Origin of the sequence: Streptomyces sp. NPDC060031, from assembly GCF_042736805.1 — a bacterium.
Taxonomy (GTDB): domain Bacteria; phylum Actinomycetota; class Actinomycetes; order Streptomycetales; family Streptomycetaceae; genus Streptomyces.
Genome location: NZ_JBHWVM010000071.1, coordinates 1 through 41,310 on the forward strand (window position 1 = coordinate 1; position 41,310 = coordinate 41,310).

The 41,310-nt window shown below is 72.3% G+C and carries 40 protein-coding genes, 1 pseudogene and 1 riboswitch; of the genes and pseudogenes, 18 read left to right on the forward strand and 23 right to left on the reverse strand.

All coding sequences use genetic code 11. From position 1 onward, the window contains the following. Positions 1–70 precede the first annotated feature (70 nt). Together fabI and fabG are read right to left on the reverse strand one after the other, a co-directional pair. Entirely contained in the window at positions 71–841 is a 771-nt protein-coding gene (fabI, locus tag ACFWB8_RS26720) for an enoyl-ACP reductase FabI (RefSeq protein ID WP_385232146.1), read from the reverse strand. Positions 842–846: 5 nt separating this feature from the next. After that, positions 847–1,566 carry a 3-oxoacyl-[acyl-carrier-protein] reductase gene (gene fabG, locus ACFWB8_RS26725; RefSeq protein ID WP_385232149.1) on the reverse strand — a complete coding sequence of 240 codons (720 nt, stop codon included), beginning with the start codon at positions 1,564–1,566 and terminating at the stop codon, positions 847–849. A gap of 147 nt (positions 1,567–1,713) precedes the next feature. Here fabG and ACFWB8_RS26730 point away from each other — a divergent pair, with 147 nt between their 5' ends. Genes ACFWB8_RS26730 through tyrS form a run of 3 tightly spaced genes read left to right on the forward strand, consistent with a single transcriptional unit; the run spans position 1,714 to position 5,989 of the window. Further along, positions 1,714–3,276 (forward strand): TldD/PmbA family protein, encoded by a 1,563-nt coding sequence (locus ACFWB8_RS26730; RefSeq protein ID WP_385232152.1) that lies wholly within the window; start codon positions 1,714–1,716, stop codon positions 3,274–3,276. After that, positions 3,276–4,673 carry a metallopeptidase TldD-related protein gene (locus ACFWB8_RS26735; RefSeq protein WP_385232155.1) on the forward strand — a complete coding sequence of 466 codons (1,398 nt, stop codon included), beginning with the start codon at positions 3,276–3,278 and terminating at the stop codon, positions 4,671–4,673. Before ACFWB8_RS26730 ends, ACFWB8_RS26735 begins: the two co-directional genes overlap by 1 nt. Positions 4,674–4,723: 50 nt before the next feature. Next, a complete protein-coding gene (tyrS, locus tag ACFWB8_RS26740) occupies positions 4,724–5,989 on the forward strand; it encodes a tyrosine--tRNA ligase (protein ID WP_385232159.1) in 1,266 nt (421 codons plus the stop codon). Positions 5,990–6,086: 97 nt separating this feature from the next. On the opposite strand, the gene ACFWB8_RS26745 is transcribed toward tyrS, so the two are convergent. Further along, entirely contained in the window at positions 6,087–6,365 is a 279-nt protein-coding gene (locus ACFWB8_RS26745) for a GlsB/YeaQ/YmgE family stress response membrane protein (protein WP_385232162.1), read from the reverse strand. Positions 6,366–6,544: 179 nt separating this feature from the next. Here ACFWB8_RS26745 and ACFWB8_RS26750 point away from each other — a divergent pair, with 179 nt between their 5' ends. Further along, positions 6,545–6,877, forward strand: coding sequence for a DUF3099 domain-containing protein (locus tag ACFWB8_RS26750; RefSeq protein WP_385232165.1), 333 nt, complete (start codon positions 6,545–6,547; stop codon positions 6,875–6,877). A gap of 146 nt (positions 6,878–7,023) precedes the next feature. Beyond that, a complete protein-coding gene (locus ACFWB8_RS26755; RefSeq protein WP_385232168.1) occupies positions 7,024–7,296 on the forward strand; it encodes a hypothetical protein in 273 nt (90 codons plus the stop codon). Positions 7,297–7,309: 13 nt separating this feature from the next. On the opposite strand, the gene moaA is transcribed toward ACFWB8_RS26755, so the two are convergent. From moaA to ACFWB8_RS26770, 3 genes are all read right to left on the reverse strand, one after another. Further along, positions 7,310–8,299 carry a GTP 3',8-cyclase MoaA gene (gene moaA, locus ACFWB8_RS26760; RefSeq protein ID WP_385232171.1) on the reverse strand — a complete coding sequence of 330 codons (990 nt, stop codon included), beginning with the start codon at positions 8,297–8,299 and terminating at the stop codon, positions 7,310–7,312. A gap of 197 nt (positions 8,300–8,496) precedes the next feature. After that, the gene (locus ACFWB8_RS26765; RefSeq protein ID WP_385232174.1) at positions 8,497–10,137 is read right to left on the reverse strand and encodes a cation acetate symporter; all 1,641 of its coding nucleotides are present in this window, start codon (positions 10,135–10,137) and stop codon (positions 8,497–8,499) included. After that, complete coding sequence (locus ACFWB8_RS26770) at positions 10,134–10,496, reverse strand: DUF485 domain-containing protein (protein ID WP_385232177.1); 363 nt, start codon at positions 10,494–10,496, stop codon at positions 10,134–10,136. The genes ACFWB8_RS26765 and ACFWB8_RS26770 overlap by 4 nt, the downstream gene beginning before the upstream one ends. Before the next feature lie 278 nt (positions 10,497–10,774). On the opposite strand from ACFWB8_RS26770, the gene ACFWB8_RS26775 reads away from it, so the two are divergent. Further along, positions 10,775–12,319, forward strand: a complete 1,545-nt coding sequence (locus tag ACFWB8_RS26775) for a S8 family serine peptidase (RefSeq protein WP_385232180.1) — start codon at positions 10,775–10,777, stop codon at positions 12,317–12,319. Between the two features lie 64 nt (positions 12,320–12,383). Here the strand turns inward: ACFWB8_RS26775 and ACFWB8_RS26780 are convergent, their stop codons facing one another. From ACFWB8_RS26780 to ACFWB8_RS26810, 7 genes are all read right to left on the reverse strand, one after another. After that, a complete protein-coding gene (locus tag ACFWB8_RS26780; RefSeq protein ID WP_385232183.1) occupies positions 12,384–13,427 on the reverse strand; it encodes a zinc-dependent alcohol dehydrogenase family protein in 1,044 nt (347 codons plus the stop codon). 34 nt (positions 13,428–13,461) lie between these two features. Further along, complete coding sequence (locus ACFWB8_RS26785) at positions 13,462–14,151, reverse strand: lysoplasmalogenase (RefSeq protein ID WP_385232186.1); 690 nt, start codon at positions 14,149–14,151, stop codon at positions 13,462–13,464. After that, positions 14,148–15,035: a sterol desaturase family protein gene (locus tag ACFWB8_RS26790; RefSeq protein WP_385232189.1), complete on the reverse strand. Its 888-nt coding sequence runs from the start codon at positions 15,033–15,035 to the stop codon at positions 14,148–14,150. Before ACFWB8_RS26790 ends, ACFWB8_RS26785 begins: the two co-directional genes overlap by 4 nt. 771 nt (positions 15,036–15,806) lie before the next feature. Continuing rightward, positions 15,807–17,030: an amidohydrolase family protein gene (locus tag ACFWB8_RS26795; RefSeq protein WP_385232192.1), complete on the reverse strand. Its 1,224-nt coding sequence runs from the start codon at positions 17,028–17,030 to the stop codon at positions 15,807–15,809. Then, positions 17,027–18,319, reverse strand: a complete 1,293-nt coding sequence (locus ACFWB8_RS26800; RefSeq protein ID WP_385232260.1) for an amidohydrolase family protein — start codon at positions 18,317–18,319, stop codon at positions 17,027–17,029. Before ACFWB8_RS26800 ends, ACFWB8_RS26795 begins: the two co-directional genes overlap by 4 nt. A 17-nt stretch (positions 18,320–18,336) precedes the next feature. After that, positions 18,337–19,221 carry an SDR family NAD(P)-dependent oxidoreductase gene (locus ACFWB8_RS26805; protein ID WP_385232195.1) on the reverse strand — a complete coding sequence of 295 codons (885 nt, stop codon included), beginning with the start codon at positions 19,219–19,221 and terminating at the stop codon, positions 18,337–18,339. A gap of 1 nt (position 19,222) precedes the next feature. After that, entirely contained in the window at positions 19,223–20,020 is a 798-nt protein-coding gene (locus ACFWB8_RS26810) for an acetoacetate decarboxylase family protein (RefSeq protein WP_385232198.1), read from the reverse strand. Positions 20,021–20,161: 141 nt separating this feature from the next. Here ACFWB8_RS26810 and ACFWB8_RS26815 point away from each other — a divergent pair, with 141 nt between their 5' ends. The 6 genes from ACFWB8_RS26815 (at position 20,162) to ACFWB8_RS26840 (ending at position 26,696) form a co-directional block, all read left to right on the forward strand. Then, on the forward strand, positions 20,162–20,812 hold the full coding sequence (locus ACFWB8_RS26815; protein WP_385232201.1) for a TetR/AcrR family transcriptional regulator: 651 nt from the start codon (positions 20,162–20,164) through the stop codon (positions 20,810–20,812). A 113-nt stretch (positions 20,813–20,925) separates the two neighbouring features. Then, a complete protein-coding gene (locus ACFWB8_RS26820; RefSeq protein ID WP_385232204.1) occupies positions 20,926–23,559 on the forward strand; it encodes an MXAN_6230/SCO0854 family RING domain-containing protein in 2,634 nt (877 codons plus the stop codon). 49 nt (positions 23,560–23,608) lie between these two features. Then, complete coding sequence (locus ACFWB8_RS26825; RefSeq protein WP_385232207.1) at positions 23,609–24,586, forward strand: DEDDh family exonuclease; 978 nt, start codon at positions 23,609–23,611, stop codon at positions 24,584–24,586. A gap of 207 nt (positions 24,587–24,793) precedes the next feature. Beyond that, complete coding sequence (locus tag ACFWB8_RS26830) at positions 24,794–25,027, forward strand: hypothetical protein (RefSeq protein WP_385232210.1); 234 nt, start codon at positions 24,794–24,796, stop codon at positions 25,025–25,027. Positions 25,028–25,135: 108 nt separating this feature from the next. Further along, positions 25,136–25,930 (forward strand): SURF1 family protein, encoded by a 795-nt coding sequence (locus ACFWB8_RS26835; RefSeq protein WP_385232213.1) that lies wholly within the window; start codon positions 25,136–25,138, stop codon positions 25,928–25,930. Positions 25,931–25,940: 10 nt separating this feature from the next. Beyond that, positions 25,941–26,696 carry an SDR family oxidoreductase gene (locus ACFWB8_RS26840; protein ID WP_385232216.1) on the forward strand — a complete coding sequence of 252 codons (756 nt, stop codon included), beginning with the start codon at positions 25,941–25,943 and terminating at the stop codon, positions 26,694–26,696. Between the two features lie 34 nt (positions 26,697–26,730). Here the strand turns inward: ACFWB8_RS26840 and amaP are convergent, their stop codons facing one another. The 8 genes from amaP to ACFWB8_RS26880 form a co-directional block, all read right to left on the reverse strand. After that, entirely contained in the window at positions 26,731–27,288 is a 558-nt protein-coding gene (amaP, locus tag ACFWB8_RS26845) for an alkaline shock response membrane anchor protein AmaP (protein WP_385232263.1), read from the reverse strand. 5 nt (positions 27,289–27,293) lie between these two features. Then, positions 27,294–27,839, reverse strand: coding sequence for a DUF6286 domain-containing protein (locus ACFWB8_RS26850; protein WP_385232219.1), 546 nt, complete (start codon positions 27,837–27,839; stop codon positions 27,294–27,296). Continuing rightward, positions 27,836–28,216, reverse strand: a complete 381-nt coding sequence (locus ACFWB8_RS26855) for a hypothetical protein (RefSeq protein WP_385232222.1) — start codon at positions 28,214–28,216, stop codon at positions 27,836–27,838. Before ACFWB8_RS26855 ends, ACFWB8_RS26850 begins: the two co-directional genes overlap by 4 nt. A 7-nt stretch (positions 28,217–28,223) precedes the next feature. Beyond that, on the reverse strand, positions 28,224–28,415 hold the full coding sequence (locus tag ACFWB8_RS26860) for a hypothetical protein (protein ID WP_385232225.1): 192 nt from the start codon (positions 28,413–28,415) through the stop codon (positions 28,224–28,226). A gap of 27 nt (positions 28,416–28,442) precedes the next feature. Continuing rightward, positions 28,443–28,874, reverse strand: a complete 432-nt coding sequence (locus ACFWB8_RS26865) for an Asp23/Gls24 family envelope stress response protein (protein WP_385232228.1) — start codon at positions 28,872–28,874, stop codon at positions 28,443–28,445. A 225-nt stretch (positions 28,875–29,099) separates the two neighbouring features. Then, positions 29,100–29,879, reverse strand: coding sequence for an enoyl-CoA hydratase/isomerase family protein (locus ACFWB8_RS26870; protein WP_385232231.1), 780 nt, complete (start codon positions 29,877–29,879; stop codon positions 29,100–29,102). A gap of 172 nt (positions 29,880–30,051) precedes the next feature. Then, complete coding sequence (locus tag ACFWB8_RS26875; RefSeq protein WP_007263382.1) at positions 30,052–30,273, reverse strand: helix-turn-helix domain-containing protein; 222 nt, start codon at positions 30,271–30,273, stop codon at positions 30,052–30,054. A gap of 341 nt (positions 30,274–30,614) precedes the next feature. Beyond that, on the reverse strand, positions 30,615–32,213 hold the full coding sequence (locus ACFWB8_RS26880; protein WP_385232236.1) for an ABC-F family ATP-binding cassette domain-containing protein: 1,599 nt from the start codon (positions 32,211–32,213) through the stop codon (positions 30,615–30,617). A 260-nt stretch (positions 32,214–32,473) separates the two neighbouring features. Here ACFWB8_RS26880 and ACFWB8_RS26885 point away from each other — a divergent pair, with 260 nt between their 5' ends. Both ACFWB8_RS26885 and ACFWB8_RS26890 read left to right on the forward strand, forming a co-directional pair. Then, complete coding sequence (locus tag ACFWB8_RS26885) at positions 32,474–33,367, forward strand: neutral zinc metallopeptidase (RefSeq protein ID WP_385232239.1); 894 nt, start codon at positions 32,474–32,476, stop codon at positions 33,365–33,367. Between the two features lie 85 nt (positions 33,368–33,452). Continuing rightward, positions 33,453–33,848 (forward strand): VOC family protein, encoded by a 396-nt coding sequence (locus ACFWB8_RS26890; RefSeq protein WP_385232242.1) that lies wholly within the window; start codon positions 33,453–33,455, stop codon positions 33,846–33,848. A gap of 56 nt (positions 33,849–33,904) precedes the next feature. Here ACFWB8_RS26890 and ACFWB8_RS26895 read toward each other — a convergent pair whose 3' ends face one another. Then, positions 33,905–35,323 (reverse strand): hypothetical protein, encoded by a 1,419-nt coding sequence (locus ACFWB8_RS26895; RefSeq protein WP_385232245.1) that lies wholly within the window; start codon positions 35,321–35,323, stop codon positions 33,905–33,907. A gap of 117 nt (positions 35,324–35,440) precedes the next feature. After that, complete coding sequence (locus ACFWB8_RS26900) at positions 35,441–36,583, reverse strand: alpha/beta hydrolase family protein (protein ID WP_385232248.1); 1,143 nt, start codon at positions 36,581–36,583, stop codon at positions 35,441–35,443. A gap of 292 nt (positions 36,584–36,875) precedes the next feature. Between ACFWB8_RS26900 and ACFWB8_RS26905 the strand changes: the two genes are divergently transcribed. The 4 genes and pseudogenes from ACFWB8_RS26905 to ACFWB8_RS26920 all read left to right on the forward strand — a co-directional run. Then, positions 36,876–38,153: an anion permease gene (locus ACFWB8_RS26905; RefSeq protein ID WP_385232251.1), complete on the forward strand. Its 1,278-nt coding sequence runs from the start codon at positions 36,876–36,878 to the stop codon at positions 38,151–38,153. Between the two features lie 28 nt (positions 38,154–38,181). After that, complete coding sequence (locus tag ACFWB8_RS26910; RefSeq protein ID WP_385232254.1) at positions 38,182–38,403, forward strand: hypothetical protein; 222 nt, start codon at positions 38,182–38,184, stop codon at positions 38,401–38,403. A gap of 124 nt (positions 38,404–38,527) precedes the next feature. Beyond that, positions 38,528–38,671: riboswitch (cobalamin riboswitch) on the forward strand. A 37-nt stretch (positions 38,672–38,708) separates the two neighbouring features. Then, positions 38,709–39,671 carry a cobalamin biosynthesis protein gene (locus ACFWB8_RS26915; protein WP_385232257.1) on the forward strand — a complete coding sequence of 321 codons (963 nt, stop codon included), beginning with the start codon at positions 38,709–38,711 and terminating at the stop codon, positions 39,669–39,671. After that, positions 39,668–41,185 (forward strand): annotated as a pseudogene (locus ACFWB8_RS26920) (cobyric acid synthase); the annotation flags it as partial. The gene ACFWB8_RS26915 and the pseudogene ACFWB8_RS26920, both read left to right, overlap by 4 nt. Positions 41,186–41,310: the final 125 nt, after the last annotated feature.

Genomic DNA, 41,310 nt, shown 5'->3' on the forward strand with positions numbered 1-41,310 from the left:
CCCGGAAGGAAGACGCGGCCGCCGCCGTACGGATGGAGCCGGCCCGGGGGCGGGCCCGCGGTCGACGCGGTCAGGCACCCATCGCGTGCAGGCCGCCGTCCACGTGGACGATCTCGCCGGTGGTCTTGGGGAACCAGTCCGACAGCAGGGCCACGACGCCCTTGCCCGCCGGCTCCGGGTCGCTCATGTCCCACTCCATCGGGGAGCGGTGGTTCCAGACGTCCGCCAGCTCGGAGAAGCCGGGGATGGACTTCGCGGCCATCGAGCCGATCGGACCGGCCGAGACCAGGTTGCAGCGGATCTTCTCCTTGCCCAGGTCGCGGGCGAGGTAGCGGCTGGTGGCCTCCAGGGCCGCCTTGGCCGGACCCATCCAGTCGTACTGCGGCCACGCGTACTGCGCGTCGAAGGTCAGGCCGACGACGGCCGCGCCCTCCGCCGAGAAGAGCGGCTTGCAGGCCATGGTCAGCGACTTCAGCGAGAACGCCGAGACGTGCATCGCGGTCGCGACCGACTCGAAGGGGGTGTTCAGGAAGTTGCCGCCCAGGGCGTCCTGCGGCGCGAAGCCGATGGAGTGGACGACGCCGTCGAGGCCGCCGAGCTCCGCGCGGACGAGCTCCTCCAGCCGGGCCAGGTGCTCGTCGTTGGTGACGTCGAGCTCGATCACCTTGGCGGGCTTGGGCAGCTTGCGGGCGATGCGCTCGGTCAGCGTCGGCCGCGGGAACGCGGTGAGGATGACCTCGGCGCCCTGCTCCTGGGCCAGCCGGGCGGTGTGGAAGGCGATGGACGACTCCATCAGCACCCCGGTGATGAGGATGCGCTTGCCGTCGAGAATTCCGCTCATGGTGATCAGTGACCCATGCCCAATCCGCCGTCAACGGGAATGACGGCTCCAGTGATGTACGCGGCGTTGTCGGACGCCAGGAAGCTCACGGCTGCCGCGATCTCCTCGGGCTGCGCGTAGCGGCCCAGGGGCACCTGGCCGACGATGCCCGCGCGCTGCTCGTCGGTGAGCACCTTCGTCATGTCGGTGTCCACGAAACCGGGGGCGACGACGTTGAAGGTGATGTTGCGGGAGCCCAGTTCCCGGGCGAGGGAGCGGGCGAAGCCGACCAGGGCCGCCTTGGAGGCGGCGTAGTTGGCCTGGCCCGCCGAGCCCAGCAGTCCGACCACCGAGGAGATCAGGACGACGCGGCCCTTCTTGGCGCGCAGCATGCCTCGGTTGGCTCGCTTGACCACGCGGAAGGTGCCGGTGAGGTTGGTGTCGACGACCGACGCGAAGTCCTCCTCGGACATCCGCATGAGCAGGGTGTCCTTGGTGATGCCGGCGTTGGCCACCAGCACCTCGACGGCGCCGTGCTTGTCCTCGATCTCCTTGTAGGCCTGCTCCACCTGCTCGGAGTCGGTGATGTCGCAGCGCACGGCCAGCACGCCGAGCGCGGCGAGCTCCTCCGGCGGCTCGCCCGACCGGTACGTGATCGCGACCTTGTCCCCGGCCTCCGCGAAAGCTCGGGCGATGGCGAGGCCGATGCCCCGGTTACCTCCGGTGACGAGAACCGAGCGGCTCAACGGATCACCCTTTCGACTAGCGGCTCTGAATACCAAAAACCTATAGGTCGCATCGCCCGTACGGAGAATCGGGCTCCCACAGGGCCTTGGGACGGGCTCTGTCGAGTCCCTACAGAAAGATGTAGGCACAACAGCCGCGAGCGCGACATGATCGAGGCGACCGGCTCCGACCCCGGGAGGACTTCCGTGCCCCATTCCATCGACGCGGCCTTCACCGCGCTGCCCTTGCGGGCGCTCGCCGACGCGGCGCTCGCGCGGGCCCGCGCGCTGGGCGCCGACCATGCCGACTTCCGGCTGGAGCGGATCCGCAGCGCCTCCTGGCGGCTGCGCGACGCCAAGCCGTCCGGCGGGTCCGACACCACCGACCTGGGATACGCGGTCCGGGTCGTGCACGGGGGGAGCTGGGGGTTCGCCTCCGGTGTGGACCTGACCATGGACGCCGCCGCCAAGGTGGCCTCGCAGGCCGTGGCCATGGCGAAGCTGTCGGCCCAGGTGATCAAGGCGGCGGGTTCGGACGAGCGCGTCGAGCTCGCGGACGAGCCGGTGCACGCGGACCGGACGTGGATCTCGGCGTACGACGTGAACCCGTTCGAGGTACCGGACGCGGAGAAGGCGGCGCTGCTCGCCGACTTCAGCTCCCGGCTGCTGGCGGCCGAGGGCGTGGCCCACGTGGACGCCTCGCTGCTCGCCGTCCACGAGAACAAGTTCTACGCCGACACCGCGGGCACCTCCACCACCCAGCAGCGGGTGCGGATCCACCCGCAGCTCACCGCGGTCGCCGTGAACGCCGCCACGGGCGAGTTCGACTCGATGCGCACCATCGCCCCGCCGGCCGGGCGCGGCTGGGAGTACCTGACCGGCACCGGCTGGGACTGGGACGCCGAGCTGGAGCAGATCCCCGGCCTGCTCGCCGAGAAGATGCGGGCGCCGAGCGTCGAGTCCGGCCGCTACGACCTGGTCGTGGACCCGTCCAACCTGTGGCTCACCATCCACGAGTCGATCGGGCACGCCACCGAGCTGGACCGGGCGCTGGGCTACGAGGCGGCGTACGCGGGGACCTCCTTCGCCACCTTCGACCAGCTGGGCAAGCTCAGGTACGGCTCCTCGATCATGAACGTGACGGGTGACCGGACCGCCGAGCACGGGCTGGCGACCGTCGGCTTCGACGACGAGGGCGTCGAGGGGCAGAGCTGGGACCTGGTCAAGGACGGCACGCTGGTCGGCTACCAGCTGGACCGGCGGATCGCGAAGCTGACCGGCCTCGGGCGCTCCAACGGCTGCGCCTTCGCCGACTCCCCCGGGCACGTGCCGGTGCAGCGGATGGCGAACGTCTCGCTGCAGCCGGATCCGGGCGGGCTGTCCACGGAGGATCTGATCGGCGGGGTGGAGCGCGGGATCTACGTGGTCGGCGACCGCTCCTGGTCGATCGACATGCAGCGCTACAACTTCCAGTTCACGCAGCAACGGGCATACAGGATCGAGAACGGCAAGCTGGCCGGTCAGCTGCGCGACGTCGCGTACCAGGCGACGACCACCGAATTCTGGGGCTCGATGGAAAAGGTCGGCGGTCCGCAGACCTATGTCCTGGGCGGCGCCTTCAACTGCGGAAAGGCCCAGCCGGGTCAGGTCGCGGCCGTCTCGCACGGCTGCCCGTCCGCGCTGTTCCGCGACGTGAACATCTTGAACACCACGCAGGAGGCGGGACGCTGATGTCGACGAGTCGCACGACCAAGCCCCACGAGATCGTCGAGCGGGCCCTGGAGCTGTCCACCGCGGACGGCTGCGTCGTCATCGCCGACGAGGAGTCCACCGCCAACCTGCGCTGGGCGGGCAACGCGCTCACCACCAACGGCGTCACACGCGGCCGGACCCTGACGGTCATCGCGACGGTCGACGGCAAGGAGGGCACGGCCTCGGGGGTCGTCTCGCGCTCCGCCGTCACCGCCGCCGACCTGGAACCGCTGGTACGGGCCGCCGAGGCGGCCGCCCGGGGCGCGGACCCCGCCGAGGACGCCCAGCCGCTGGTGACCGGGACCCCTGCCTCGCCGGACTTCACCGATGCCCCGGCGGAGACCTCCTCGGCGGTGTTCGCCGACTTCGCTCCGGCGCTCGGCGAAGCCTTCGCCCGGGCCCGGGCGGGCGGCCGGGAGCTGTACGGCTTCGCCAACCACGAGCTGGTGTCCACGTACGTCGGCACCTCCACGGGGCTGCGGCTGCGCCACGACCAGCCCATGGGCACCCTCGAACTGAACGCCAAGTCCCCCGACCGGCAGCGCTCCGCCTGGGCGGGCCGCTCCACCCGGGACTTCAAGGACGTGGACCCGACCGTGCTGGACGCGGAGCTCGCCGTACGCCTGGGCTGGGCGGAGCGGAAGATCGAACTGCCCGCCGGGCGGTACGAGACGCTGCTGCCGCCGACGGCCGTGGCGGACCTGCTGATCTACCAGATGTGGTCGGCGGCGGCCCGCGACGCCGTGGAGGGCCGGACGGTCTTCTCCAAGCCCGGCGGCGGCACCCGGCTCGGCGAGAAGCTCTCCGAGCTGCCGCTGACCCTGCGCAGCGACCCGAACGCGCCCGGGCTGGAGTCCGCGCCGTTCGTCATCGCGCACAGCTCGGGCGACGACGCCTCGGTCTTCGACAACGGCCTGCCGGTCCCGGCGACCGAGTGGATCAGCGGCGGCGAGCTGGCCCGGCTGACCACGACGCGGCACAGCGCGGGCCTGACCGGGCTGCCGGTCTCCCCCGCCTTCGGGAACCTGATCCTGGACGGGGGCGGCGACAAGTCGCTGGAGGAGATGGTGGCCGCCACCGAGAGGGGGCTGCTGCTGACCTGCCTCTGGTACATCCGCGAGGTGGACCCGGCCACGCTGCTGCTCACGGGGCTGACCCGGGACGGCGTCTACCTGGTGGAGAACGGCCAGGTCGTCGGCGAGGTCAACAACTTCCGCTTCAACGAGTCGCCGGTGGACCTGCTGTCGCGGGCCACGGAGGCCGGGCGGACCGAGAAGACCCTGCCGCGGGAGTGGAGCGACTGGTTCACCCGGGCCGCGATGCCGGCCCTGCGCATCCCGGACTTCAACATGAGCTCGGTCAGCAAGGGGGTCTGACCCCCATAGACTGAGACGGCAATCCCATCATTCGAAGGAGTCGAGAGACCGTGACGGACATCGTCGACGAACTGAAGTGGCGTGGGCTCTTCGCCCAGTCCACCGATGAAGAAGCGCTGCGCAAGGCGTTCGCGGACGGTCCGGTCACGTTCTATTGCGGCTTCGACCCGACCGCGGCCTCGCTGCACGTGGGGCACCTGGTCCAGGTGCTCACCGTGCGTCGGCTCCAGCTGGCCGGCAACCGGCCGCTGGCGCTGGTCGGCGGGGCCACCGGCCAGATCGGCGACCCGCGGCCGACCGCCGAGCGGACGCTGAACGACCCGGAGACCATCGCGAACTGGGTGACGCGGCTGCGCACCCAGATCGAGCCGTTCCTGTCCTTCGAGGGCGAGAACGCGGCGGTCATGGTGAACAACCTGGACTGGACGGCGGGCATGTCCGCCATCGAGTTCCTCCGGGACATCGGCAAGCACTTCCGCGTCAACAAGATGCTGACGAAGGACTCGGTCGCCCGGCGCCTGGAGTCCGACCAGGGCATCAGCTACACGGAGTTCAGCTACCAGCTGCTCCAGGGCATGGACTTCCTGGAGCTGTACCGGCGCTACGGCTGCGTGCTGCAGCAGGGCGGGTCCGACCAGTGGGGCAACCTGACGGCCGGTCTCGACCTGATCCACCGCCTGGAGCCGGGCGCGCACGTGCACGCGCTGGCCACCCCGCTGATGGTCAAGGCGGACGGCACCAAGTTCGGCAAGTCCGAGAGCGGCGCCGTCTGGCTCGACCCGGAGATGACCACCCCGTACGCGTTCTACCAGTTCTGGCTGAACGTGGACGACCGGGACATCTCCACCTACATGCGGATCCTGTCCTTCAAGTCCCGCGAGGAGCTCGAGGAGCTGGAGGCCCAGACCGCCGAGCGGCCGCAGGCGCGCGCCGCCCAGCGGGCGCTGGCGGAGGAGCTGACGACGCTGGTGCACGGCGCCGGCCAGACAGCCGCCGTGATCGCCGCGTCGAAGGCGCTGTTCGGTCAGGGCGAGCTGACGGAGCTGGACGAGGCCACCTTGGCGGCGGCCCTGTCGGAGCTGCCGCACACGAAGGTCGCCGAGCCGGGCCTGGTGGTCGACCTGTTCGCGGAGACCGGGCTGGTGGCCAGCAAGTCGGCCGCGCGCCGGACCGTGAAGGAGGGCGGCGCCTACGTGAACAACGTGAAGGTCACCGCCGAGGACGCGGTCCCCGCCAAGGAGGACCTGCTGCACGGGCGCTGGCTGGTGCTGCGCCGCGGCAAGAAGAACCTGGCCGCGGTCGAGGTCACGGGCTGACCGCTCGTACGCCCGTAGGGCGCGGCACGGCGGAGGGGCCGGTTCGGGCGCATGGTCCGACCGGCCCCTCCGTCATGTCCCGGGTCCGCGGACGACCTCAGGTCATCTGACGCTTGTTGCCCCGGACCGCCATGTAGATCATGTCGCCGAGTCCGACGATGAGGACGGCTCCGGCAAGCTGCAGCAAGTGCCGGATCCAGTCGATGCCCTTGGTGTCATTGACACCGATCCAGGTGGCGACCGCGTTGCCGAGCACGCCGCCGATGATGCCGAAGATCACGGTGAGCCAGAGGGGCTGGTGCTGCTTTCCCGGCAGGATGGCCCGGGCGATGAGGCCCAGCACAAAACCGACGATGATCGCCCACAACCAATGCATGTCGAGCCTCCTCCTGGCGCGTTGTGCGCATGTGGGCCCAGTCTCGGACCGTCCGGCGTACCGCGCATTCCGGACGGCTCCGTTCGGGGGACACCCGCTCTCCCCGACTCCGGACGCCGGGCGTACGGTGGAAGGGGTCCGGGCCGGGGAGTGTCCGGCGGTTGATCGGGTGGTGGAGTGTGCAGCGGACGAAGCGGAACGGGACCGAGGTCTTCCGGATCACCGGAGCGCGGATGGGGCTCGCCGAGGACGTGCGGGGCCGCCAGCGCCGGTACGTGATCTCGATGGCCATCAGGACGCTGTCGGTCATCGCGACCGTGGTCTTGTGGAACGTGCAGCGGCCCGTGGCGATCGTGACTCTGGTCGCGGGCGCCCTGCTGCCGTACGTGGCGGTGGTCATCGCCAACGCGGGGCGCGAGTCGGCGCCCTCGCTGCCCTCTCACTTCGTCCCGGCCCCGGTGCACCCGGCGCTGGAGACGGGAAACCTCAAGAAGAGCTCAGATCAATCATGAAGTTCCGGTGCACCGCACCGGGTCCTGCGTGACATACTGCCTACGCGCTCCGCATCCCCCGTCGGAGCGACGGACCGACGCCGGGCAGCTCCCCCCGTGGCTGCTCGGCGTCGCTTTCCCGTTTCAGGGGTTTGTAGGGTTGAGGCGTGAACTCCCCTGACTCCACCGGCTTCCCTGACTCCTCCGGGACCGATGCCGCTCCCACCTGCTCCGCCAAGGGCTGCCGCGACGCGGCCGTCTGGGTCCTGGCATGGAACAACCCGAAGCTGCACGCGCCGGAGCGCCGCAAGACCTGGCTGGCATGCGAGGAGCACCGCGAACACCTCTCCCAGTTCCTGGGGGTCCGCGGTTTCCTCAAGGACGTCGTGAAGCTCGACGCGTGGGTACAGCCGGAGGGCTCGGAGCGGCTGAGCGGCTGAGCGGCTGAGTGGCTCAGCCGCCGATCGCCGACATCGGCCGGTCGGGCTGGAGGAAGGACGGGTCGTCCAGACCGGACCCCGCCTTCTTGCCCCACATCGCCACCTTCCACAGCCGGGCGATCTCCTCGTCCGGGGCGCCCGAGCGCAGGGCGGCGCGCAGGTCCGACTCCTCGGTGGCGAACAGGCACGTACGGACCTGGCCGTCGGCGGTGAGCCGCGTACGGTCGCAGGCCCCGCAGAACGGGCGGGTGACGGAGGCGATGACGCCGACGGTGGCCGGGCCGCCGTCGACGACCCAGCGCTCGGCCGGGGCGGAGCCGCGCTCGTCGGCGCCTTCCTCGGTGAGCGTGAAGCGGGTGCGCAGGGACGCCAGGATGTCCCCGGCGGTGATCATGCCGTCGCGCTTCCAGCCGTGCTGGGCGTCGAGCGGCATCTGCTCGATGAAGCGGAGCTCGTACTCGTTCTCCACGGCCCAGGCGAGCAGGTCGGGGGCTTCGTCGTCATTGAGCCCGGGCATCAGGACGGCATTGACCTTCACCGGGGTGAGGCCGGCCTCGCGGGCCGCCGCCATGCCGTCGATGACGTCGTGGTGCCGGTCGCGGCGGGTGAGGGTCTTGAACACGTCGGGGCGCAGGGTGTCCAGGGAAACGTTTACCCGGTCCAGGCCCGCGGCCTTCAGCGCCCCGGCGGTGCGCTTGAGGCCGATGCCGTTGGTGGTCAGCGACATCCGGGGACGGGGCTCCAGGGCCGCGCACTGCTCGACGATCCCGACCAGGCCGGGCCGCAGCAGCGGCTCGCCGCCGGTGAAGCGGACCTCGGTGATCCCGAGCTGCGTGACCGCGATGCGGATCAGCCGGACGATCTCTTCGTCGCTGAGCAGATCGGACTTGCCGAGCCACTGCAGGCCCTCTTCGGGCATGCAGTAGGTACAGCGCAGATTGCACCGGTCGGTGAGCGAGACGCGCAGGTCAGTGGCCACGCGGCCGTACGTGTCGAGAAGCACTGTGGGCCCCCTCCCCTGTCCGGTTGTATAGGGTTTGCGCCGCTTTGGGATGACTATTGCTGCGCTTCGTTCGAGCCTACGCGACGCCTGTTACAAGTAAGGGCGCCCGAACGAACGAGACCCAGCGCGGCCGCGTCGTAGGGAAGTACGACGCGGCCACGCTGGGTGTTCGGAGCATCTCGCAGAGGTGCGGGACGTCAGTGGGCGCCGGTGCCGGTCAGGGAGCGCACCTCCAGCTCCGCGAACTTCTGGGGGTCGGCCTTCTCCTTGGACAGTACGGTTCCCAGCCAGCCCAGCAGGAAGCCGAGCGGGATGGAGATGATCCCGGGGTTCTCCAGCGGGAACCAGTAGAAGTCGGCGTCCTTGAACATCGAGGTGGGCTTCCCGGACACGACCGGGGAGAAGAGCACCAGGACGACCGAGGAGACCAGGCCTCCGTAGATGGACCACAGCGCGCCCCGGGTGGTGAAGCGCTTCCAGAAGAGGCTGTAGAGGATCGTCGGCAGGTTGGCGGAGGCGGCGACCGCGAAGGCGAGGGCGACCAGGCCGGCGACGTTGAGGTCGCGGGCCATGGCTCCGAGGCCGATGGCGACGGCGCCGATGACCACGGTGGACCAGCGGGCGGCCCGCACCTCCTCCTTCTCGGTGGCTTCGCCCTTGCGGATCACGTTCACGTAGATGTCGTGGGCGAAGGAGGAAGAGGAGGCGAGGGTGAGGCCCGCGACGACCGCGAGGATGGTGGCGAAGGCCACCGCCGAGATCACGGCGAGCAGGATCGCGCCGCCGGTGGAGTCGGCGCCGCCGCCGACGGCCTGGGCGAGCAGCGGGGCCGCCGTGTTGCCCGCCTTGTTGGACTTGATGATCTCGTCCCGGTCGAGCAGCGCGGCGGCGCCGAAACCGAGGGCGATGGTCATCAGGTAGAACCCGCCGATGATGCCGATGGCCCAGTTCACGGACTTGCGCGCGGCCTTCGAGGTGGGAACGGTGTAGAAGCGGATCAGGATGTGCGGCAGGCCAGCGGTGCCCAGGACCAGGGCGAGGCCGAGCGAGATGAAGTCCAGCTTCGTGGTCGAGTCCTTGCCGTACTTCAGGCCCGGCTCCAGGAATTTGGCGCCCCGGCCGCTGTTCTCGGCGGCCTTGCCCAGCAGGTCGGAGATGTTGAAGTCGAACTTCAGCAGCACCAGGAAGGTGATCAGCAGGGTGCCCGCGATGAGCAGGACGGCCTTGACCATCTGCACCCAGGTGGTGCCCTTCATGCCGCCGATGGTCACGTAGACGATCATCAGGAGGCCGACCAGCGCGACGATGGCCACCTTGCCGCCGTCGCTGGTGATGCCCAGGAGCAGCGAGACGAGCACGCCTGCGCCGGCCATCTGGGCCAGCAGGTAGAAGATCGACACCACGATGGTGGAGGTGCCCGCGGCGGTGCGGACGGGCCGCTGGCGCATCCGGTACGCGAGGACGTCGCCCATGGTGTAGCGGCCGGAGTTGCGCAGGGGCTCGGCGACGAGCAGCAGCGCGACCAGCCAGGCGACGAGGAAGCCGATGGAGTACAGGAAGCCGTCGTAGCCGAAGAGGGCGATGGCTCCGGCGATGCCGAGGAAGGACGCGGCGGACATGTAGTCGCCGGAGATGGCGAGGCCGTTCTGGAAGCCGGTGAACTGGCGGCCGCCCGCGTAGAAGTCGGCGGCGTCCTTGGTCTGGCGGCCGGCCCAGACGGTGATGATCAGGGTGGCGACGACGAACAGCCCGAAGAGGGTGATGATCAGCGGCCGGTGCTCGGTGGCGCCGGCGGCGACCGCGGTCAGCCGGGCCGACGCGTGGAGCGTGCTGCTCATTCCCCGGCCTCCATCCGCGCCTTGATGGCAGCCGCCTTGGGGTCGAGCTTGGCGTTGGCGTGGCGGGAGTACCACCAGGCGATGAGGAAGGTCGTCGCGAACTGGCCGAGGCCGAGGGCCAGGGCGACGTTGACGTTGCCGAAGAGCTTGGTCCCCATGAAGTCGCCCGCGTAGTTGGACAGCAGGACGTAGAGCAGGTACCAGGCGATGAAGGCCACGGTGAGCGGGAAGGCGAAGGAGCGGTAGGAGCTGCGCAGTTCGGCGAACTCGGCACTCTGCTGCACGTGTGCGAACTCTTCGGCCGTCGGGCTCGCCGGCGGCGTTCCCGCGCTGCGCGGCGGCGACGCTGCTTCGGTCACGGGGGACTCTCCTTGTGACGCGGGTGCGGTGGGGACTACGGACAAAACAACCTCCGTGTGGGGGGGGGACGGTGGCGCTGATCCCCCCTTGTCAACGGCACGGCCGGCGTGTCGGGACGGTTCAACACCCGCTGATTCTTTGACTGCTTATCTTTTTTGAACGCTGATTTCTCGAACAGATGGCGCAAAGGCGAACAGCGGCACTAGGTTCGCGTGACATGAACCCGTCGGGCGCGACCGCGCCCCGCACGGCTTTGTCACGATGATGTGGAGAACCCATGGCTCATCTGGGAACCGGTCGCGGACGCGCTCTCGCCGTTCCGGTCGGACTGGCCCTCACGGCCTCGCTCGCCTTCCTGCCCTCGGTCGCGGCCTCCGCCGCGCCGCTGGGCAGCACGGCAGGCACGGCGGCCGCCGCCACGTCCGACACCTCCGGCCCCAAGCTGTCGTACGTCGCGAACCTGACCGCGTACGGCACGGTGAAGCAGGCGAAGAAGTCGATCGAGCGGGCCGGCGGAACGGTGGTGACGGCCTATGAGCAGATCGGGGTCGTCGTCGCACACTCCCAGAACCCGGACTTCGCCAAGCAGCTGCGCGCCCAGCGCAGTCTGTTCGTGTCGGTCGGGGCCACCCGTACGGCCCCCCTCTCGGTGGTGCAGACCACCGAGGAGGGCACCACGCAGCAGCTGAGCGCGGCGGACGCCGCCAGGGCGGCGGCGCAGGCCGAGCCGGGGCAGGAACCCCTGGAGTCCAACCAGTGGGACCTGCGGGCGATCAAGGCCGACCAGGCTCACAAGATCAACGATGGCAGCCCGAACGTCACGGTGGGCGTCATCGACACGGGCGTGGACGACACCCACCCGGATCTCGCCCCGAACTTCTCCAAGGGCCAGTCCGCCAACTGCGTCGGCGGCGTCGCCGACACCACCGAGGGCGCCTGGCGTCCGTACCCGGACGGCAGCGACCACGGCACCCACGTGGCGGGCACCATCGCGGCCGCGCGCAACGGGATCGGCATCAGCGGCGTGGCGCCCGGCGTGAAGGTCGCCGCGATCAAGGTGAGCGAGCCCGCGACCAGCCTCTTCTACACCGAGGCGGTCGTCTGCGGCTTCATGTTCGCCGCCGAGAAGGGGATCGAGGTCACCAACAACAGCTACTACGTGGACCCCTGGCTGTACAACTGCAAGTCGGACGACGACCAGAAGGCACTGGTGGAGGCCCTCACCCGGGCCACGAAGTTCGCCGAGCGCAAGGGCGTGCTCAGCGTGGCCTCGGCCGGCAACTCGAACCACGACCTGGCGTCGAACGCGATCGTCGACGACACGAGCCCGGACGACGGCACCCCCGTCCCGCGCACGATAGACCCGCACGTCTGCCTGGACCTGCCCACCCAGCTGCCGGGTGTGGTCACGGTGAGCGCGACCGGTGACCAGGGCTTCAAGTCGTACTACTCCAGCTACGGCCTGGGCGTCGTCGACGTCGCGGCCCCCGGCGGTGACAAGTACCAGGTCCCGGGCACCCCGGACGCCAACGGCCGCGTGCTGTCCACCCTCCCGGGCGGCGGCTACGGCTACAAGCAGGGCACCTCGATGGCCGGCCCGCACGTCGCCGGTGTCGCGGCACTGCTGAAGAGCGCGCACCCGTACGCCACGCCCTCGCAGCTCCAGGCGATGCTGAAGGCCCAGGCCACCAAGGCGGCCTGCCCGGAGAAGGTGTACGACGCCACGGGCGCGCTGGTCGACGCCACCACCTGCAACAGCAAGTGGGGCCAGACCGGCTACTACGGCTACGGCGTGGTCGACGCGCTGAAGGCCGTCAAGTAGTCACCGCGGCGAGGGGGCCGGGCGGGGTTCACCCGCCCGGCCCCTTTTCATGCCTCGCCTCGGCTCAGGGCTTGATCATCACCTTGAGCGCGCTGCGGTCGTCCATCGCGCGGTAGCCGTCCGGGACCTCGTCCAGGGAGACGGCCCGGTCGAAGACGGGGGCCGGGTCGATCGTGCCGGCCAGCACGTCCTCCAGCAGCTCCGGGATGTACGCCCGGACGGGGGCCACACCGCCGCGCAGGGTGATGTTGCGGTCGAACATGACACCGAGGTCGAGTCCGGTGCCGCTGCCGTGCGGGACGCCGACGTAGCCGACGGCCCCGCCGTCGCGGGTGATGTTCACGGCGGTGCGCATGGACACCTCGGTGCCGACCGCCTCGATGACGGCGTGCGCGCCCCGGCCGCCGGTGAGCTCGCGGACGGCCGCCTCGGCGGCCTCACCGCGCTCGGCGACGACGTCGGTGGCCCCGAAGAGCCTCGCGATGTCCGTACGGGCGGTGTGGCGGCCCAGTGCGATGATCCGCTCGGCGCCGAGGCGCTTGGCCGCGAGGACGCCGCACAGGCCGACCGCGCCGTCACCGACGACGGCGACCGTGGCGCCCTTGCGCACGCCGGCGCCCAGCGCGGCGTGGTGCCCGGTGCCCATGACGTCGGACAGCGCGAGCAGCCCGGTCAGCAGGTGGTCGTCGGACGCGGCCTCGGCGGGCAGCTTCACCAGGGTGCCGTCGGCGTGCGGGACGCGGACGGCCTCGCCCTGGCCGCCGTCGTGGCCGACCGAGCCCCAGAAGCCGCCGTGCTCGCAGGAGGTGTACAGGCCCTCGGAGCAGTACGCGCAGGTGCCGTCGGACCACATGAAGGGGGCCACGACGAGGTCTCCGGGCCGCAGGCCGGACACGGCGGAGCCGGTCTCCTCGACGATGCCGAGGAACTCGTGGCCGATCCGCTGGCCGGGCTGGCGCTGGGCCTCGCCGCGGTAGGCCCACAGGTCGCTGCCGCAGATGCAGGCGCGCAGGACGCGGACGACGGCGTCCTCGGGGCGCTGGATCGCAGCGTCGGGCACCTCCTCCACGCGGATGTCGTGCGGGGCGTGGATGACGGTGGCGCGCATGGTGGTGCAGTCCTCCGGCTCGGGGGTGGATCGTTCAGTCTTGTATGACCACCCCACGGTACGCCCGCCCCTCGGTGAGCGCGCCCACGGCCAGCAGGTACTGGGCCACGAGGTACGTGGCCATGATCCAGAAGTCCGGGCGGGGCAGCTGGGGCCACTCGGCGACCCCGGTGGCGATGAGGGTGTCGGAGAGCAGGAACAGCGCCCCGCCGAGCCCCGCCGCCCGGCCGAGGGCACTGGAGCGCAGCGCCATGGCGGTGAGCAGCAGGCTGTAGCCGGCGACGGGCACGCGCAGGTCGGCCGGGAGGTCGCCCCAGAGCAGCGCGACGGTCCCGACGAGCGCGAGGGCGTACGCGCCCCCGAGCGCGGGGCTCGTCCTGCCCCGGCCGAAGAGCACGAGGTAGCAGACGTGCCCGGCGGCGAAGGAGCCCATGCCGACGAGGAAGGCAGCGTCGGCGTCGAAGAGCAGGGCCAGGTCCCCGCCCCACCCGAACAGCAGGGCGGCGACGAGCAGTCGGGGCGCGCCGCGGGTGAGCACGTGGGCCACCAGCAGCGGCATCAGCAGCGGTTTGGCCAGGACGTGCCCGAGGTGCCAGCCGGCCAGCAGCGAGGCCAGGTCGACGGCGGCGGCCGCGCCGAAGGCGCCGAGCAGGATCCGGCCGGCGCCGCCCGCCTCGGGCACGGGGCGCGCCCAGGACGGCGTACGGGGGGCGGTGGCGCTCACGCGACGCGCTCCTGCTCCGGGGCGGCGGGCTGGGCGGTGGGCTGCACGATGGGCTGGGCGGGCTGCCAGCCGGGGCCGCCGAAGACGCGTCCTGCGCGCTCGCGCCAGCTGTGGGCGGCGCGTACGTCGCGCGCGATGGAGGCGTACTCGTGGGTGGCGACCCGCAGCGGGTTGTGGGTGTCGATGTTCTTGGTGAGCCCGTAGACGGGGCGCTCCGTCTCCCCCACCCAGGAGCCGAACATCCGGTCCCAGACGATCAGGATCCCGCCGAAGTTGCGGTCCAGGTAGCCGCCCTGGGAGGCGTGGTGGACCCGGTGGTGGGAGGGCGTGTTGAAGACGTACTCGTAGGCACGGGGCAGCTTCCCGATGCGCTCGGTGTGGACCCAGAACTGGTAGAGGAGGTTGAGTCCGTAGCAGAACGGGATGGCCGCGGGGTGCACGCCGAGGGCCACCATCGGGAGGTAGAACCACCAGGTGGTCGCACTGGTCCAGGGCTGGCGCAGGGCGGTGGTGAGGTTGAACCGCCGGCTGCTGTGGTGGACCACGTGGCAGGCCCACAGGATGCGGATGACGTGGTGGAGCCGGTGCTGCCAGTAATAGAGGAAGTCCTGCGCGAGCAGCATCAGCAGGGCGGTCCACCACAGGAACGGCACCCTGAGCGGGGTGAGTTCATGGACCGCGGTGAAGACCGCGACGACCGGGATCTTCCACAGCAGGTCGAAGCCGATGCTGCCGAGCCCCATGGTGACGCTCGTGACCGCGTCCTTGGTGTCGTACCCGGCGGCGTCCTCGTCGGGATGGAGGCGGTAGCTCACCAGCTCGACGACGGTGAGCAGCACGAAGGCGGGTATGGACCACAGCACGACATCGGGCAGGTTCGGCATGTCCGCACCATAGAGGCGGCCTCCGGGGTGCCGCTAGGGGTTGTTACCGATCGGTATCCATAGAGGTTACCGACGGTTCGGGGAGGGTGGGGAATGACGGGTTTCGAGACGGTCCTCTTACGGGTGGCGGGCACGGCCGCGGGAGCCCCGGTGAAGTCGCTCCTGGCGCGGGCGCCGGGCGCCGGCCTGACGGCGGACCCGGTGGCGCCGGCCGCGCGCTGGCGCCGCCCGGCCGAGCTGGGCGACCCGGAGGATCCGCCGCCCGGCGCAGACCCTGGCCACCCGCCCGGGCGAGGCGCCCGCCCGGCTCCCGGAGCACGAACGCCTCGCCGCCTCGCCGCCCGCCGCGAAGAAGGCGTCCGGAGTGGAACTGCACGGGCTCGAACGGCGGCCGGGCATCAGGGCGCTGACCCTGGGCAGCGACCGACAGGCCGATCAGCTCGCGGGACAGCGGTCCGTGCCGGCCCTGGAGATCCTGCAGCTGCAGAGCATGTCGTTCGATCCCTCGGGACCGCTCCGGCACGAGCGGCTGACTGACCTCGTGCTGCTCAAGTGCACCCTCGCCGCCGGGCTGGAGCCCCTGCTGGAGCTGCCCCGCCTGACCCGTCTCGCCGTGAGCCGCTCCGCCGGACCCGTCGGTCTGTCCCCGCTGGCGGCCGCGAAGGATCTCGTCGTCGAGGTGTACGGCCCGAACACGCTGCTCGGCGCCGACCTGTTCCCGCCGGAGCGGCTCGTGTACATGGGCCGAGCCGCCCCGGTCGGGGAACGGGGCTACCAGACCCGGACCGAGCCCCCGCGGGCGAAGGCCGGGCTGGTGGCCTCGGGCGGGACCGTCTTCAGGGGCTCGGCGATCTCCGTTACCGTCGGGCCGTGCTTCGCCGCCAGCGCGTCGAGCCGGGGGAGGTCGAAGCCGTAGACGCGGGCCGCGTTGCCGCCGACCATGGCGGCCACCTCCTCGCGCGGGAGGCCCGCGTAGGCGATGCGCAGGCCCTCGCGGGAGTAGGGGGTCGTGCCCTCGTCGTGGGGGTAGTCGCTGCCCCACATGATCTTGTCGAGGCCGATCCGGTCCCGCAGCGGGACCTCGTGGGGACGCATGAAGCTCGCGCCCACGAAGCAGTTGTCCCGCCAGACCTCCCCCGGGCCCTTGCCCATGGACTCGGCGAGGCCCGCGCCGAATTTGGACTCGGCCGTCGCCGAGGCCGCGACCAGGCGGCCGTGGTAGTAGTCCAGCATCTCCAGCACGCCCGGGATCCAGCCGGAGCCCTGCTCCGTCAGGACCAGCTTCAGCCCGGGATGGCGGCGAAAGGCACCGCCGAAGATGAGGTGCCACAGGGCCCGGTGCGAGAACCAGGTGGTTTCCACCATGAAGACGGCGCGGGCCGCCGGTTCGTCGCCCAGCGGCGGCGAGGCCGAGCCGCCGTGGTGGTTGACCGGGACGTCCAGCTCGTCGCACACCGCCCAGATCGGGTCGTACGCGGCCGAGTAGAGCTCCGGGACGGTGGAGCCGGGCGGGACGCCGGGCAGCAGGATGCCGCCCGTGAGGCCCGCCTCCTTCGTGCGGCGGATCTCGCGAACCGCCGCCTCCACGTCGTTGAGCAGGATCTGGACCACCCCCGCGCGGCGCCCCGGCGCGTCCGCGCAGAAGTCCGCCAGCCACCGGTTGTGGGCCTGGAGCCCGGCCCAGCGCATCGCGTACTCCGCTGCCGTCGGGGGCTGGGCCATCAGGGAGGCCTTGGGGAAGAACGGCGGGATGGTGTTGGGGAAGACGACTTCGGCGACGATGCCGTCCGCTTCCAGCTCGGAGAGCCGGCGCCCGGAGTTCCAGTTGCGGTCGGCGGTGTCCGCGAGGAGGTCCTCGTACGGGTTCACGTAGGTGGCGGCCCAGGCGTCGAAGTCGTCGTGGTACCGCTTCTCCAGGTACGGCTTGTAGTCCAGCAGGTCCGCGCCCGCGTGGCAGTCCGCCGAGATGACGGTGTAACGCTCCGGGGACGTCACGGGTTCACCCCCAGCACCGGGAAGTCGTTGTCCGTCAGCCAGTGGCGGCCCACCTCGCGCGAGCGGGCCCAGGATGCCTCCACCGCCGCCTGGTCCGCGCTCTGGCCCAGTTCGGCCGGCGTGGGGCCGATGCGGCGGGTGATCGGGGCCAGCTTCGCGGTGTCGAAGCCGAAGACGTCGGCCGCCGCCAGGCCCAGCATCCGGCGGCTCTCGCCGACCGGGATGTCGTGGAAGGTGTTCCTCAGCCAGTTGCGGGTGTCGGGCCACGTGCCCTCGGGGTGCGGGAAGTCCGAACCCCACAGGATGTTGTCCACGCCGATCTCGTAGCGCTGCGCGAGCTCCCGGCGCTTGGTGTTCGTCGCGCAGACGAAGACCTGGCGGTCCAGGTACTCGCTCGGCGGCCGCTTCAGCTCGGAGAACGGCGAGAGCTTCTTGCCGCCGTGCGCGCCGAGGTAGAGCCGGTCCATGAACCACAGTTGGTTCGGCAGCCACCAGCAGCCCGACTCGGCGACGCCGAACTTCAGGCCGGGATGCCGCTCGAAGACCCCGGACCAGAGCAGGAACCACAGCGGCCGGGCCGGCCACCAGGTGACCTCGGAGACGTAGATGCCGAGGTGGTCGCCGTACTCGTGGCGGGGCGCGGCCCCCGAGTGGGTGACGATCGGCATCGCGGTCTCGGCCGCCGCCGCCCAGACGGGGTCGTAGCGGCGGTCGTGGTACGGCGCCTTGTCCACCCACATCGAGGGGATCATCAGCGCGCCCAGCCCGGACTCCTTGGCCCGGTGGATCTCGGCGACCACCTTCGACGGCTCGCCGGTGATGGGCAGCAGGGCCACCCCGCAGTGCCGTTCGGGGTTCTGGCCCACGAATTCGGCGAGCCAGCGGTTGTGCGCCTGGGCGCCCGCCATGCCGAGCTCGGGGTCCTGGTCGCCGGAGAGCCCGAGGCCCACCCCGAAGGGGGCGGCGGTCTGGCTGTCGACGGCGTCGGCGTCCGGGAAGACGACCTCGGCGGCCACGCCGTCGCCGTCGAGTTCCTTGAGCCGCTGGGTGGTGTCCCAGCCGCCCTTGAGTCCCTCCTCGTGGTCGTGGAACCACTTGTCGGCGAAGGCCTCGTTGCGCACGCCGAGCCGGGTGGCCTCCTCGCGGCGGGCGCCCTGCTGGCCGAGGAACTCGTCGAACTCGGGGTGGAAGCGGGAGTCGAGGTAGGGGCGGTACTGCGCGGTCGGCAGGCCCGCGTGGCAGTCGGAGGAGATGATCAGATACGGGTCTTCGTATGCGGCGTCTGGCACGGTCACGGCTGAGCCCCTCAGTCGAGGATGAAGCTTTCCAGGTAGGCGGGGTTGGCGCGGTCGAGCATCGACTGCGACCGGGCGCGGATCTGCCGGTCGCTGTGCTCGCTGGCCGGGAGCATCCAGAAGCGGCCGGCGCGGATGCCGTCCACGACGTGGTCGGCGACCTCCTCGACCGGGGTGAAGTTCACCTCGTGGCCGGCCTGCTTCATCGCGGCCTCGTACTGGTCGAGGCTGCGGTACGGGGCCTTGCGCGGCTTCTCCTTCGCGTACCGCTCGGGCCGGTTGCGGTGCGACTCCCACAACCCGGTGCGCAGCATGTGCGGTCCGGGGAAGAGAACGGAGGCGCCGATGTCCGCGCCCTCCGCCTTGAGGTGGGCGTAGAGGGATTCGGTCATCGTGACCACGGCCGCCTTGGTGACGGCGTAGACGGACGCGGTGGGCAGGGGGGCGATGCCGCCGTCGCCGGAGGAGGTGTTGACGACGTGGCCGGGGCCACCGGCGGCGATCATGCGGGGGACGAAGGCCTGGATGCCGTGGAAGACGCCCCAGACGTTGACGGAGAAGGCCCACTTCCAGTCGTTGGGCTCGTGCTCCCACATCCGGCCCTCGGCGCCGGAGCCGACGCCCGCGTTGTTGCAGAGCACGTGCACGGCTCCGAAGGTCTCGTACGCGGCGTCCGCGAGGGAGATCACGGAGTCGCGCTCGCTCACGTCGACGAGCCTGGCCAGCACCTGCGCCCCGTCGGCGGTGAGTTCTTCGGCCGCCTTGCGCAGGGCGCCCTCCTCCACGTCGGCGAGGACGACCTTGAGGCCCTCGGCGGCGAAGCGGCGGGCCATGGCGAGGCCGATGCCGCTCGCGGCGCCGGTGACGACGGCCACCTGTCCCGGTTCGAGTCGCACGTCAGACGCTCCCCTCGGGCGGCCCGTCGAGGATCTGCATCGGGTCGTCGTAACGCTGGTGGATGTAGGGGAGCAGGGCCTGGGCGCTGACCCGCTCGACGACCCGGCCCTTCTGGTCGGTGGTCTTCTCGCCGATGGTGATCTCCACGATCCGGCGTACGGGGAGGTCGGCCACGGGGTCGAACATCGACTCGCGGAGCACCACGTCCCCGGTGACGTGCTCCAGCTTGCGGACCTTCTCGTTGCGCGTGCAGTGCACGAGCACCGGATCGGCGTCGAAGCCCGAACCGTCCACGGCGGGAAGGAACTTGAAGTAGAAGTCGGTCTTCACCGTCGGCTCGGGCGGCGGCAGTTCGCGGTCGACCGCCCCGCGCACCTCCACGAAGGCGATCCCGTGCCGGGCGAGGGAGGCCCGTACGACGAGCCCCTCGCGCTCCACGGTGACCTCGCCCAGCTTCTTCGGCTCGCCGAAGACCTCGCGGCCGCCGACCAGGGCGCGCTCGTGGGTCATCGGCATGACCAGCGGGTACCAGCCCTCGACGCCGTCGTGCTGGGCGGCGACCGCCACCGAGCCGGCGCCGAGCGGGTAGCCGGGCAGGTCCACCTTGCTGATGTTGGCCCGCACGAGGGGCCGTTCGGCCGGCTTGAGCGGCGGCGGCAGCACCGCCGCCACCACGTCCGGATCGCTCTCCCAGACGGCCACCACTCCGGTGGACCAGATGTCGGGGAGCTTGGAACTCTTCTCGCGCGACGCCGCGATCTCGGCCTCCGTGCGCGCTCCGTACCGTACGCGTGCCATGACTCGCACCACCCTTCTGGGGGTACCGCCCGGCGATAGCCGGGAGGAAGGTCTGTAACACAGTTACACCGACACCGATGAAGGGTAAAGACCCCTGCACTCAAGAGAACTGACGGACCGACAGAAAGGTGGGCGGATCCCATGGCCAGAACCAACCTGACCCGCGACGAGGTGCTGGACGCCGCCACGCTGCTCGTCAAACAGCACGGTCCGGCCGCCCTCACCATGCGCAAACTGGCCGCCGAGCTGGGCACGGCGGTGACCTCGATCTACTGGCACGTCGGCAACCGCGAATCCCTGCTCGACGCGCTCGTGGAGCGGACCGTGCAGGACATGGGCGCCATCCGCCCGGCCGGCCGGACCCCCGCCGAGCGGATCCTCTCGGTGGCCCGAATCCTGCGCCGGGAACTGCGGACGCGTCCGCACCTGATCGCGATGGTCCACGAACGCGGGCTCACCGAGCGGATGTTCCTGCCCTCGCAGCAGGCCCTGGTCCACGAGGTGCACGCGGCCGGGCTGCGCGGCGCCCGCGCCGCCGACGCGGTGCGCGCGATCCAGTTCCAGATCATCGGCTTCGTGCTCGTGGAGCGCAATCGCGAGCGCTCCCCCGCCCAGTCCCCCGCCGAGAGCGAGCTCTGGGACCCGGCCGGCGCCCCCCACGACCCCCCGCTCGCCCGCGCGCTGGCCCGCCCGGCGGACCCCGAACGGCTCTTCCGGCTCTCCGTACGGGCCCTGGTCGCGGCCCTGCTCCGGCCCGACGCTAATCGGTTGCCCCCGGCCGGACGCCCGTGATGGGATCAAGGCGACGGGGGCGGCTCCCCGGCGCGCATCCTTCTCCCCTTCTCTGACGAATCAGCGCGCCCACTCTCCGCCCCCGTTCTCGTACGCGGAGGGAACCCACACACATGTCTGCCATCGAGTCCGTGCTGCTGCGTCGGCTCCGGACGGTTTACGTCGACCAGGCGCCCGGCGGCGGCGCCCCCGCCCCCGGCCCCGCCCTGCGCCGACTCGAGGCGGAACTCGTGGGCCGCGGCCACACCCTGCCGCCCACGCTCTACGCCGCCCTCGCCGCGCTCCCGCCCGAGGACCTCGCGGCCGCCCACGCCCGGTTGGCCGGCCTCCTCGACTCCCTGCTCGGCGCGGACCGCACCCACGTCCCGCTCCGCCGCCGCTTTCCCGGCGTCGTGCCGCGCGACACCGAACGGCTGTACACCGACCGGGTCTTCGCCCACCTGCTGCAGCAGCCCGAGCACCCGTGCGTCCTGTGCGGCGAGGAGCGCACCGTCTTCCCGGTGGCCCCCTGCGCCCACCTCGTGTGCCGGCTGTGCTGGGACGGCGCCGACTACTCCGGCTGCCCCCTGTGCCACCGGCAGATCGATGCCGGCGACCCCTTCCTGCGGCCCGTCCGGGCCATCGGCGCCGCCAAGGCCGCCACCAAGGGCCCGCTGCGCCTGCTGCGGCACGGCACCGACCGCGCCGCCGACGCCACGCCGATCGTGGACGCGCTGCTCGCCCGGCGCACCCCGCTCTCCCCGCAGGACCGCGAGGACCTGCTCACGCTGCTGCCGCTGAGCCCGGCCGGGCGCGGGCTGCTGCCCGAGGAGATCCCGGTGCGCGAGACCAAGGCGCTGGTGCTCGCCGCGCTGTTGACCGGGGACGCGACGGGGGGCGCGACCGGGGACGGCGCCGCCGACCGGGCCGGGCTGCTCGGCCGGCTGACCACCGCCACCGACGTGCTGCGGCTGCTCGCCGTGCTGTCCGGCGGCGACGCGGGACTGTTCCCGCTGCCCCGGTTCACCACCCTCGCCCGGCCGCTGCGCCGGGAACTGCTCGGCGTGCTCGACGCGTTGACCCCGCAGTACCTCGTGGAGGACCTGCTGCGGCACCCGACCGCCTGGAAGCGCGCCGCCGAGACCCTGCACCCCTTCGAGCGCCGCGGCCGCCACCCCCGGGCCGCGCTCGCCTTCGCCGTGCTCCGGGGCACGGCCGTGACGCCCGCCACGGCGTTCGGGGCCGCGCTGCTGGAGAGCGCCGCCGCACACCCGGACGCCGTGCGCGTGGACGGCGGCCGGATCCGCCCCGCCACCTGGGCCGGGCGGCTGGAGCAGGCCCTCGCCGAGGGGGACGCGTCCGCCGCGGCCGCGCTCGCCGGGCAGCGCCCGGGTGAGCTCGTACGCCGCCTCGACCACCTGCTGCGCCTGCACCCTGGCGTAGAGCCGCTCCCCGAACTGGAGCAGGCCCTGGCCCGCGCGCTGCCCTCCGTCGGCGCGGGTCCGCTGCTGTCCGCGCTCGGGGCGCTGCGGGTGCGCGCCGAGGACCGCACCGGGTCGCGCCGGGTGTTCTTCCCGCGCGGCCAGGTCGCCTCCGCGCAGTCCGTGCCCGAGCGGCGCCCGCCGCTGCCCGCCCCGCTCGTCTCCAGCGTCGTCACGCTGCTGGAGGGCGAGGTGCTGCGCCGGTTCGCGGGCGCGCAGGGGGACCCGTACGACCTGGCCGTCCTCGACTCCGCGCTCGCGGACCTGACGGTGCCCTTCGGCGAGCGCACGGCCGCCAAGGCGCTGGTGGCGGTGCCGCGGGGCAGCGTGCAGACCCTGCCGGAGGGCGAGGTACTGCGGCTGTTCCTGCACTGGACGGAGCCGGAGGGCAACCGCACCGACCTCGACCTGTCCGTCGCCTTCTTCGACGCCGACTGGAACTTCACCGGCCTGTGCGACTACACCAGCCTCACGCACGGGCCGGACCGGGCCGCCGTGCACTCCGGCGACCTCACCTCCGCCCCGGCGCCCCGGGGGGCCACCGAGTACGTCGACCTCGACCTGCCCGCGCTCGCCCGCCACGGCGACGCGTACGCGGTCCCGTTGGTCTTCAGCTTCAACAACGTGCCCTTCGAGGAGCTCCCCGACGCCTTCGCCGGCTTCATGGCGCTGCCCGCCGGGGGCCCGCGCGACTCCTCGTACGATCCGCGCACCGTCCGCCAGCGCTTCGACCTGACGGGCGAGTCGCGGGTCTGCCTGCCGATGGTGGTGGACCTGGCCGCGCGCCGGGCCCTGTGGGCGGACGTCCATCTGCCGGCGGCCGACGAGTTCCAGAGCGTCGCCTCCGCCGGGGGCGCCCGACTGGGGGCCGTGGCCGCCGACGTCTGCGCGCACTTCGGCTCCGGCGCCCGCACGACCCTGTGGGACCTGGCGGTGTGGCGGGCCGCCGTCCGCTCCCGCGAGGTGGCCGTCGTACGCCGGGCGCCGCTGCCCGGACTGCTCGACGAGCTGTGGGTCTACCGGGCGCAGGCCTCCGAGGAGCCCGCCGGATTCGCCGCCCGGATCGCGGCCCTGGAGCCGCCGCAGGCCCGGATGCCGCGCGATGACGCCGACGCGGCCGCCGCCGAACTGGCGGCGGGCAGGCGGGTGTTCCTGGCGCTGACGCACGCGAGCGTGGCCCCCGAAGGGGCCTCGGGTACGGCGTACCGGCTCTTCCCCGGGCCGGCCGAGGCACCGGATTCCTTCGCCCGGGTGAGCGCCGGTGACCTCGTGGCGGAACTGGGCTGACAGGACATCGGGCCCCGGCTGTCGGTCCGGGCCGATATCCTCTGTGACCATGCTCGCCGACCGTACGACCCCAGAGACGACGTGGCCGACCGCCTACCCCCAGGGGTACGCGGTCGTCGACGTGGAGACCACCGGGCTCGCTCGTGACGACCGGATAGTCTCTGCCGCCGTCTACCGGCTCGACGCGCACGGCAATGTGGAGGACCACTGGTACACCCTGGTCAACCCGCAGCGGGACCCCGGACCGGTGTGGATCCACGGGCTCACCAGTGACGTGCTCGCCGATGCGCCGCTCTTCAAGGACATCGCCGAGGAGTTCGCCGGCCGCCTCGCGGACCGGGTGCTCGTCGCGCACAACGCCATCTTCGACTGGCAGATGATCGCCCGGGAGTACGCGCGGGCCGCCGAGAACGCGCCGACCCGTCAGCGGCTGTGCACCATCGCCCTGTCGAAGGAACTGCACCTTCCGCTGCCCAACCACAAGCTGGAGTCGCTCGCGGCGCACTTCGGCGTGGTCCAGCAGCGCGCGCACCACGCGCTGGACGACGCCCGGGTGCTGGCGGAAGCGTTCCGTCCGTCGCTGCACGCGGCCGCTCGGGACAACGTGCGGCTGCCGCTGCTGGAGTGCCGGCCGCTGACGGAGTGGTCGGACTCCCCCGCCGTCCCGCGCATCGGGTACCAGGCCTCGTACGGGAGCGGCAGCTGGCGGCCCTCGCGCAAGCGGCCGCCGTGCCCGCACCCGAACCCGGGGCGCTTCGAGGACGGCAAGCCGCTCAAGCAGGGCATGCGGATCGCGTTCTCCGGCGACACCTCGGTGGACCGGGAGCTGCTGGAGGACCGCGCGGTCGAGGCGGGCCTGCACATCGCGACGAGTGTGTCGCGGCTCACGAGCCTGCTGGTGACCAACGACCCGGACTCGGCGACCTCCAAGACGGTCAAGGCGAAGGCCTTCGGCACGCCGGTCGTCGACGAGGCCGCCTTCACGCAGCTGCTGCGGGACGTGGCTCCGGCGCAAGACTGCGCCTGAACCCGGGGCGGGAGGCCGGGGCGGGAGCCCGAGACGGTGGGCCCGGGGCGGTGGGCCCGGGGCGGTGGGCCTGGGGCGCGAGCCCGGGGCGGTGAGCCTGGCGTTGGCACGCGCGGCGGTCCGCTCGTTGGGCCGGCCGGGTGCAGGCGCGGCGACTCACCCCGGTGGATCTTGTTCCGGTGGGCCGCCCTGCGCAGCATGCGGCCCATGGCACGTTGCGAAGTCTGCGGAAACGATTACGGCATGTCCTTCGAGGTGCACGCGCAGGGCGCCGTGCACGTCTTCGACTGCTTCTCCTGCGCCATTCACCGCATGGCGCCCATCTGCGAGCACTGCCGGGTCCAGATCATCGGCCAGGGCGTCGAGGTCGAGGGCCAGTGGTTCTGCGGCGGGCACTGCGCCCGCGCGGAAGGGAAGGCGGGCATCATCGACCGCGTCTGACTCCCGCGCCCCCCCACGCCCCTCCCCCTCTCCCCCTCCCCGCTTCCTGCGACCCCGGACGGCCACCCGGCCGCCGGGGTCCTCGCCGCTGGGGGTACCGTCGTGGGCGTGTACCGCTTTGTGCTGACCCGGCAGTGGGTGTGCCTCACCCTCATCGGCCTCGTCCTCATCCCCGCGATGATCAAGCTGGGGTTCTGGCAGTTCCACCGCCATGAGCACCGGGTCGCGCAGAACGAGCTGATCGCTGCGAACCTGTCCGCGAAGCCGGTCCCCGTGGCCGAGATCACCGCCCCGGGCCACGAGGTCCCGCGCGCCGATTTCTGGCGCGCCGTCACCGCCACCGGCACGTACGACCCCGCGCACGAGGTCGTCGTACGGATGCGCACCTCCAACGACGACAAGGTCGGCTTCCAGGTCCTGACCCCGCTGGTGCTCGCCGACGGCCGCGTGGTGCTGGTCAACCGCGGCTGGGTGCCGGGCGGCGACGACCCGCGCGCCTACCCGCCGGTGCCGGCCGCCCCCTCGGGCGAGGTGACGGTGACCGGACGGCTGAAGGCCGACGAGACCAGCGGCGGCAGCGGCATCAAGGACCGCAAGGGCCTGCCCGACCGCCAGGTGATGCTCATCAACAGTGAGCAGCAGCAGGAGTCCCTGGGCAAGCCGGTCCTCGGCGGCTACCTGGAACTCACCGCTCCGGTCCCGTCGGACGGCAGCCCCGAGGTGGTCGCCGAGCCCGACCACGACTCGATCGGCCCGCACATGGCGTACGCCATCCAGTGGTGGCTGTTCACGCTGGGCGTTCCGGCGGGCTGGGTGGTCCTGGTCCGCCGGGAGAAGCGCGACCGCGAGGAGGCGGCGGCCAAGGAGGCCGCTGCCGCGGACCTGGAGCCGACGACCGCGTAGCGTTGGCCGCATGGATCTTGGACTGAAGGACCGCGTCTACGTCGTCACCGGCGCCACCCGGGGCCTGGGCTACGCCTCCGCCCGCGAACTGGCCGCCGACGGCGCGAAGGTGATCGTGACCGGCCGCGACGCGGAGCGCGCCGAGCGGGCCGCCGCCGAACTGGGCCCGAACGCGCTGGGCGTGGCGGCGGACAATTCCGACCCGGCGGCGGCCTCCCGGCTGATCGCCGCGGCACGCGAGCACTTCGGCCGCTTCGACGGCATCCTCATCAGCGTCGGCGGCCCGGCCCCCGGCTCCGCGCAGGACAATACCGACGAGCAGTGGACGGCCGCCTTCGAGTCGGTCTTCCTCGGGGCGGTGCGCCTCGCCCGCGCGGCGGCGGCGGAACTGGGCGAGGGCGGGGTCATCGGCTTCGTCCTGTCGGGCTCCGTCCACGAGCCGATCCCGGGCCTCACCATCTCCAACGGGCTGCGCCCCGGGCTCGCGGGCTTCGCGAAGTCCCTGTCGGTGGAGCTCGGCCCCCGCGGGATCCGGGTGGTCGGCCTGCTGCCGGCCCGCATCGACACCGACCGGGTGCGGGAGCTCGACGCCCTGTCCGGCGACGCGCGGGCAGCCCGCGCGGGGCACGAGTCCCGCATCCCGCTGCGCCGCTACGGCACCGCGGAGGAGTTCGGCCGCACGGCCGCCTTCGTGCTCTCCCCGGCGGCTTCCTACCTGACGGGCCTGATGCTCCCGGTCGACGGCGGCGCCCGGCACGGCTTCTGACGGGCCCGCGCCACCGGGCGGGGCGCAGCAGGCCTCACGTGACCCGCTGCGCCCGGTGGGAGGTCACCTCCAGGCGGGCCTCGACCGGCAGCTCGGGCAGGCCCGCCGAGGTGCGGGCGTGTTCGAGCACCGGTCCCTCCAGGGCGGCCAGCGCATCGGCCGGCACCGCGTGGGGCTCCAGCTCCAGCGCCACCCGCAGGCGCGGCGCGCCCCGGCGTCCGAGCAGCACGACCCGGCACCGCGCGACCCCGTCCAGGGCGCCCGCCTCCGCGGCCACCGCCTTCTCCAGCGCCCGGCCCCGCAGCACGGCGAACGCGCCGTCCCCGGTGTCCACCAGCGCCGCCGCCAGCCGGGGGCGTCGCAGCTGGGACAGCAGCCACCACAGCGCCAGCAGCACGCACAGCGCGAGCCCGGCCGCCACCGCCCACCACCACCAGCCCTCGGCGTGCCAGTGGTGGCGCCGCGCCTCGGCGCTCAGCAGCGGTGCGTGGCGCCCGCCGAACGGCCCGGAAGCCGTCAGCAGCAACACCCCGCCCGCCAGCAGCGCGAGCCCGCACAGCGCCAGCAGCGCCCGGTTCACGGCTCCGAGCATCCCGCTCACCGCTTGTTCCCGGCGGCGCGGTTCACCCGTACCCGGGGTTCCATCGGGTGCGCCAGCCCGAGCTCCTCGATGCCGACGGCGAGCACCGCGTCCAGGTCCGCCCGTACCTCCTCCAGCTCGCGGAAGTGCGAGGCGGCCCGGACCCCGGCGCGGCTGCGGCCCACGCGGACCCGTACCGAGCGCACCCCGGACACCTCCATGGCCCGGTCCCGCAGCACCTGCGCGGCGCCCTTGCGGTCGAGCCCGGCGCGGACCTCGGCGTCCGCGGTGCGCATCGTCAGGATCCTGCGCAGCCCCGGAGTGACGGCGAGTACGAGGAGTACGGCCCCGGCCACGGCGAGGATCCCGCCCGCGACCATCACCCAGAGGTCCGCCGGGGTGTGGCGCTCCAGCTGGTGGGCGAGTTCGCGGCGCCAGCGCATCCCGGGCCGGTGGGCCCGTACGGCGGCCAGGTCGTAGAGGAACAGGCCCGCCACCCCGAGCACGACGAGCGCGGCGAGGGCGGCCGGGATCCGCCGGGCGGAGCGGAGCCGAGCCGTCACCGCAGCCGCCGGACCCGGCCGGTGGCGGTCCCCGTCGGCGGGGCGTGGAGGTGCTCGATGTCGATGTCCACCTCGGGTACGGTCATCGCCGCGTACGCCTCGACGCGGTCGGCGACCAGCCTTCGTACGGCCGCGCACTGGGCGGCGAGGTCGCCGGGGTAGTCGAGCTCCAGGCTTACCCGTACGCGTGCGATGTCATGGTGCACGGTGACGACGGCATGCGGCGGGGGCACGCCCGTACTCCTCGCGCCGCGCTGCGCGGCGAGCGCCTCCCGGGCCGCCTGCGCGGCGATCTTGGCCACGACCCGGTCGGCGATACGGATGGCCCCCCGATCGGCGGCGGCCAACCGGGGCGGGGTGGTGCGCGGTGTGCTCATCGGGGCCTCACCTGCGCCGGTCGTCGCGGTTGCGGGGGCGGAACAGGTCGCCCGGATCCAGATCGCCGTCGAGGAACCGGCCGACGACGAAGCCGATGGCGCCGAGGGCGGCCACCAGTAGAAAGGCCCCGAATCCACCGAAGTAACCGGCGAATCCCAGTGTCATGCCGGCCAACAGGCCGGCGACCGCCATGCTCATGCGGACTCCCTTCGGCAAAAGGAACGGCTACTGGAGCCGGGATTCCGGCTCTTCGTCTTCCTCGTCCGGAAGTTTGACGTCGCTGACCGCGATGTTGACCTCGACGACCTCCAGGCCGGTCATCCGCTCCACCGCAGAGATGACGTTCTCACGGACGGCCCGGGCCACGTCCCGGATCGACACGCCGTACTCGACGATGATCTCCAGGTCCAGCGCGGTCTGGACCTCGCCGACCTCGGCCTTCACGCCCCGGCTGACGGACGCCTTGGAGCCGCCGGGGACGCGGTCGCGGACGGCGCCGAAAGTGCGGGAGAGGCCGCTGCCGCTGCCCATGGCGTGGACGCCGAGCACCTCGCGGGCGGCTAGCCCGGCGATCTTCTCGACCACTCCGTCGGCGATGGTGGTGCGGCCCCGGTCGCCGGGGTCCTTGGCGATGCTCCCTGAAACGGATTCGGTCATCGGCTGTCCCTTCGCGCGTGCGGACTCCTCCTGACCACCGTAAGTCGGCGACCGCTCGGGCGCACGGGCTACGCCGGTCGACCGGGCCCCCCGGGCTCCGCCCGGACCCGCGCCCCAATCGCCGGCGGGGCTGGATTTCAGCTGATGCCGTCCCGCGCGTGGCACGACCCAGCCCCGCCCGGGGGTCCCCCGGGCGGGGCTGGGCGAGTCTGAGTGGGAGGCGGGTCAGTCGGAGAGGCCGGCCAGGTCGCGCAGCCGGCGGGCCTGCGCCGCACGCTCGGCGGTGCGCTGCTCGTCGTACGCCCGGGACCCTGCGCCGCGCAGCAGCGACTTGGTCTCGATGACGGCGTCGCGCGGCGGAGCCAGCAGCGCGGTGGTGAGGTCCTGGACGGCGGCGTCGAGCTCCCCGGCCGGTACGACCAGGTTGGCGAGGCCGACGCGCTCGGCTTCCTCGGCATGCACGAAGCGCCCCGTCGCGCAGATCTCGAGCGCGCGGGCGTAGCCGACCAGGGAGGTCAGCGGATGGGTGCCGGCGAGGTCGGGCACCAGGCCCAGACTGGTCTCGCGCATGGCGAACTGCACGTCGTCAGCGACAACGCGCAGGTCGCACGCGAGCGCGAGCTGGAAGCCGGCACCGATCGCGTGCCCCTGCACGGCGGCGATGGAGACGACGTCGTTGCGCCGCCACCAGGTGAACGCTTCCTGGTATTCGGCGATGGTGGAGTCGAGTAGTTCGTCCGAACCGCGCGCCAGGTCAAGGAAGGAAGGCTCACCCTCGAAGCCTTCGGGAGTGAATGCCGCCCGGTCGAGCCCTGCGGAGAAGGACTTGCCCTCGCCGCGCAGCACGACGACCCGGACGGTGCCCGGCAACGACCGTCCGGCCTCCGCCAACGCCCGCCAGAGCGCGGGGGATTGAGCGTTTCGCTTGGCCGGATTGGTCAGTGTCACCGTGGCGACCGTGTCGTCGACGGTGAGCCGTACGCCGTCCTTGTCGAGCAGAGCCATCTGTGTGCCTCCGGTGTGCAGTCGGCCGCGATCTCGGCCTAAGTGACTGCACAGTAACCACCCAGCCGGCCATGGGGCCGACCGGGGGTCACCGAAGGAACCGTCGGAGCTGAAACCGCTGGAACCATGGGAACCATCGGGACTGATCGGGACCAAATGTGGAACCGGTGGGTCAGGCCGCAGCCGCCTTCTTGCCACGCGTCGCGCCACCGCGACCGCGCAGCGTGACTCCGGACTCGCTGAGCATCCGGTGGACGAATCCGTAGGACCGGCCGGTCTCTTCGGCCAGCGCCCGGATACTCGCACCGGAGTCGTACTTCTTCTTCAGGTCTGCCGCGAGCTTGTCGCGCGCGGCGCCGGTTACCCGGCTGCCCTTCTTCAGAGTCTCGGCCACCCGTGCCTCCTCATGGGAAGTGCGCTCTGGACTTCTCATGATCACCCCTCCCACGCTTCCTGGCCACCCATTCAGCAAGGTCGGTACGACGGCATTTCCCGAGGAGTGGACACGCGAGCAGAACGGAATCTCCTCTTCCGCTGCATGACCTCCGTCACACTCCTTACCGCTCGGCAGGAATCACCAGGTCAGGGGCCGGACGTCGAAAAAGAGCGACCCCGGTCACGCATCCGTGAGGATGCGGCCGGGGCCGTCGAAGAGCGTGCGGCGGTACGAGACCGTCTCACTCAGATGATGGATCACGCCTGAGCCGAATGATCCATAAGGAACTGGATCACACGTCAGGCGAGTGCCACGAGGTCCCGGTAGTCCGGGCCCCACAGGTCCTCCACGCCGTCCGGGAGCAGGATGATCCGCTCCGGCTCCAGCGCCTCCACGGCCCCCTCGTCGTGCGTGACGAGGATGACCGCGCCCTTGTAGGTGCGCAGCGCGCCCAGGATCTCCTCGCGGCTGGCCGGGTCGAGGTTGTTCGTGGGCTCGTCGAGCAGCAGCACGTTGGCGGAGGAGACGACCAGCGTGGCCAGGGCCAGGCGGGTCTTCTCGCCGCCGGAGAGCACCCCGGCCGGCTTGTCCACGTCGTCGCCGGAGAACAGGAAGGAGCCGAGGGTCTTGCGGACGGCGACCAGGTCCAGGTCCGGGGCGGAGGAACGCATGTTCTCCAGCACCGTGCGCTCGGGGTCCAGGGTCTCGTGCTCCTGGGCGTAGTAGCCGAGCTTGAGGCCGTGGCCGGGGACGACCGTGCCGGTGTCCGGCTTCTCGGTGCCCGACAGCAGGCGCAGCAGGGTGGTCTTGCCGGCGCCGTTGAGGCCCAGGATGACGACGCGGGAGCCCTTGTCGATGGCCAGGTCGACGTCGGTGAAGATCTCCAGCGAGCCGTACGACTTCGACAGGCCCTCGGCGGTCAGCGGGGTCTTCCCGCAGGGCGCCGGGTCCGGGAAGCGCAGCTTGGCGACCTTGTCGGAGACGCGGACGGCCTCCAGGCCGGCCAGCAGGCGGTCGGCGCGCTTGGCCATGTTCTGCGCGGCGACGGTCTTGGTCGCCTTGGCGCGCATCTTGTCGGCCTGGGAGTTGAGGGCCGCGGCCTTCTTCTCGGCGTTCTGGCGCTCGCGCTTGCGGCGCTTCTCGTCGGCCTCGCGCTGCTGCTGGTAGAGCTTCCAGCCCATGTTGTAGACGTCGATCTGGGCGCGGTTGGCGTCCAGGTAGAACACCTTGTTCACGACGGTCTCGACCAGGTCGACGTCGTGGGAGATCACGATGAAGCCGCCGCGGTAGTTCTTCAGGTAGTCGCGCAGCCACACGATCGAGTCGGCGTCGAGGTGGTTGGTGGGCTCGTCGAGGAGCAGGGTGTCGGCGTCCGAGAAGAGGATGCGCGCGAGCTCCACGCGGCGGCGCTGGCCGCCGGAGAGGGTGTGCAGCGGCTGGCCGAGTACCCGGTCGGGAAGGCCGAGGGCCGCGGAGATGGTCGCGGCCTCGGACTCGGCGGCGTACCCGCCCTTGGTGAGGAACTCCGTCTCCTGGCGCTCGTACTGGCGCATCGCCTTCTCACGGGTGGCGCCGGAGCCGTTGGAGATGCGCTCCTCGTTCATCCGCATCTTCTTGAGCAGGACGTCGAGGCCGCGCGCGGACAGGATCCGGTCGCTCGCCAGGACCTCGAGGTCGCCGGTGCGCGGGTCCTGCGGGAGGTAGCCGACCTCGCCGGAGCGGGCGATGGAGCCGGCGGCCGGCTGCCCCTCGCCCGCGAGGCACTTGGTGAGGGTGGTCTTGCCCGCTCCGTTGCGGCCGACCAGGCCGATGCGGTCGCCCTTGGCGATGCGGAAGGAAGCGGACTCGATGAGGACGCGGGCGCCGGCGCGCAGCTCGACGCCGGTGGCGGTGATCACGGAAATACTCCAGGGCGGGGTGGGGACGGCGGAAGGCAGGACGCGAAGCTTCGACGCCGCTAATCCGCGAGGAGATTTGCCATGAGAGTCATTCTACCGGGGGTGCGCAACTACTTTCCGGGCCGCCGGACGGCCAGCCTCCGCTCCCCCGGGTCCCCCGTTCGGCGCACGGATCACACCGGTGCGCCCGGGCGCGTATCAGGATGAACGGGTTGATACTCGCCGCAGGGGCGGCCACGTGGATTCGAGGGCGGTGCGGGATGCAGTTCGACGACAACGCCAATCTGGACACTTCCGAGGTCAAGGACGTGCGCGGCGGCGGCCGCATCCCGGGCGGGAAGGCCACGATCGGCGGCGGCATCGTCGGTCTCATCGCGCTGATCATGGGGCTGCTGTTCGGGGTGGGGCCGGAGCAGCTGGGCCTGACCGACGGCAGCTCGGAGCCCACGGCGGCCTCCTCCTCCATCGCGCAGGTGCAGCAGACCTGCAAGACCGGCAAGGACGCGAACGAGCGGGAGGACTGCCGGATGGTCGCGGTGGTCAACAGCGTCCAGGACTTCTGGAAGCAGGAATTCCAGCGGCGCCAGGGCCAGTACAGCCCGGCGCAGACGGTGTTCTTCACCGGCCGGGTGAACACGGCCTGCGGGGCGGCGACCGCTGCGGTCGGCCCCTTCTACTGCCCCGGTGACCGGCAGGTCTACCTGGACCTCGGCTTCTTCGACGACCTGCGGACGAAGTTCGGCGCCTCCGGCGGACCCTTCGCCCAGGCGTACGTGATCGCCCACGAGTACGGGCACCACATCCAGAACCTGACCGGCACCCTGCAGAGGGCCCAGGACGGGCAGCAGGGCGCGAACAGCAACGCGGTCAAGGTCGAGCTCCAGGCCGACTGCTACGCCGGGGTGTGGGCGCGCCACGCGACGACGACGCCGGACGAGTCCACGGGCCGGCCGCTGATCACCAGCCTGACGGACCAGGACATCCGGGACGGCCTGGACGCGGCGGCCGCGGTCGGCGACGACCGGATCCAGGAGAAGTTCCAGGGCCGGGTGACCCCGGAATCCTGGACCCACGGCAGCGCCGAGCAGCGCCAGCAGTGGTTCTACCAGGGTTACCGCACGGGTGACATGGCCCAGTGCAACACCTTCCGCTGACTGTCGGCGGCGCCTGCCATGCTGTGGTGCGGGTCACATGCCGACCCATTCACCGACCCGCACTGCACGAGAGGGAGTGATCGTCATGGCAGGTGTTCCGTCCATTTACCCGACGCTGCTCTACGGCGACGCCAAGGCCGCGATCCAGCAGCTGACGGAGGCCTTCGGCTTCACCCAGGTGGCGGTGTACGAGGGGGATGACGGCGCCGTGATGCACGCGGAGCTGTCGTACGGGAACGGCGCGGTGATGCTCGGCAGCAAGGGCCGGGGCGGCGCCTTCGACAAGGCCATGGAGGGCGCGGGCCCGGTGGGGGTCTACGTCGTGGTCGACGACGTGGACGCGCACCACCGCCGGGCCGTCGAGCACGGGGTGCGGATCCTGATGGAGCCGACCGACCAGGACTACGGGTCGCGGGACTACATGGCCAAGGACGCCGAGGGCAACATCTGGAGCTTCGGGACCTACGCGCCGCAGGTCTGACCGGCCCGCGGCGCTTCCGGTTCCGCTTCCGCCCCTGACTGCCCTCGTACGGGGCGCTACGCGCCGCCGGTGTGGACCTGGAAGGCCGCCCGGCGCACCGCCTTGGCGAGGGCCGGGTCGGGGTGGGCGGCGGCCAGCGCGACCAGCACCTGCACGGTGCGGGGGTGGCCCACCGCGCGGACCTCGTCCAGCAGCCGCGGGACGGTGGTCCGCACGGCCGAGTCCAGGTGGCGGGCCAGCAGGTCGGCCTCGCCGTGGTCGGCGATGGCGGCCGCGGTGTCCACCCAGAGCCAGGTCGACTCCTCGGCGGTCAGGACGTCCTGGGCCTCGTCGGGGTCCACCCCGTCGTGCTCGGCGAGCCAGAGCAGCGCGTAGGGGCGCAGCGTCGCCTCCCGCGAGGCCGCCCGCACATCGGGTTCGGCGGGGGCGCCGACCACGCGCAGGGCCTCGAAGGCCAGGCCGCGCAGCAGGGCGTCCTCGCCGCGGGCCGCGTGCAGCAGCTCGGAGACGGCGTGGCCGACCGGCCGGGCGGCGAGCCAGGCCTGGTACTCGGCGCGGGCCGGGCCCGGGGTGAGCCGGGCGCAGCCGTGCAGCATGGCGGCGGCGGACTGCTCGATGTTCCCCGCCGGGCTCTGCGCGGCGACGCAGATCTGCTCCAGCTTGACCCACACCGCCCAGCTGCCGAGCGGGGTCAGGGTGGCCTGCGCCGGGCCGAGGGTGACGGCGTCGACCGCGGCGAGTCCGCCGAGCGCCCAGCGCAGCAGGCGGGCGAGCGGCACGGGGGCCACGGCGGGCGTGGCGCCCGGCGCGGCGTCCGGCGCGGCGGTCTCGTAGGGGATCTCGCACCGTTCGTCGCGCAGTTCCTCTACGCGCTGCCCGAGCAGGTCCAGCAGGTCGGGGACGCTCACGGGTCCGGCGGACAGCTGGAGCAGGGAGAGCAGCTGGGGCATGGCCTCGACGACCTCGGCGACGACTGCGGGGGCGATGTCGGCGGGGGCCGGGTGGACCAGCGACCAGGCGTCGAAGAGGGCGACCCAGCCGCGCAGTACGGCGGTGTCGTCGCGGTCCCAGGCGCGCAGCCGCCAGCCGGGGCGGGCATGGCCGCCGTGCACCTCGACCAGGCCGGCGAGCCGGGACCGGTCCCAGCCGACCCGGATCTGGCCGTGCGTCAGGTGCAGTTCGGCGGCGGCGCGTTCGACGTCGGAGGCGGGCAGCGCGGCCGCGGGCGCGGGCCGACCACCGTCCCCGGCACCGAGGTTGAGCTCGGCCCAGCGCGCCAGCCGTACGGCGTCGGCCAGCGAGGCGCGGGCCCGGTTCGCGAGGTCGGCCGTGGCGGGGGTGCCCGCCGGAGGCCTCGGGGTGGTCCGGGTTCGCCGGTCGGTCACCGCCTTGCGGGCCGTGGCAACGGACCGGGGGGAGACGAGTCGGAGTCTGGAGTCGCGAGCCAACTGCTCATCAGGCGTTCGGGACGTCACGGAAGCAGTCTCGCCCGTCACCGGCCGAAAGCCCAAACGGAACCAGCCAGTTCCACCTGTCACCACGGGGAGGTAGTGGGACAAACCGCCCACCCTGCCTCCTGCGGCACACGGCCTTCACATGAGAGGGGTGAGGAAGCGGCGCAAGGCCTCCTCGTAACCCGCCGGGTCGGCGTTCCACATCGCCCCGTGCGCCGCCTCGCGGACGGGATGCAGGGTGACGAGGTCCGGCCGCGCGGCGGCGAGCCGGCGGGCGGGCTCCCAGGGGGCGAGCGCGTCGTCCGGGCCGTGGAAGATCAGGACGGGCACCTTCAGTGCGCCGGGGTCCGCCCCCGGCGCCCGGTGGTCGGCCCGCAGTCCGGCGTGCGCCTCGGCCGCCCGGACCGCGAAGGGCAGCAGCGCGGCCGGGGTGCGGCGGGCCGCGGCGAGCGCGCGCAGGGTGGCGTGCCAGTCGAGGACGGGCGAGTCGAGCACCAGCCCGGAGATCCGGTCGGCCAGCGCCGAGCGCTCGGCGGCCCGCAGGGCCATGGCCGCGCCGCTGGACCAGCCGTGCAGGATCACTCGGCGGGCGCCGTAGCGCAGCGCGTAGCGGATGGCGGCGTCGAGGTCGCGCCATTCCGACTCGCCGAGGTGGCCGAGGCCGTCCGGGGGGGCGGGGGCGCCGAGGTCGCCCCGGTAGGCCACGTCGAGGACGGGCAGCCGGTGGCGGTGCAGGAAGGGCATCACCACCATCGGGTGCTCGCGGGTGGCGCCGAGCCCGTGGACGGTGATCACCCAAGTGTCGCGGGCGGCGGGCACGAACCAGGCGGGCAGCGCCCCGAGCTCGCCGGGGACGTCCACGTCGGCGTGGTCGAGGCCGAGGGCGGTGCGCGGGTTGCCCAGGTGGACCTGCGGGGTCAGGGTGACGCGGGTGCCGGGGTCGAGGCTGCCGTGGGTGACGGCGAGCAGACGGCGTACGACGGTGTCGGGATCGTGCGGGGCGTCGGCGATCACCGGGCCGACGACCGCGTGCACCCCGGGCGCGGTCAGTCCGTACGTACCGGCGCGCAGGGAGGCCAGCGAGCGCGTCAGCTCGATGCGGCCGGCGGCGGTGGAGTGGACGATGAGCCGGGGCCCGCCGGGCAGGGGGCGGCCGGGCTCGGGCCGCAGCGCCGCGTCGGCGGCGTACCGGCCGGCCAAGGCGGCGGCCACGACAGCGGCCGCACCGGCACCCAGGAGGGTCGTGGTGACGGCCGCTGCCGTCGCTGTAGCGGTGCGCACCGCTCCAGTGTCGGGGCCGGGGCCACGGGGGGCCACCGGGCGCGCCACCGGAGGGTGATCTGAATCTCTTCGCGGGGCCGCACGGGGGAGCCGGGTGCCGGAAGTCCCCTGCGGAGGGTCCCGTTCACCGGGCCCTGACGTGCATTAATCGGTATATCTACGCCACTGGGGGGACAAACGTCCCGATCGCACGCCTCGGGCAGACACCGCACCGCCCATGTCAGTTCACCTTCCGTTCATCCAGGTTGCTTACGGTCCACGAGCCACTGACGTCAAACAGAAGCCTGGGTAAATGGAGCACATAACGCTTCTCCTCGGGATCGTGATCATCACCGCTCTCGTGTTCGACTTCACGAACGGTTTTCACGACACGGCCAACGCGATGGCCACCACCATCTCGACCGGCGCCCTCAAGCCCAAGACTGCGGTGGCCATGTCCGCCGTGCTGAACCTCGTCGGCGCGTTCATGTCCGTGGAGGTCGCCAAGACGATCTCCAAGGGCCTGGTCAACGAAGAGGGCATTCAGCCAGAAGTGATCTTCGCCGCCCTGGTCGGCGCGATCCTCTGGAACCTCGTCACCTGGCTCGTCGGGCTCCCCTCCAGCTCTTCCCACGCCCTCATGGGCGGTCTGATCGGTGCCGCGGTCGCCTCCGCCGGCCTCGACGCCGTCAACGGCAGCGTCGTCGTCACCAAGGTGCTCATCCCCGCGCTCGCCGCGCCCCTGGTCGCCGGAATCGCCGCGCTGCTGGCCGCCAAGATCACGTACAAGCTCGGCACCAAGGTCGGCGAGAAGACCTCCACCAAGGGCTACCGCGCCGGCCAGATCGCCTCGGCCGGTCTCGTCTCCCTCGCGCACGGCACCAACGACGCGCAGAAGACGATGGGCATCATCACCCTGGCGCTGATCGCCGGCGGTGCGCTCGCCCCCGGCTCCAACCCGCCGGTGTGGGTCATCGTCTCCGCCGGCATGGCCATCGCGATGGGCACCTACCTGGGCGGCTGGCGCATCATCCGCACCATGGGCAGCGGCCTGACCGACCTGCAGCCGCAGCAGGGCTTCGCCGCCCAGACCTCGGCCGCCAGCGTCATCCTGGCCTCCTCCAGCCTCGGCTTCTCCCTCTCCACCACCCACGCCTGCTCCGGTGCGGTCATGGGTGCGGGCCTGGGCCGCAAGGGCGGTGTGGTCCGCTGGTCCACCGCCACCCGCATGTTCATCGCCTGGGGCCTGACCCTGCCGGCCGCGGCGCTGGTCGCCTCCGGCGCCGAGCTGGTCATGCGGACCGGTGACGTCGGCGTCGCCGCCGTCGCGGTCTTCCTGGTCGCCTCCTGCTTCGCCATCTGGCTCATCTCCCGCCGCCAGGTCGTCGACCACCACAACGTCAACGACGTGGAGCCGCTCGCCGCCACCGAGGCGGAGCAGCCCGGTGTGGTCACCACCGCCATGGCCGCCGTGGCCGTCCCGCCGATCGCGGGTACGACCGCCGCGGTGACGGACGAAGACCTCAGGGCCACCATCCCGGCCTCGACGGCGACCCCCGCGACCCCTGCGGCTCCGGCCGCCGCGGTCTGACCCCGAGAACGACAGAGGAAACGGCAGTATGAAGATCGACTGGGCAGCACTCGGCTCCGTCTTCGGGGTCAGCCTCTCCGCCACCGTCGCACTCGTGGCCCTCTTCACCCTGGGTCTCGTGGGCCTCTCCAGGCACGAGTCCGCCACCGAACAGGGCGGCGCCGCCACCGTGGCCCGCAGCGGCGCGTACGCCTGCTTCGCGCTGTGCGCGGTGGCCGTGACGTACGGCATCTACCTGATCATCAGCTGAGACACCTGCGCACCACGCGTCAAGGCTCCCTCCGGGTTTGTCCCGGGGGGAGCTTTCGCATACGTCCTCGCCCGCCCCGTCGCACGCCCCGTCCCAGGTCAACGGCGAGTTGACGGGCCTTCGCGGTGCGTGGTGGACTGCCCGAGCCAATACGGCGGCATGGAGAGGAAGTCCGGTGCGAATCCGGCGCGGTCCCGCCACTGTCACCGGAGCACTCGGCCGAGTGCGATCCGGGAGCCAGGAACTCTCGTCGCCGGTCACGTCGAACCAGGGCGCGGACCCTGAGTGAGGACATACCTGCCACCATGCGTGCCGATCGCGTTTTCGCGTACGGGGCCACGGCGGGCCTGATCGGCGACCGGATCCTCGGTGATCCGCGCCGAGGGCACCCCGTGGCAGCCTTCGGACGAACCGCCGCAGCCGTCGAGCGCGCCCTGTGGCGCGACGACCGCGCCCGGGGCGTCCTGCACACCCTGGTGTGCGCCGGGGGCGCGGCCGCCGTCGGCGCGCTGGGCGCGCGGGCCGTGCGCTCCCGGCCCGCGGCCGCCCGTATCGCCCTGACCGCGGCCGCCACCTGGGCCGTCGTAGGCGGCACCTCGCTGGGCCGGGAGGCCCGCGCCATCGGCGGGGCGCTCGCCGCCGGGGACGCCGAGGTGGCCCGGGAGCGGCTGCCGCACCTGTGCGGGCGCGACCCGCAGGCCCTGGACGAGCAGCAGATGGCCCGCGCCGTCGTGGAGTCGGTCGCCGAGAACACCTCCGACGCGGTCGTCGGGGCGCTGGTGTGGGGAGCCCTCGCCGGCGTCCCCGGGCTGCTGGCCTTCCGCGCCGTGAACACCCTGGACGCGATGGTCGGCCACAAGTCGCCCCGCCACCTGCGCTACGGCTGGGCCTCCGCCCGGCTGGACGACGTCGCGGGCTGGCCGGGCGCCCGGCTGACCGCGCTCGCCGCCGTGCTGGCCGGCCCCGACCGGCGGGGGGCCGTACGGGCCTGGCGCGCGGACGCCGCCGCCCACCCGAGCCCCAACGCCGGGCCCGTGGAGGCCTCGTTCGCCGGGGCGCTCGGCGTACGGCTGGGCGGGACGCTCGCGTACGGGGGCCGGGTCGAGCACCGTGCCGTGCTGAACGGCGGGGCGGGGCGGCCCGTGGAGGTCGCGGACATCGAGCGGGCGGTACGCCTTTCGCGGCAGGTGACGTGGCTGGCGCTGGGGGCCTGCGTGGCGGCCCGGCTGCTGGTCTCCCGTACGACGAGGAAGGGGCGGCGCACATGAGCGGCGCGAGGCGCGGCGGCGGACTGCTGGTCGCGGGTACGACATCGGACGCGGGCAAGAGCGTGGTCACGGCGGGCATCTGCCGCTGGCTGGCCCGACAGGGCGTCAAGGTGGCCCCGTTCAAGGCGCAGAACATGTCGCTGAACTCGTTCGTGACGCGGGAGGGCGCCGAGATCGGGCGGGCGCAGGCGATGCAGGCGCAGGCCGCGCGCGTGGAGCCGACCGCGCTGATGAACCCGGTGCTGCTCAAACCCGGCGGAGACCGGAGCAGCCAGGTGGTGCTGCTGGGCAAGCCGGTGGGCGAGATGAGCGCCCGCGGCTACCACGGGGGGCGCCAGGAGCAGCTGCTCGGCATCGTCACGGACTGCCTGGAGCAGCTGCGGGGCACTTATGACGCCGTGATCTGCGAGGGGGCCGGGAGTCCGGCCGAGATCAACCTGCGCCGGACCGACATCGTGAACATGGGGATCGCGCGGGCCGCGCGGTTCCCCGTGGTCGTGGTCGGGGACATCGACCGGGGCGGGGTCTTCGCGTCCTTCTTCGGGACGACGGCTCTTCTGTCGCCCGAGGACCAGTCGCTGATCGCCGGGTACCTGGTGAACAAGTTCCGCGGCGACGTCTCGCTGCTGGAGCCCGGCATGGAGATGCTGCGCGGGCTCACGGGGCGCGCGACGTACGGGGTGCTGCCGTTCCAGCACGGGCTCGGCATCGACGAGGAGGACGGGCTGCGGGTCTCGCTGCGCGGCGCGGTACGGGAGTCCGTGGTCGCCCCGCCGGTCGGCGAGGACGTGCTGCGGGTCGCGGTGTGCGCGGTGCCGCTGATGTCGAACTTCACGGACGTGGACGCGCTCGCGGCGGAGCCGGGGGTCGTCGTGCGGTTCGTGGACCGGGCGGAGGAACTCGCCGACGCGGACCTGGTCGTCGTGCCCGGCACCCGGGGCACGGTCAAGGCCCTGGCCTGGCTGCGCGAGCGCGGCCTCGCGGACGCGCTGGTGCGGCGGGCCGCGCAGGGGCGGCCGGTGCTCGGAATCTGCGGCGGGTTCCAGGTGCTGGGCGAGCACATCGAGGACGAGGTCGAATCCCGGGCGGGGGCGGTGGACGGCCTCGGCCTGCTGCCGGTACGCATCCGCTTCGAGCGGGAGAAGACCCTCGCGCGGCCGGTGGGCTCGGCGCTCGGCGAGCCGGTCGAGGGGTACGAGATCCACCACGGCGTGGCCGAAGTCCTGGGCGGTACCCCGTTCCTGGACGGATGCCGGGTGGGGTCGGTGTGGGGGACGCACTGGCACGGCTCGCTGGAGTCGGACGGCTTCCGCCGGGCGTTCCTGCGCGAGGTGGCCTCGGCGGCCGGGCGCCGGTTCGTCCCGGCCCCGGACACGTCGTTCGCCGCGCTGCGGGAGGAACAGCTGGACCTGCTGGGGGACTTGATCTCGGAGCACGCCGATACGGACGCGCTGCTGCGGCTGATCGAGGGCGGGGCCCCGGCGGGCCTCCCCTTCCTCCCGCCGGGCGCCCCGTGACGGCCCGGGCCCTGCGGGGCTCTCCCCCACCCCGCCCCTTCCCGAAACCCGGGTATTCCCCGACCCGCGGGGGCCAAAAACCCCCCCGCCGGCAATAAAAAGAAGGCACAACACCCCCCCCC

Coding starts and splice junctions, on each gene's coding strand:
- fabI (WP_385232146.1), bottom strand. CDS start 841: ATGAGCGGAATTCTCGACGGCAAGCGCATCCTCATCACCGGGGTGCTG.
- ACFWB8_RS26855 (WP_385232222.1), bottom strand. CDS start 28,216: ATGAGCACACCGCGCACCACCCCGCCCCGGTTGGCCGCCGCCGATCGG.
- ACFWB8_RS26890 (WP_385232242.1), top strand. CDS start 33,453: ATGGCAGGTGTTCCGTCCATTTACCCGACGCTGCTCTACGGCGACGCC.
- ACFWB8_RS26790 (WP_385232189.1), bottom strand. CDS start 15,035: ATGCCGAACCTGCCCGATGTCGTGCTGTGGTCCATACCCGCCTTCGTG.
- ACFWB8_RS26745 (WP_385232162.1), bottom strand. CDS start 6,365: ATGCATTGGTTGTGGGCGATCATCGTCGGTTTTGTGCTGGGCCTCATC.
- ACFWB8_RS26735 (WP_385232155.1), top strand. CDS start 3,276: ATGTCGACGAGTCGCACGACCAAGCCCCACGAGATCGTCGAGCGGGCC.
- ACFWB8_RS26810 (WP_385232198.1), bottom strand. CDS start 20,020: ATGGCACGCGTACGGTACGGAGCGCGCACGGAGGCCGAGATCGCGGCG.
- ACFWB8_RS26905 (WP_385232251.1), top strand. CDS start 36,876: ATGGAGCACATAACGCTTCTCCTCGGGATCGTGATCATCACCGCTCTC.
- ACFWB8_RS26825 (WP_385232207.1), top strand. CDS start 23,609: ATGCTCGCCGACCGTACGACCCCAGAGACGACGTGGCCGACCGCCTAC.
- ACFWB8_RS26830 (WP_385232210.1), top strand. CDS start 24,794: ATGGCACGTTGCGAAGTCTGCGGAAACGATTACGGCATGTCCTTCGAG.
- ACFWB8_RS26820 (WP_385232204.1), top strand. CDS start 20,926: ATGTCTGCCATCGAGTCCGTGCTGCTGCGTCGGCTCCGGACGGTTTAC.
- ACFWB8_RS26775 (WP_385232180.1), top strand. CDS start 10,775: ATGGCTCATCTGGGAACCGGTCGCGGACGCGCTCTCGCCGTTCCGGTC.
- ACFWB8_RS26915 (WP_385232257.1), top strand. CDS start 38,709: ATGCGTGCCGATCGCGTTTTCGCGTACGGGGCCACGGCGGGCCTGATC.
- ACFWB8_RS26730 (WP_385232152.1), top strand. CDS start 1,714: ATGATCGAGGCGACCGGCTCCGACCCCGGGAGGACTTCCGTGCCCCAT.
- ACFWB8_RS26885 (WP_385232239.1), top strand. CDS start 32,474: ATGCAGTTCGACGACAACGCCAATCTGGACACTTCCGAGGTCAAGGAC.
- ACFWB8_RS26765 (WP_385232174.1), bottom strand. CDS start 10,137: ATGAGCAGCACGCTCCACGCGTCGGCCCGGCTGACCGCGGTCGCCGCC.
- ACFWB8_RS26780 (WP_385232183.1), bottom strand. CDS start 13,427: ATGCGCGCCACCGTCATCCACGCCCCGCACGACATCCGCGTGGAGGAG.
- ACFWB8_RS26865 (WP_385232228.1), bottom strand. CDS start 28,874: ATGACCGAATCCGTTTCAGGGAGCATCGCCAAGGACCCCGGCGACCGG.
- ACFWB8_RS26870 (WP_385232231.1), bottom strand. CDS start 29,879: ATGGCTCTGCTCGACAAGGACGGCGTACGGCTCACCGTCGACGACACG.
- amaP (WP_385232263.1), bottom strand. CDS start 27,288: ATGCTCGGAGCCGTGAACCGGGCGCTGCTGGCGCTGTGCGGGCTCGCG.
- ACFWB8_RS26840 (WP_385232216.1), top strand. CDS start 25,941: ATGGATCTTGGACTGAAGGACCGCGTCTACGTCGTCACCGGCGCCACC.
- ACFWB8_RS26860 (WP_385232225.1), bottom strand. CDS start 28,415: ATGAGCATGGCGGTCGCCGGCCTGTTGGCCGGCATGACACTGGGATTC.
- ACFWB8_RS26910 (WP_385232254.1), top strand. CDS start 38,182: ATGAAGATCGACTGGGCAGCACTCGGCTCCGTCTTCGGGGTCAGCCTC.
- ACFWB8_RS26815 (WP_385232201.1), top strand. CDS start 20,162: ATGGCCAGAACCAACCTGACCCGCGACGAGGTGCTGGACGCCGCCACG.